We start from the raw sequence: 57671 nt of genomic DNA, 5'->3' as shown, positions 1-57671 counted from the left end.
GGCCAGATTTCCGACAAATAAACGGTAGTGAGTAGTAAGACCCCACCGACGCCCGCTCCCGTCAGAAATCGGCAGAGCAACAGCAGGGGCCAGTTCGGGGCAAAAACCGTGAACAGCATGGCTGCACCGTAAAGAAACGTAACAAGCGCAACTGCCCGAGTCCGCCCTATCCGGTCGCCGACGAATCCGAACAGTAGTCCTCCGGCCATCCAGCCGTACAAAAAAGCCGCGCTGATATACGCCCCAATGTCGCCCAGCTGCGCTTCTGAAACTGACTGACCTAATAATTCGGGTATGGCAATGGGCAGAAAAGTTGCCATCAGCGTAGAGGCTGTTCCGCCCAACAAATACGATAGGGCGCATAAGCCAAAGGCGAGCCAGTTCGCTTGGGTTGTTTCGGGTTTTGTAATGATTGCTTCCATATTTTTTAGCGTAACCCCTGATCAAAAACGAGTGATATGTAATAAAGTCCACCGACTGCTGGAGAGCCATACGCTTGCACCACGTATTGATTTGTCAAGTTGGTAGCGCCGAGCTTCACGACGGTTTTCAGCGTTGGCATTCGGTAATTTACCTGCGCGTCAAGCAAGTGGTAAGCTGGAACGGTGCCGGGAATAAGTGCGTTGAACGAACTCACCCATTCGAAGCTTTCCTGCCAGTGCCATGCGACGTTGAAACCCAGATTCGGCGCAATGTTGCGGTGGCCGAGTGTTACGTTGGTTTTGAAGCGGGGTGTGTTGAAAGCCGCCACGTTGTTGGGGTCTGCATTCCGAATATTAAACGCCGACCATGTACCATTGGCACCGATCTGGTAGCCACCCGGTGTTCGATACGTCAAACCAAGCGTTGCACCCTGGGACGATACTTTGTCTGGCGCATTGGTGTAAAGCTGGAACGCCTGAACGTTGCCGTTCAGAATATTCTGCGCGGCTGCAGCATTGGGCTTGCCATCCTGGCCGAGTACCGGACTATCGGGACGCAGTACGACTGTGTTGAGAATGAAATTGGTGTAAATGCCGTAGTAATAGTTGGCGTCGACCGACAGGTTGTTGCTGAGCAGAGCGCGATACCCAACTTCGAAACTGTTGACACGTTCGGGGGCAATGTACGGTACGTTCGCCTTCTGCAACTTGTCTTTGTTGTTTAGCAACGCCTGTTGCGGTCCTACCCGGCCCACATCGGCTCCGAAGCCCGCCCCAAACTGATTGACGCTGGCCGCTGTATACGAATTTTCGTACACGTTCATACCCGCGCTGTTGCTGGGCGCACCGCCCAAAATCGTGATCGGTCCCACATTGAGTTTGATGAATTGATCGGAAGGGGTGGGGTTGCGGAAGCCCGTCTGGTAACTCGCCCGGAAGTGGTGCCGGTCGGTGGCCGAAAATACCGCCGAAGCACGGGGCGTAAAATAACCAGCGAAGTTCTGATTCTTATCATACCGGCCCGATACCGTCAGTTTTAGTTTGTCGGCCAGGAAGGCTTTACTGACCTGCGCAAACGCGCCGTATTCGTGGTACAGAATCCGCCCGCCTTTATCATCGAAAAGGGTACCGTTGGTGAATAAGCTATACTGCCGAAAATTACCGCCAACCAAAACCTCCGCTGCGTTCTTGAAGGCCGACGTCAGATTGTATTGTCCCTCGGCGTGCCACATGCTGGTCTGACTTAAGATCCCCGCACCAGCTAACCCCTGAATTGCTGTCAGGCGCTCTTTCTGCGCATCAAACTCGGACGTACCCGGCAGTAGTCTACCCTGATCGGCGAAGCTCCGGGCGGCTGTCTGGTCATTTCCACTTACGTTAGGAACGGTGCCACCGTAGGCTGCGGCATACCGGCTGAACCACGTATCATCGGCTTTATCGGGTGTTACAACGTTGCCGTTCAGGTCGCGTACCCACGTCCGGTTAATCTGTTGCCCCAGCGACCGCGTATTGTACGAGTCATGCGAGTCCTCGGCATTGGTGTACCAACGTACGAAAAACTGTTTTCCACGTAGTTCCAGCCGGTGCTGGGTGAGCGAGAAGCCGTTGACCGAGAAGCGGTTAGAGCCCGTATAATTGGCGGTTCCTTTGGCGAAATTGAACGCGTAGATGGCTTCCAGTTTCGGTGTGATTCGGTAATGGAGCGCTCCGTTCAGTTTCAGACTATACACATTATAATCGGTCAGGTCTTTTTCCAGATACCCCGTTCGTGACACTTGCCCCGCGCCCGGCAGCGTCCGAACCACTTCATCGCCGTAAATATTGAGCGCGTTCCGGGCTGGATTTTGAGACCCCCGTAGCTCGGAGGGTGTCGATTGGTTTACATCTGTATAATCGGTAGCAAACCAGTCAAGGCCCCACATGTAGGACGCATTTAGTTTGAAAGCCAGTTTGTTATTGAACGCTTTGGCGTACCGAATGGCGTGGTCGTTGTAAACGGCGGGGAATGTCGGTCCGGCGTTCCGGTTAGGGTCATTTAAATGATTGACACCGACTTTGGCCTGAACACTAAGACCCTGATGAATAAACGGATCTTTGCTCGTCATTAGCAACGCGCCGTTGAACGCTGCGGGACCATAGAGGGCCGAAGCCGCACCGGGGACAAGCTCCACGCTTTCGGCATCTAAGTCGCTCAGCCCAAACATGTTGCCCACCGAAAACCCAAACCCGGCGGGCTGGTTGTCTACGCCATCGATGAGTTGCAGAAAACGACTGTTCCCTGTGCTGGCAAAACCCCTCGTGTTAATTTGTCGATAGGTCAGACCGCTCGTCACCATTTCGACGCCTTTGAGGTTATTGATTCCTTCGTAGAACGTAGCGGATGGTGTTTCGCGAATGCTGCGGGCATCCATTTTCTCAATCGTCACGGGAGCCCTGACTAGGCGTTCTTCCACGCGGGACGCACCGACCACCACTTCGTTTAGTTGACTCGTGGCCGGATTTAGCAGAACCGTCAACGGTTGGGCGTTGTCCGTGATTGAAACCGTTTGGGAGTCATAACCCACCATCGAGACGCGTAGTGTAAGCGGCCCCTTCCGATTTACCGAAATGCTGAATTTACCCTGATTGTCCGTAACCGTCCCGGTTGCTTGCCCTTTGGCGATGATGGTTGCCCCAACCAGTGGTTCGCGTGTCGTAGGATCTATGACCGAGCCTGTTACGTTTACCGATTGAGCGAGTGTTACGGCACTAACGAGCCAGAACCAAGCGAAAAGCAAGGCGTGCTTCTTGTTATTCATGAGTTAAAATACCTTGTAAGATTAACGCAACTCGCTAGCCTCCAGACACGCTGTGTATGCCGGATAGGACAAGTAAGTTGAGCTGTGATGGGTGGATTAGGAGTTGTTATGATTACGTTGAGGAGCTGGATGACCTCCCGGTGGACGGTTGTAGCCCCGATGTACAATGCGGTCGCCTAGCGTGTCATAATAAGCTGGGTCAGTGGGCGCTATGGTTGCCATACCATCGACGTATTTGTTGTAAAGACAAAACAGAGCGGCAATCAGTACCGTATCGTGAATTTCGCGGTCGGTGGCACCCGAAGCGTGGGCACGGGCAATGGCTTCCGGCGTAACGGCCCGGCCAGATTGTTGCGTCAGGGCGGCAATCTGTAACAGTGCTTTCATCTTTTCACTTACAGGCGCAGTTTCGATATCTGCTTTCACCGCAGCCGCAATCGTATTATCACCCAGCAGGATGTCGGCGGCTTTTGTATGAGCTGCGTTGCAAAAGTTTGTACAGTTACGGGCGGATACCACTGTGGCAATCAATTCGCGTTCGCCCTGCGTCAAGGTCGATTCGCCCCGCAAAAGAAGTTGGGTTAGTTCCCGAATCGGCATGGCCGTATCGAGCCGGTATTCGAGCAAGCCCGTAATACCCGGCAAATGTTCCGGTAAAGGAATATGAGGCATACTAAGGAAGTATGGGAATGTCGGTGCAGCCTGCTACGTCTAGTAACGGGTCTGGTCAACGTGTCGTCGTTAGTTAATGGAATTACACACCGCTTCTACACGCTACTTTAGCGCATAGAAACAAGTCAGAACGATCCACGAATCGCTCTGCTCGAACGTACGTTTTAGGGGTTTACAGGAATGTTAGAACCGGTTCAAAGCAACCGTGGGTCACGAGTTGGTTATGCAGGTACGCTCAGAAGCCAGAAAGCAATCGTAGCGCACAAAACGAACCGAACATTCCGCTTAGACTTCTGGAGGGGGGGACGAAACCTGAAGCGCTAGCTGACGCAACAGAACTGGTTTTTCAGGGATCCGGATGTCATTGCGCCAGTTGGGCGGACAAAAGTAAAAAGCAAGCCTGGGGGCCGGGGAGTACTCTTTCAGTAAAAATTTCAGTAGCGTGTTCGCTTTACTGGGCGAGTCGGTTTCCCCCGTTACGTGCTCCTGCATGAACGAAAGCAAATCAATCTGCCAAAACGAATTACTGTCTGTTTGAAGACTGGTAATGTGCAGCGTGTCTCCGTGGATGCTCATGCTGATTACCGAATAATACTGCCCTCGATACGAGAATCCATCCGATGTAGTGCGCGTAATGGCACTAGCGTCGGGTTTGTCTTTCAGCGGAATCTGAAACTCCACTAAGCTATCGACAGAACGGTAAACCGACAGCCGCTGCGAAAGATCATGTTCGGCCTGCCACCATGTGCCTATACACACCAGCACATACGCCAACGTGTGGTATAGTAACAATCCGGACAAACCGATTGATATCGCTTTCTTCACGCGAATGCTGTAGGATAAATTTTTCCAATAATAATACAAGATTATAAATATAACTACTCGCGTGCGATATATAATGGTCTGCTTTGCTCCGGCGAACAACAACTAGAACTTGAGTAAGTGTGGATACAATCGGGTTAATGGTTGACTACCGTTGACCCGATTGGGCATGTAAAGAAAGCTGCCAGGACTGATAACTTTTCATTATCTGATGAATGGAGGTTTCTGTCTCTGGGCGGCCAGTTCGATAAGCTCAACAATACGCTTTTGTCGGGTTTGGGACTGTTTAGCCAAGACAAGCCATTGTAGAATAGCTCGTTTGTCTGACCTGCTTAAACCGAGAAAATAGCTTCCTGCATCGGGGGTCTGTTGAAAAGCCTCTTCCAAGTCCGAGGGAATTGCCAGAGCCTCGACTTCGTCCAGGATTGTCCAGGACCCATTCTGTTTAGCAACGTCAATGGCATTCAAACCCGCCTGGGTCATCCGTCCACTGTCCGTCAGTTGCTGAATCTTTTCTTTGTTAATTTTCGACCACACGCTTTTCGGCTTTCTGCGGCCAAAAAACTGCATGTATGTGTGTTCGTCGATTGGCTTGGCCCGGCTATCGATCCACCCAAAACAAAGAGCTTCATCAACGGCGTCGCTGTAAGAGATACCTGAAATTGCGGATTTCTTTTTGTGATAAATAAGCCAGACGGATTGTTCGGTAGCATGATGTTCCTGCAACCAGTCTCGCCACTGCTGCCGGTTGGTCGGGCAAAACGTGCTAATTTCTTTTGCTTCGATTTTCATTGTCTGGCTCATCTCAAGGTAGGTAAGTTCGTCAACCGATTTCGGGCAATATTCGGTTGCATAGTTTTTAACTAAAACGTCTTCTGGAATACACTTTGGTCAACTGAGCTTGCATCGTGCACTCAGTTGACCGGTAGCGTTTTATTTCATGGCAATTAAGATTACGCTGACAAGCAACGTACCAATGAGGTGATAACTGCCCGTAATAACTCCGTACAGGAACGGTCGGGGTATGTTTGGGTTGATGGCAATGTTGATTGTATTGGCAACCAGGTAGCCGACTCCAACAAGTACGGTAAATGATACCGCGTCATTGTACGTTGTACTATTCAGCGCATAGAGCAGTACAGTGCTGGTAAGGGTAATAGCGAGTGTACATGCCGCTGGGCCCACAATGTAAATAGGATCTTGACTCAGCTGAGCATCAGGCGCTTTACCCAAAGAAATCCGGTATTGTTTCGGGAAAAGAAATAGATACCACAGAGGGCCAAGCAAGAAATAAGCAATGAAGGCTACCAGGACGCTTAGCCAATTGATGTCAGATAATACGTTAAACATCGTTTGAAGTTTGGGATGATAAAAAAGAGTGTCACTCGACATTACAAAGTTCATCACCCGCACTGACAGCCTTATGTCATAGGTCCATCGGGCGCGCAAAAAAAATCGTGTGCGTGCTGGGCCAGGTCACGCAGACGCTCCCGCAAGGCAGGGGGTTGGAGGATCGTAATGGCACCGGCGTAAGGAAGTAGCCAGGTAGCCAAGTAGGTCAGCGAGCCGATAAAAAATGTCACCTCCAGGCTACCGTCGGGTAAAGCTTGCTGGTGTGCCCAGCCGTACTGATGTTTGGTATTCTGAAAATGCTGCGCCATAGCGGGGCGCGTATTAGCGAACTGAAAGCGAATGATAACGTTGTGCTTTGACCGTTCGTCGTCCTGACTGGCCCAATATTGTTGCAATGTTTCCGGACGTGAAGTAAACACTTCCTCGCTAAGGGTCAGGTGCTGGATACGGTCGAGCCGAAAATCGCGAAATGCCTGCCGAAGGCGACAATAAGCAACCACGTGCCACTGCTGGCTTAAGTAAAGCCCGATCGGTTCGATTTGGCGCGTGGTTGGTAACTCGGTGGCAGCGGCACAGTAGCTCAGATGGACTACCCGCTGCAACGCCACAGCCGTCACCAGTTGCTGATAAGCATTAGGCGGGTCGGGTTGACTGGCCGGACCCAAAACCTGAATATGAGGGCCAAGTGTCTCCAGGTGGTCGCGGTCTGCGCGTCGCAGTGCAGCGCGTAACTTGTCCATAGCTGCGCCACTAAGCTGAGCCGTTTGCGCGTCGGTGAGTCGGGCGGCTAGTTTTTCGGCGGTAAGGAGGGCGATAGCTTCCTCGCGCGTGAACATAACGGGTGGCAACCGGTAGCCATCCAGCATGGCGTATCCTTTACCCTCCTGGGTCACCACCGGGATTCCGGCCTGTTCAAGGGTTCGGATGTCTCGATAAATGGTACGGGTACTAACCGAAAATCGATGCGCCAGTTCGGTAGCGGTCAATAGTCGTTTTGTTTGAAGTAACGTTAGCAATGCTACCAGCCGGGAAAGGCGGGTTGTCTCGTGATCAATCATTGATTAGCCCGTTGGGATTGGAAACCTATCAAGCACTTAGTCCGCTTAAAATTAGCTTCATCTGCGCTTATTTAATCAGTCCACCCTGTTCATTCGTCTAGCGTGACAAGTAGAAGAGACTGCGCTGTGCTTTTGCCATTGCAAAACATATGCTTGGAAAATTTCGCATGCCATGAATATCGTCAAATTACTACTAATAGCCGGGCTACTATTCACTGTGAAGGCAAAAGCGCAGGAAAATAGAATTCCTGTTGTTCGAAAAGATGTGCCATTGGACTCGATTCGGTTGAGCGATCCGTTTATTCTGGCCGACCGCAGTACCAACAGCTATTACATGACGGGGACAGGTGGTATGCTTTGGAAAAGTGCTAATCTACGAACGTGGGAGGGCCCCTATTCGGTTACACAGACCGATCCAAGCTCGTGGATGGGACCAAAACCAATGATCTGGGCCGCTGAGATTCACCACGTCAAGAATCGCTACTATTACTTCGCCACGTTTACCAACCGAGCCGTTATGATCGACACGGTTCAAGGCCGACCTATTGAGCGACGGGCAAGTCATGTGCTGGTCAGCGACCGACCCGATGGACCCTATGTACCCATGCACGACGCTACATACCTACCCGCCGACAAGCCCACGCTGGACGGAACATTTTGGGTCGATAAAGATGGTAAGCCTTACATGGTTTATTGCTACGAATGGCTACAGAATCTAAACGGAACGATTGAAAAGATTCAGTTAAAGCCAGATTTAAGCGGAAGCGTCGGCGAGGGGACGTTGCTCTTCCGGGCCAGCGATGCTCCCTGGAGCCGTGAGAAAGATGAGAATGGACACGACCGCCCAAATAAAGTGACGGACGGACCGTTTCTGTTCAAAACAAAAACCGGGCGGTTAGGAATGTTGTGGACAAGCTGGATTTATGACGTGTATACACAGGGCGTTGTCTACTCGAAAAATGGCACGCTCGACGGTCCCTGGATACAGGAAGCTGAACCGATCACCCCGCCAAACTACGGACATGGTATGTTGTTTACCACATTCGATGGCAAATTGTTGATGTCCATGCATAGCCACAAAAGCGTAAACGGTCGCACGGTTCGGGTTCCTCATCTGTACGAAGCCGATCTGTCAGGCGATAAATTACGCATTGGCAAGCCGTATGTACCATGAATGGCTAGTGTTGATTGCATTGTTCAGATAATGAATTTAATAAACGCCCGGAACGTATAGTTGACCGTACGCATCCGGGCGTGGGTCTTAAATCAGCGTTCGAAGTAGTGCCCCATGTTAAGATCTTCGATCAGACCCGGTTGCGTAGGCTGCCAGGCTAGCTGCTCCCTGGTTTTTGCGCTTGAAGCTGGGCTATCGAAGGCAACAAAGCGCGCGAGCCAGGCAAAATGATCGGGTGCTTCTTCGGGCGATTTACTGACGACTGGCAGGTTCAGGTGCCTACCGATTGTTTCGGCAATTTCGCGAAACGGTATACCCTGATCGGCAATCACATTGTAGCGGCTACCCGCCGTTCCTTTCTCCAATGCCAGCCTGTACAGCTTTGCCGCATCGAGCCGGTGTACGGCTGGCCAGCGGTTATTGCCATTACCAACGTAAGCCGATACGCCTTTTTGACGGGCGATATCAATCAGCGCGGGGACGAAACCGTGATCTCCTTTGTCATGTACCGAAGGTGGTAGGCGTATAACTGACGTTCGTACCCCAGAATCCGTAAAAGCCATCGTTGCTGTTTCCGATGCGCGGGGTTCCGGAGTTGCCAGATCGTCCTCGGTGATCAGATCGCCGTGGCTCGATTGTAAGACTAGTATCCCAGCTGTAACGATTAGGGGACGATTGGAGCCCGCGAGTGCCGTACCGAACGTTTCGATAGCCCGCTTATCAGTTTGAGCCGAGGCTGCATAATTGGAAAAATCGTGCACGAAGGCGGTATGAATAACGGCATCGGCGGCTGAAGCGCCCCGCGCAAGACCATCAAGATCGTCGAGACTACCTATAAACGGCTCGCCCCCCGCTTCGGTAAGCGATTTGGCTGACGCATCCGAGCGGACAAGACCGACTACCTGATGACCGGCCTGAATTAATTCCTGTACAATGGCGGAACCGATAAAACCAGAGGCTCCTGTAAGAAAAACGCGCATAATTGGTTGGGTTGATGGTTACTGGCTATTTTTAGCTGTTCAATCTATTCGCTGGCAAAATTGGCAGAAACGAGGTGGCGAAAACGAGGTCATTTGACACAATTTTGTCAGGGATTGACCGCAGCTTAGCGTTTGTGGCCGCTAAAAAGCACCTTACAACGTTGTTATGCGTTAATGGGTAAACGGGTTTTGATGAATGATAAACCAATTTGATCATTATTTACGCTCGAAAGCTCCGTTCACCGACGATGAGCTTCAACAAATACACGCTTGTTCTATACCGTTAAACCTGCGTAGGCGACAACTGCTGCTGCGAGAAGGCGACGTGTGCCGCCACAAAATATTTGTGCTTGGTGGGTTGCTGCGAACCTACCGGGTCAGAGCGGATGGTATCGAATCGACCATGCGGTTTACGATTGAAAACGGATGGTCGATTGACCACGAAAGTTACGTGGATCAGACCCCGTCGAATTACCGTATCGAGGCTATGGAAGAGTCGAGTGTACTGCTATGGACGAGGGAAGCTATGGACGAACTGTTCGATGAGATACCGACGTTCAAATTGTTGTCTGATCGGCTGAGGGAGCAAAGCATGAACGAGAGTCTTCAGCGAATTTTTATCAACATTAGTTACACCGCCGAAGAAAAATACGATGCTTTCGTCAACGCATTCCCCGACGTATTCCGGCGCGTACCCCTGCACATGGTAGCTTCTTACCTGGGGGTGTCGCGGGAAACGTTAAGCCGCGTCCGGCATAAGCATCATCGGGTTGGCTAATGGCTGTGCGCAAACACCCTATCGCCACTGCTTTGTATTCACGTCGATTCGTCGACGCCTTTGGCGGTTAGTGAATTGGTTTTCCGTTACGCTTGTCTGTACGCTTACGCACTTTCGGGTTGTAGATAAGCCTGTAGTTCTTCCTCGTTCGCAAACAATCTAGGTTTGCTGGTCGGATCGGTTGGACATTCCACACTAAAGGCTGAGTGATGATGGTCCAACGGCGGGCAGATAATCGTGTATACTACCCGGTCTACATGCAGAATCTGTTCGTCACCGGGTTGACTAATGGCTAACACATTTGTCGTATTCAGGTCAAAAATGAGTTTTATTTTGATGATGTTTCCTTTCTGGTAGGGTTTCCAGGCGGGGCCGCCATGACAAGGGATATCTTTAGGAGGATGCAGCACAAATACCTGATCGCCAATGCCAAACGGTGTGGTAAAATCGAGTGAAAAATGAATATCCATGAATGAGGAGGAGTATGTTCGGTGAAATCATACCCCGTAACCTTACCCTAAAGTCACTGGCACTTTTGTGGTGTACATTGTGAGGATACGGTCGAACGCTAATCTCGGTTAGTCAAACCGCACTCGGTACTATCTTGGTATACAATTGCCATCGCTACAGCATTCCTCATTGCATCAATCGTTGTCATTCGGTTGTCGCGTGTCCGGGTTTGATAAGCTCGGATACACGACAACCAAATGACAACGTTCTTACTGATTAAGCTAACGTTTTTCGGGCTTCGCGGTCGGGGTCGTTGACCAGTGCAGGCGAATCATCCAAAATCATGGTTTCTCCGCTTTGACGGGTATACGGCTTCCAGGTCGGTAAACCACCTCCGTTTGGGTTACCGGTTTTAACGAAATTGATGAACGAACCGGCCATCTTTTCGGACAACGCTCGGGGACGTTTACCTCCACCCGTATGCGTCAGCATCAAGTCTGTATTGTAAAACCAGAAGCAAATATCATCGCAGTGGAAAGCCCGCATACGCCCGTCGAAGAGTGGAGGCTGCCAGCCAAACCAGGCTACATAAACCGGCGCTTTTTGTTGGGATGCCTTTGCATCGGCGGCTGCAACGGCATTTTTCCGGTTAGAAACAATCAGCGCCCAGATCTCGATTGGACGAGCTTTCGGAAAATTTTTGGCGTAAGCGTCAACAATTTCGCTTGATTTATCGCCAAATCGGGGCCTGATTTTTTCTTTCACCTCCGCCAGTGAAATGCTTTCTAAGGAAGCATCGGTCCGGTCAGGGTTCTGCTCATGAAAGGTGCTACAGATCATTAGTGGAATGGTAGCCGAAAAATGGTTCGGATCGCTGAAAAATGGTTTATCTTCCAGATTAACGCCATCCGCTACCGGCGAATAACCACCTCTCTGAATATTGAGCCGTTTCGCTTCGTCAGCCATTTTTTCTACTGCCCGATTGGCAATGTCAATGTATTCGCGCCAGGGAATCTGTTGCAGTTTACCAATCTCACCGGGCTTCAGACCCGCTTCTTCCATCACCTTGAGTCCCAATTTCTCGGCGTATTCTTTGTTGACACCGGCTAAAGAGCTGCCACTCAGTGCCACCGCTTTGTGAAACAATCCTTTGGCGGACGGCATGTTCATCAGGGTAGTTACTTTCGCTCCTCCTCCTGACTGACCAATGATGGTGACATTATTCGGATCTCCGCCAAAATTAGTAATGTTAGCTTTGACCCATTCGAGCGCAGCGACCATGTCCAGATTACCAACGTTACCGGACTCCGCAGCTCCCCCGGCGGCTTTCAAGTCACTGTAGCCCAGCGCGCCCAGGCGGTGATTCAGGCTACAGAAAACAACATTACCCAGCCGGGACAGATTTTCGCCGTGATACCCATCCTGTTCAATGCCATTTCCGTTGACGAAGCCACCCCCGTGCAGCCAGACGATCACCGGCCGTTTTTGTGAATCGAGGGCCGGTGTCCACACGTTCAGTTTGAGGCAATCCTCCGACACATCATCGTAGTTCCAGTGGTCGACAAAGGATGCGTACGGATTAGCGTACCGCTTTTCCATGATCTGGGGAGCGGAGTTGCCCCACCAAAGGGCCGGGCGAATATCTGTCCACGGCGTAGGTTTTTGAGGAGGCATAAACCGGTTTTTACCCGACGTATCAGCTCCGTAGGGTATTCCCAAAAATTGATGAATGCCCCGGAGTATAAAGCCTCTGACCTTGCCGTACTGCGTATTGGCAATGGCAATGTTATCGCCTACAAATAAAACTTGGTCATCGCCCGCTGGCTTAACCACTTTTGGGGGAGTCAGATCCGACGCTTTAGTTGACTGGGATATACCCACACTGGCTACGCTCACGCCCAGCGATTGTAAGAAATTACGCCTTGATGCTTTCATCGATTGATTTTGTTAATGGTTTAAGAGAAATAGACCCCGTGTTTCACCGAGTAATCAACTTTTGCGGTGCTGGTACTGAAAACACAAGGCTGTTAACCGGTAAAAGCACAGACTGGCTTGAATCTACGGATGTGACAATGCTTCGAGGAGACATCTATAGAAAAATGACGAGCTCTCCAGGCTATTCCTCTTTCCCATCTAAGTCTTATAAGTAGTCTAAGAATCGCTCGGTAGTCTAGGGAAATGAATGAAGCTACTACTATGCCTGTTCTTACTGGTCGATAGTTTGTGCCCCAATCAAACAGTCTTCTTTTTTCAAAAGAAGACTGTTTGATTGGGACTTTTATTAAGCTTTACAATACCTTTTAAGGTCGCACTAGTTTGATGTTCTGACGTTGCGTAGCGGTGCTCACTTCCAGCAGGATCATGCCGTGTGTATTGTCTAAAGGTAGACTAACCCGCTCTATGGTGCCCGCTTCATCAATGCTCTGCCGGCGAAGCGTCTTACCTTGCAAATCCGTTAGCTTCAGTTGGACGGCTTGCCCGCTCACCCCGCTAACTTCCACCTCGACGGCTTGCCCCACTACGGGATTACCCAGCACCTTCACCGATAGTCCGCTGCCCGATTCCTCCCTAAGTACGCGGGCATTACCTGTGCCACTTGGCTCCTGGCCATAGAAGATCACTCCATTCTGGTAAGCCGTAATGCGCGGGTTGAGCGTAAAGCTGCTAGTGTTGCTATACGAATAATCGTCTCCCTGGAAGAAACTGCTGTAGTCCTGTTTGTTCACTTGAATCTCTAGCGGACCTGAATCGCCGTTTGGTGCCAGACTGCCCGCTCCTCCGCTAAAGCTGTACTCGATGTAGCCCGTAGCTCCCTGACGGGTGGGACTAATGGGCACATAGCGCAGGTTGAGATTGTTTTGACCAATTGCTACGTAGTTTTTCTGAAAGACCAGAGGAATAGTATTCTCCGTAGTCAGCCAGTAACGCAGGGTAATCGTGCTATAAGGAATCGGCGTGGTGCCCTCGTTTTGTAGCAGTAAGTACGGCTTAATAGTGTTATTGTTCAACTGACCATTGTCCGGGTCACGGGTAAGCACTTTGAGCGTGGGCGCTACGACGGTGACTGTGGCCGTTGCTACCGGGCTGGTGCAGCCTGTGCTGTTACTGGTACATGTAGCCGTAAAACTCTGCGTTCCCAGGTTAGCCGTTGAGACTGCCAACGTACTGTTGCTGCCCCCGTTCCAGTTGATAGTACCGTCTTGACAACCCAATACCACCAACACTACATCGCCGGTATTCTGGCTGACCGTCAAGCTGCTCACGCCCGCTGGGTAGGGTTGTCCAGACTGAGTTACCAGGCTGGGAACGGGAGGCAAAGGATTGACTGTAATGGGGGCCAGGGTCGTTGTCACGCTGTTGCAGGCACTAATGATGACAAACTGATAGTTGGCGCTTCGAGTTAGCTGCTGAGTATAGCTGACAGTACTACCAGAATAATTTGTTAGTTGATCCAGTAGCTCGTCGTCCCGAAAAAATTGGAGAGTAAGTGGTCCCGTACCCGTAGCCGAGACGCTAAACTGGCCGCTGGTATTGGTGCCGCAGACGGTTGTCAGGGATTGGAATTGGCTGGTGATGGTGACAGGCTGGTTAATTGTTACTCGAGCGCTAGCCGTATCGCTACAGCCGTTACTGGTGGTGCCTGTTACTGAGTAGCTACCGCTGGCCGTAGCAGAGATGGTAGCTGTAGTATCGCCGGTACTCCATTGATAGGTATTGGCACCTTCGGCCGTCAGATTAGCGCTCTGACAAACAGTCTGCGTCGGTGGATTGATACTCACCGAAGGCGCAGTCGTGTTACTCGATACAGTGGTCGTCGCTATCACTGAGCAGCCGTCAGGGGCGGTTACGGTGACGCTGTAGGGACCCGACTGGCTTACCGAAGCGATAGCTGGGTTGTTGGCGTTAGCCGTAGCCTCTGGACTATACAGATACGTAGCACCTGCCGGACCGCCGGTAGTAAGCAGGTTGACGCTATTTTTTACGCAGGTTAGAGGTCCGTCGTTGGTCAGGTTAGCCGTGAAGGGTGAACAAAGTGTATAGGTGATGATAACAAGACCATTACCCGGATTACCATCAATCGCACCAGTGCGTGCAAAAAGACGGGGGCCAGCGGTGAACGAACCGCCCCCACCACCAACACCACCAGATGGCTCACCCCGGAAGTTAGCCCCCCCGCAACCACCGCCGGAGTAGCCGCCCCCACCTCCTCCAGAAACGTTACCTCCCCCGCAGCCTCCACCTCCGAAGCCCCCTGGCGAGGTGTATCCTACTGAACCGTTACCCTGTCCACCGGCTCCACCATCAACAAAGGCTCTACCGTTGCTGATTTCCGGAAAATAACCGCCACTGCCCGCCGTCAACAAGCCACCGCCACTGTATGAAAGATAGCCGTTGGGAGGTGGTGTGATACCGCCATTCCCACTGTTACCCCCGGTTCCTGCAGAGTTCCCACCGCCATTCCCGGCTGATGTACCGGCTTGACCGTGTTTTTGCGTAGCATCGGCATTGCCACTGCCACCCCCGCCACCGGCGATAACCAACGGTGCGTTGTTCAGATCGGTTACAAAAGTACCTCCACCCCCACCATTGCTATTAACATCACTGGGGTTCCGTTGCTGGCCGACCAATATTTTTAATTTCTGGCCCGGTGTAACGCTAATTGTACTAGCTATGACTGCTCCCAGGCCTGCTTGGAAGCGGGACTGACTTGCATTGCTTCCCTGGGCTCCTCGTGCTTCAATGGTGAGTGATGTCACGCCAGTAGGTACCGTCCATGTCTCGATCTGGCCGGTGTAGGAAAAGCTTTGAGTGGTTGTCACTGAACCAGAATTCTGGGCCTGAACGTCCGTGGCTATACTGCCGCCTAGCAGTAGCGCCAGCCCCAATCGCCAGTGGGCCACCAGTCGCTGGGGTTTGATCGTAAATCTTGTTTTCATACGTGTTGACGCAGGGGGTTAGTGATCCTGCTGAAGAAGGTAGTTGGTAAAATTTGACTGTATGCAATCGCCTGATGTGGGTAAGCGACTCACTAGAGATGGTGGACAAAAGTAGGCCGGTACTAAGCCCGTGGACGATAACAAATCGTACAAAAACCATAACATTTTTCCCAAATGAGGGCAAAATGGCCTGTTTTCTTGGATCAAGTCGAGATCAGGAGATGGGTAGTGACTCTGTCAGGCCGTATTTTGGGTATAGACAAGCCAGTGTCAGAGCATGGACAATAGATAGCTGAACAGTCTTCTCGATATATATTTGACGAATCCAATGCTCTAGGCAGTCGAATGTTAGCTTGGTACCAATCACCCATTGGCAGTTCGATGAATGGAACAACGGTACACTATTTTCAAAAGCTAACTGTGGAATTATCAGTCCTGATTATGTACTATTGTTAAGCGTTAGGAACAGGAGCGCTACTGTCATGATATTCAGTTTTTCCGCTACACCCGATTTTGATTTTATGACATACTTCGCCCGTTACATACAGGCGACAGTACAGAATGATCTGCTGGTGATACCGGATCATTTGGGACAGGGATACATACGCAAGCTCGCATTCGGACCAGACTTCAAGATCACTATACACCGTTATCTGCTTAAGGAAGACCTGATTATCAATCGCAACACATCCGGCCAGGGAAACGACCTGGTTACCGTCTTTTTTTATAGCAACGAGCAAGCCCTAGAGATTGCTTACAACGATGCTCCCCAAGTTCTGTTCTCGCAGCGCGATGAGTCAGCTATCCAGGTTACGTCCAACGATCTCAACTCAACCATCCGTTTTCCCGCTCATCAAACGATTCACTACGTAGTTGTTGCCATAAAGCCGCCCCGTTTGACGGAATTGTTAGCCGTCAGCGAGCCTAATTCGGTGCTTCAGACTATTACTGAGAGTGGTAACTCTTTTTTGTTCTTCGAACGCATGGAAGCGGAGATCAAACAGCTACTTAAAAATGTGGCTGCTGTGGACATGAATGATCGCTTGAGCCACTTTTACATGCGGATCAAAGTGCAGGAACTGCTTTATCTGGTCTTCCATAAACTGTCTTTACGGGAAAATGCGGCCCATCAACCGATCAACAGCGCCGACGCGGAAAGACTCCTGTTGGTCCGTAACGAAATCATCGGCGACCTAAGCGTGCCGCCGGTAATCCGTGAACTGGCGCAACGTGCTGCGATGAGTGAAACCAAACTAAAACAGCTGTTCAAACAAACGTTTGGTACCACGATCTACAACCATTACCAGCAGGCCCGCATGGAAGAAGCTGCCTTCCTGTTGAAGCAAGGCAAGCATTCCGTTGGCGAAGTGGGCTATGAACTGGGCTTTTCCAATCTTAGCCACTTCAGCCGGATATTTGAAAAACATTATGGCCTAAACCCCAAACGCTACTCGTATTCATAAGGCGTTATTTACCCTAGGTAATTGGGTGGAAATAGTTGCTGACCGTGCTTTTCGGCAATGGCTTGTAGTTTCTTCATAGTGGCTTCATCCAGCCGCGCCGGAGGAAGGAACTGACCGACGGCAACAGGTTGACCGATTTCCTCGAACAACGATTCCAACCCGGCAGGTACCACGGTGCAAAGCAAATGAGCCGTCTGCTCGCTCTTGTTCTTGAAAGCGTGCACCACGCCCCCTTTGGGTATGGTAATGTACGATCCTTTAGCCGCTACATAAGTCCCAAACTCGGATCTTACTTCGACTTCACCTTCGATCACATAAAACGTTTCGTCAAAATCCGCGTGGGCGTGTGGTCCGGGTCCACCGCCGGGAGGGATCAGCATATCGATTGTAGCGAAAGCTCCTTCGGTGTCTTTCCCGCTGGCCAGAATACGATAGTTGCTACCGCCGACAGAAACGTTTTTTCCCGTTTTGGGACCCACCGTGATGGGTTGTTTTTTGTGATTTTCCATGATGGTTGGTTTAAATACGCCACAAAGCTCGGTAGTCTTCGATTTGGAAAATACGCCGATCCGACCATAAATCAGTCCGGTCCGACAAACAAGATTATCCTGACCGAACGGCTGAACAGTACCGATAAAAGCGTATCTGTTAAGTAATTGACCTGTTTACTCCGCTCCGCCGTATTCGACTGTTTTTTCGACCTTTTGCGCTATTTACAGCTCGTCAGATGATTCAATTTTGCAGTGAGCAAGACGCACTGACTAGCCAGCACTGGATGAATGGATTTGATTCATCTGGCTCACCGCTAGGCAAGAGCTTTTCGGTTAATCGCGCTTCATGTAAACCTCAACTAATAAAACAGCATGAAAAAAGTAATTTATAAACAGTTCGGCGACGAAAGCGTGCTAGAGCTGGTTGACCAGGCGATACCTAGTATTCAGAAAGATCAATTATTGATCCGGGTAAAAGCGGTTTCGATTAACCCGCTGGATTGGAAAGTATATGGTGGAGAAATGAAACTGATGTCGGGATCTGGCTTTCCAAAATCGGTAGGCATCGATTTCTCAGGTATTGTCGAACAAACGGGTAGTGCCACCACTCGCTTTACCCCAGGTAACGCGGTCATTGGCTTACTGGACGCGTTCAAAGGTGGAGCCCTGGCCGATTACGTGGTTGTCAAAGAATCCGATGTTGCCCTAAAACCAGCCAATATTTCCTTTGAGCAAGCAGCCGCCTTACCCGTAACCGGGCTGTCAGCCCTCCAGATCATCGATCAGCTGGCAGCAGTCGGTCCTAACCAGGACGTATTAATTAACGGGGCTACCGGTGGTATTGGCGTTTTCGCCGTGCAGATTGCCAAAAAACGCGGTGCCAGCGTAACAGCAGTTGTTAGTACGAAAGGGGTGGACGAGGCCGCAAAATGGGGGGCTGACACGGTAATTGACTATACGAAGCAATCGATCAACGTACTCAGTCAACGCTTCGACGCGGTTATTGACTTATCTACCAAGCTTTCCTTTACCGAGGCAAAAAGCCTGATGAAACCAAGCGCCGTCTATGTCAGCACACTTCCGTCACCTTTGACACTTGCTTATTCATTTATTAACAATCTTTTCTCCAGGCGGAAAAGTAAGGTTCTAATCTTAAAATCGACTGTTGAGGGGCTCAACGCATTAACCTATTTAGCCGAAGATGGCTTGCAAATCGTGCTGGACAAGTCGTACTCCATAAACAACGTCCGGGAAGCCTACCAAGAAGCCCGTCGGGGTAAAGGCATCGGAAAATCGGTAATCGTTCTTGATTAGTGGTAGATTACCTGACCAAACATGGTTCTTCAACGGGTAAGAACCTGTTTGCAAATCAGCTTTTTTCATTTCAGTCAAGCCTTAACCCGATGAATAAGGTATCATGCGAAACGCGAAAACACTGTCCCACGACAGTGTTTTCGCGTTTCGCTCAAAGGCAAATAGGAATCTGTCAGCGCTAGAATTGGTATAGCGAAGCTGCCTTTTCAAGGTACAACTCGGCCTTGCACTTGTATCGCCATTATTCATTATAAAGACAGTGAATCTATCAACCATTATCCCTGCTTTAATAAATGAGTATATATACTTAAAAATATAGAGTGCTTACCTTTGATAGCTAACGCTTTGTAGAGACTATTTTGGAACCATTGATTTCTGTTCGGGCGAAGACAAACGCTGTATTTGTATAACCTAAACTGTTTATGTACAAGTGTATATATTTATATTGCCTGAGTAGGGACGCCTAGACTGACCTTACCAAAGGAAAAAAAATGTCTTGTAAGACTTAAGAGTTGACCTTATGGAAGTAAGTAATAATAGCAAATATGAACAGCTTTTACAGGGTAAATTTACTTAAATTATGAGTAAATTATGCAACATAATTGAGTATTATACTCTACTAGTAAAGTAATTAGAAAAAATTCTTTACGTCCTGAAACCCATTTATAGTCAGTAAGATAGCTATTTGGTGATCATCTGGTATAATTTTTACCTCATATGAATCATTGGTCTTTATTGCCCACATAAACAAGCTAATCATATGCTTTTCGAACAAAGAAAGGATGTTCAGGACTACGTTACCGATACCACTTTTCTGACTGGATTATTAACAGGAGTAGTCTCTGGCTTGGCCATCGGTCTCTTGCTGGCCCCCCGCTCAGGTAAGAAATTGCGTAAGCAAATTGCGAAGAAGGTACACGACGAGACAAAAGAAGCAAAACACCAGTGGCACAAAGCCAAAGAGCGGGCGGAGGATAAGTTTGATGCCTTTGAAAACGGTGTAGCGTCAGTTGCTGGCAAAGCAGAAGATGAATTCAGCAATTACGCTCACAAGGCGCAGCACGGAGCGAACCATCTGGCAGACAAGGCTAAAGCTGGTATCGACTCTATAAAAGATACCGTTAAGTTCAGCTAACAGTTTGCTTGTTAGCAACGGGTCTTCTGATTTACTCAACAAAAGAATCCCCGGACCGCACCGATCCGGGGATTCGCTTTCAAGCCCTAAGTTGTTGAACGAGTGTTGCCTAAGAGAATAGAAAATAGTGCAGCAGGGATTCTGGGCAGCCACACAACGCTTTATCATAATTAACTATTAAACACAATGGAACGAGAACTTACTTCTTTTAACAGCACGGCTTATGGCCGCAGCTCTTTTGTAAAACGAATTTCTTGGAGTGCCGTCTTCGCCGGTGTACTGGTAGCAATTGTAAGCCAGTTATTGCTGTCGCTATTAGGGCTCGGCATCGGATTGAGCACCATCGACCCGGAGACGGAACAAAACCCAACGGCAGGACTAGGTACGGGGGGAGCTATATGGTATGTTATCAGCAGCTTACTCTCTCTGTTTGTCGGTGGATGGATTGCAGGCCGACTAGCTAGCGCGCCCCGTCTTTTTGACGGTATCATCCACGGGGTGCTGACCTGGAGTCTGGCGACGCTATTAACGATTTACTTTTTAACGACAACTATTGGCAGTCTCATTGGTGGAGCGAGCCGGTTGTTGGGCGGGATCGTCCGGACGGCAGGGTCTGCGGCAGGTTCAGTTGCTTCAGCAGCGGGGCCTCAGTTGGGTCAGGCTGTTAAAGGAGAACTTGCTAAGAACGGTGTCAACGTTGATAACATTGACCTGACGAACCTACGCAACGAAGTTAACACGATTCTGCGCCAGACGGGTAATCCCGCACTCAACCCTCGCACGCTGGAGCAGAAGGCCGAACAGGTTGGCGATCAGGCTCAAGCTACTGCAGGCCGGGCCGCGGAGAATCCACAGGCTGCTGGCGCATTGGCCGACGGTTTGTTTGATCGACTCTTCAAACAAGGACAAGCAACCGTCAGTCAGGTTGACCGGGACGACGCGGTAAACGTAGTGATGAAACGTACCGGTAAAAGCCGAGCTGAGTCGGAGCAAATTGTTGACAACTGGATCAATACGTACAAACAGGCAGCTGCTAAGTTTGAACAAACGAAAGCAGAGGCTGCGGCAAAGGCCCGGCAGGTTGCCGATGCTACGGCTTCGGCAGCATCAAAAGCGGCTATATTCGGCTTCTTCGGACTACTGATCGGCGTTGCTGCGGCAGGATTCGGGGCGAAAATGGGTACCGAGTCAAAAGAAGCGACGAGTTCGCTAGACCGTAAGCTACAGTCTGTAGCCTAACTTCGCTGCCCTCGCTGCTGGACTGTACATCATTTCGTCCGGCAGCGAGGTCTTTATTAATACAAATGGCCTCCTGGACATCAATCGGTAGCTGCCAGTAGACGCTACTTTGAACAGAATATATGAAATTAATTCAACTAGCTATATAGTCTTGTTGTGTCTGCGCTTCTGTTTCTTATGGAGTTTGTCTATCGCTCATGAAAAAAAGTTGTCAGCTACGGATTCTAGTAGTGTGTTTAGTATCACTGGCTGCAAGTCCTTCTTTGAGTTGGGGGCAGGATTCATTAGCCAGAAAGCAACCTTTTAGGACTGGTCATACAATTTCGGCGGGATTACAAGTTCCACTAAACTATACTCTTGGTTATGAATACCGGTTTAGCCGCCGATTGTCTGTACAGGCACAGGCTGGACTAATCGCTGCTCCTTTTGATCGATACACGCTGAAACTGCTCGAAGGATTCGGACTAGATCCCACGCTAAGCGGAGTCATCGACCGCTCATTTCGACAGGGTAGCCTTATCCGCTTAGGTATGGGTATTCACGCCAATTCGGCTTGGCACGGCACCATCTTCGGTCAATATATCCATTTTTCGGCAGGACCCATTACCCCCGCCGATGGGTTAGAGGTTTATTTTAACCGGGATCTTTCGGGGTTCAGTCTACTCAATTCCCCTGCTTTTGTTTTTAATCTGCAATCAAATCTTTTGATTGGTGGGGTTCGTGTAGGTCGTTCTTTTGCGTTTAGCAATTCGCGATTTGGCCTGAATACAGAACTAAGTTTAGGCAAGATCTTCAAGACTCAAAATACGTTTTCCTCTAACCGTTCCGTCATTGATGGGCTAGGAGTTACCCAGCGCTTACACGCTGATCTCGATGGTGAAATAGATACAAAACTCCGTCAGCACGGTTTTCTGCCTACGCTCAACGTTCTCCTTACTTATCGTCTGCGCTAGCCGGCACACATTCTGATCAACTATGCGACTATTTATCAAGCTGGCTCTGCTGGCGGTCCCTCTCTTGTATACCCAGTGCGGTATCAATCGGCAGGTTCAGCAAGCCAAAGGGCTGGGCAAAAGCCGGTATGCTGTTCATTCGGCAGACAACGTTACGCTTGCCGGTTATGAGGTTAGCGAGTTTAAAGAAATTAACCGGTTGGAGGACCTCAACCCGGTTAATTATCCTCGGCTTGCAGCCGGGTTGTTAAGTAAGGATATCCCCTTTAAGGCGGACATCAATCTGGAAATTGTCAATCCAACTCGTGATACGGCGGCTATCAATCAATTCGAATACCGTTTGCTATTATCGGGTAATGAGCTGGCTACGGGCACCGTCGATCAGCGAGTAGTTGTACCGCCAGGAGGAGGGAAGACCCTTGTACCCATCCCGGTAAATACCAACGTGTATGGTCTGATGGCGAGTCGGTCAAGTCGCAAATCATTTGTTGATCTGATTCGTAACCTGGCTGGTAGCCAGCGGTCCTCGCCTTCTCGGATAACGCTCAAGATCAAACCGACCTTCTTGGTGGGTAATAAGCAGATCAAGTACCCTGGTTATATCGATATTGACAAAGACATCAGCAAAGACATGCTCTTAAAAAAGTAAGAGCCGCTATTTCGCGAACGGCCACAGCAGTAGGTAGATAGAAACCATTCTATCTACCTACTGCTGTGGCCGTTGTTTTCTCACTTGTAAAGCTTCTGCAAGGATTTTAGAGTTCTGTCAATCTTTCTTCTTCACAATAAGTGGGCTTTTTACGCTTCAAAGCAATAGGTTGAATGTGAGCGTTTAGCTAGCTGAAATTCTTACAGCCAGGTTCGCATACCCACCAGTCCCCAAACACCCATGTAGCTTACAACCAGTAAAGCGAAAATAACGGCTATAGGCATGAAAATTCGTTCGGTGCGGCTCGAAAGCTGGCGATAGTTGCGGGTTAGGTTAAAGAAAGCCACCAAAGCAGCCAGTGGTCCCAGAAGTGAAGCGGTAAAAACGGTGATCGACAGGGGCGAAACGACGCCTAGTTCGTCTCCACCCTCGTTTAGAATGATGACCATAACCAGGTATGACAGTGCATACAGAAAGAGCCCGATTCGTACGGGCAGGACGCTCAGTCGACGGCCTTTTTTCTGCAACCAAACCCCGCGAATGAGCCAGACAAAGCCCATAATGAGGCAGAGGGCTAGTATCAGTATCGACAAGTGCCCTAGCAACACGGGAAGCCAGGCGCCCAAAAATGACGTTTTAGTAGCCGTATTCGCCATTAGCCCAGCACCGAAAGAGCGAACCAGCACCGGCTCGTTTGAATCGTTGTGCACCAGCGTTAGCTCGGGAGTGTAGCCTCGGCTGTCCAGCCGCAGTACCTGGTTCGGGCCAATCGGTTGAAGGGGTTGGGGTTGGCTGCCTAATCCGTCATACAGCACTAAGTTGTTTCCTTCTTCTTCAACGTGCACAAGTTGCGTTAAGCCCATAAACCAGCCTGTGGCTGCCTGTCTGTAATTACTCGGTCTGTAGTAGCCAATCCAATTTTCTTTTTCTGCCTTCGATAAGCGATAAACGGGCGGACGTTGTGGAGGAACATTTTGCATCACCAGTTTAAGAACAGCATCTTTTAGCTTACTGAAGCCAGGACCATCGGTGTTGACAAGTACAATAATGCCCCGGTTCAGCGCCGATTGGTATAGGTAATGCGCTCGCAGACCGATTGACGCTCCGTCATGGCCATGCAGCAGGTGACCCTGATAGGAAGTGGTGAAGTTATTAAGACCGTAGCCCTGTTTAGAACCCGCGCGGGCGGCCAACGTGGTGGATGGCGTTTCCATACGGTCAACTAAAGCGGGGGAAAGAAGTGGCTGCCCACGGAAAGATCCCCGGCCCATCAGCATTTGCACAAAGGGCATCAGTTCCAGGGCTGATACGTTAAGCCCACCCGTAGGTCGTGCCAGCAGATACCAGTAAGGAGCTTCCTTTTGGCCGTTATCTGTATAACCGCTGGCCAGATCTGTTAAGGCTGCTCCGTCGCGGTGAAAGGTGGCTCGGTTCATGCCCAGCGGAGTAAAGATGCGTTGCCGTACGAACGACTCGAATTCCTGTCCCGTTTTCTTTTCAATGATGCGGGCTACCACAGGCGGGTCAGCATTGCTATAGGCCATAAACGTACCGGGTCGCCAGCGCGACTGACGGGACTGGGGCGCAATGGTGAGTCCTTCCTGTAGCGAAATCGTGGGGCTATTGTAGGCATAAGCTTTCATGGACCAGTCGTCGAAACCCGCCGTATGTTCCAGCAGATGGGCTACTCGGACTGGATCAGTGGCTTCCCAGGGGTTATGAAATTCAATTTCAGGGGCTAGTTTTTTTACTTCGTCAGTGAGCGATAATTTCCCCTGTTGAACCAGCATCAGAGCGGCAACGGCAACCATACTCTTGGTTACGGAGGCTACCGGAAATAGGGTCTGGGCGGTTACTGGCGCCTTTGTACTAAGGTTTCGTAGCCCGGCGTTTCGTTGGTAAAGCAGCGAATCTTTCGTAAACACCAGTACTTGCAAACCCGGAATTTTTTCAGCTTTCTGAATGCTATCAATTTGGTAGGTTAGCTTGTCAAAGGGAATCGCTGGGCCCGATGGCTGGGCGATAGCGGCTACAAAAGAAATCAACAGGAGCAAACCGGTCAGGAGTAGCGTGAGTCGTTGAAGCATGGGTTAGCGTATCGCCTATTTTGTCTGGATGAATGATGCGGAAAAGACTAGACTAGCAGAAAGAAAGAGTGAATCTATTATTCGCGAATTGGTGTAGCAATTGCTTCAATTGAGTCTATCAGTCTATAAAGATTGTCAGTTTGAACAAGTGGAGCAAACTTATAACCTACACTGATTCAAAGACATCGGATAACTATATGATACGTGCCAAATGATGACTATTAAGGACAATCGATCGCATAGCATATCGGTTAGTCAAGGTGCTGCTCTGCCTAATTATTCGATGATTCATTCCAGAATAGTATTGAGCTGGAATAGCTTCCTCACGTCATTCTCCTGATTAAAAAATAACAGATTTATGACTACGTATAAATAATAAGTATTGGACTCAGTTTTATGGCTTATAAACCGACTCCGGCCAATGTGCGGTAAGCCGACAAATTTAAAAAAAATACCTAAATTGCTGATAGCTAACTATTTGATAAACTCGCTCAAGTGAGAATATAGATGGTTGATTTGACTCACAAAAAAGGGTTTGTTAGGGTTGTTGTAAACTCCACATTGTTGTTTTTGATGCAGTGAAGCTTGCCGGAAGGGGTATAGAAAAGAGTGTACTGTCAAACAAAGGATTCCGTAGCCAGTAGCGTCAATCCTGATAAGAGTAGCAATCCATCTAAATAAACGTAATACCAGTAGTCGGAGGACCAGTGTGGTATGTAAGGAACGGAACCAGCCAGGAAACACATAGGTAAACTCAGCGCTATCACCTTAGGGAATGACATGCCGTGCTGTAATAACAGAATCAACGTCAAAGCGAAACAGCTGGCAATGCCATAAAACACAGTCGCGGCCCGCTTTGGGTTCATCATGGAGACGATGGTAAGCCATCTTGACCGACGATCCGCGACTCGATCCCGGTAGTCAAACCAGAAACAAATGCTGTAAAGAAACAAAAACCGATTTATCGCCCAGACCGTTAAAGCCGTATTCCAGCCAGGGCCTGTGAGCATGATCGGTAAAACCCCCGTTACAAGTGTCCAGACCAGAGCCAGGTAAGCCGTTTTTAGAATGGCAACTCGGCGTAAATACCGAAACGGAACACGGTCAATTTTGGGGGCTGTGTATAGGAGGGTAGCTACGACAATCGGAATAAAGTAACGGTAATAGCTCACCAATTGAGTGAAAAGGACTAGCGCTACCAAGGCAGACCCAATTCCAATACCGATCAGCAGCGACTTATGACGCCTGTTCCATTGGTTACGTTCCGTCAAATCGAGCGTAGTGGGCGTCAGATACCAGTGTAAGCTGTAGCTGCTTACGGTTGCGACGAAAATAAAAGGCAGGAAAAAAGCAGGTAATTCCCGTTGAAACAGGATGGCCGTTGCCTGACACATGACCACGGCACACAAGGCAATGTAGCCATTGCTAAACAAAATGAATTCCAGCAGGGATTTTCCCAGCCTACGAGCTTGCTCAACCATTGTTATTTTGTGATGGTACAGGCTTCAGCTACCCGTTTGCCTGCACCCGAAGCCCGACCGGAGAACCTCACGTGTTTTAACCGGGACAAATCGTTTTCGTTCTACTCAAGAGGATGGATACATAAACCATCGGTAGACGCAACAACCAATAAGTCAACCTGTCCTCGCCAAACACGCACTATACTGAAACAGAAAACCGGGCTACGGGTGCAAAAATGCAATTTTTTTGCAGGAAATTTGACAGGCGCTGCTGTGGTTGAGCCTTATAGACGTTTTCCTGATACATGAAATTTTCGACTCTTTTCCTTGTATTTGCCTATAGTGTCTTCTGTTTAAACTGCGTCTCCTCGAAAAGGCAGACAACAAGCGTTGACGCTTTACCGGCATCAGCCTTGACACCCTACGGAAGGTTTGTTTTAAGGCAGGATCAGGGGCTGGAAATGATTAGCTCGGCTATGCACGTTGGCTTTAGTTTCGAGGGTAAGAGCTGCCAGATAGTTGCCTCTATTCCATCGGCAAACGGCCATAATTACTTACAATACGAGCTGGACGGCGTGTATCAAAAGCGTATAAAAGTAGTTGGCAATTCAACAATACCGATTAGCCTGACAGCGCCCACGGCAGGAAAACATACTGTGTGGCTCTATAAAGCTACCGAAGCCCATACGGGGCCAATATTTATTCAGAAGATTGTGGGGAACCAGCTCGTTGCGTTGCAGCAGCGCAACGGACCCCTTATCGAATTTATTGGCAATAGCATCACCTGTGGGGCAGCTGCTGACCCTTCGGAAGTAGCCTGTGGAAGTGGACAATACCATGATCAGCACAACGCTTACCTGGCTTATGGCCCCCGTGTGGCCCGTGCGTTAGGTGCTAATTTTGTCCTGAGCAGCGTCAGCGGTATTGGTGTTTACCGAAATTGGAACAGTGACGGCCCGACTATGCCGGATGTGTACGAGAAAGTCGATTTTCAGGCGGCAAATCCACAACGTTGGAACTTTGCTGCCTTTACGCCCCAGGTTGTGAGTATTGCCTTGGGGACCAACGATTTTAGCAAAGGAGATGGCAAGAAGGAAAGACTACCCTTTGATAGCGCTCGCTATGTAAACAGTTACGTTAAATTTGTTCAGCTGGTCAAAGCTAAGTATCCCAAGGCTCAAATTGCGTTGCTGAGTAGTCCGATGATTAACGGGAAAAATAGAGAGACATTGCAAAACTGCCTGCTGGCCGTAAAGAATAGCATTGACGCTATGACGCCCGCTGACAAACCCTTAGCGCTTCATTTCTTCCAACCCATGCAGGCCCGTGGTTGTGCCGGACACCCTAATGTAGACGATCACGCCATTCTAGCCCAGGAGTTGGAGCCCTTTTTCAAAAAACTTATTCGTTAACAGACGTTCTTGCGTGAGGTCTGATGCTGATTCAGGAACCTGTGGATACACACCGGCTTCCCCAATATGCTAAAATCGAACTATCCGGCGCATGGCTTTGCTGAAACCGCTTCGACTGGTATCGGTTTTCATCACCAATGCTGTTTGCCAAATGGTTTCGAATCTTGACTGTTAAAAGTAGAAGTGTAGTAAATCTAATAGGCAAAAAAGATGCCCTACCAAACAGCGTTCGGCAGGGCATCTTCTTGTGGAACGAATTGGATTACCAACCCTGGTTCTGGGTTAGTGAACCTTTGCTGTTTTGAATTTCTGTTGGCGGAATCGGCCAGACGTTCATTACCTGGGGGTTAAACGTGCGGGCGGGGTAGATCACCCGGCCATCGGCATGGTGCAGCGGTTGGGCGTACACGGTCTGCGCATCCCCCCAGCGAACCAGATCGAAATGGCGGTCGGTCCACTCGCCACCGAACTCACAACGACGCTCCCGTTTCAGGTCCGTTATCGTCGCTCCGCTGATGGCGGCTAGACCAGCACGCGTGCGAATCTGGTTGATCTCGGTATCCGCGTTTTTGCCCTGCATCAGTTTGGCTTCGGCTTTCATCAGCAGAACGTCTGCGTAGCGCAGCAGTGGTACGTTCAGCGAGGTCGATGGTTTGTCGCCGTTCGGGTTGATAGTCGAACCGATGGGGTTCGCGTAGCTGTACGGCTCCATGTATTTGCGGAACTGATAGCCGGTCCGATTGCTGGAGCTGACCGTGAAAGCACCAACGTTGAACGTACGCTCCTGCCCAAAGAACATAAACTTATCACCCGTTTTGAGGATCGTTACTTCTCGGCGCTTGTCGCCGGTCTGGAACGCATCGTACAGCTCTTTCGTCGGATAGAAATTGCCCCATCCATTGTAGAGGCCCCAGCCTTTATCTTCCAGACAAACGCCTGGAAAGATACAGCCAACCCGCGTATCTTTTGCGCTCGACGTAACCGACCAGATGTACTCCGACGACCAGTTGTTGGCCGTTTTGAAAACGTCTTCGTAGTTAGTCAGCAGGCTATGCTTGCCGCTGCTGATCACCATATCGGCGTATTTTTCAGCGTTGGCCCAGTCTTTTGCGTACAGATACGTACGGACCAGATACGCCAAGGCCGCCGTTTTGTGCGCCCGACCGTAGTTTTCTGCCGAATAGCTAGAGAAGTAAGGCAACAGATCAGCCGCTTTCTTAAGGTCTTCGGCGATATACGCGTAGTTCTCGGCTACGTTCTTGGCCCGAGATACGTAAATGTTTTCGGGGTTTGAGCGGTCCTGAATCGGAATACCGGCCCGGTCGTCGCCGTAGCGATAGGCCAGTTCCAGGTGCATCACGGCATGGTTGAAATAAGCCTCACCCAGAATGCGGTTTTTGATCGACTCGGTCATCGAAATGGCCGGAACGTTACGGATCACGTCGTTGGCTCGTTTCATCACCTGGTAGTGTTTTCCCCAGATCGACCGCGTATCGGACTCGTTGCCATCGACCTGAAAGTTTTTGATCCGTTCGGCGTTGGCGCGGGGTTTGGTACCGATGTCATCGCTGGCATTATTGAGCCAGAAGAAACCCCGGCCATACATGTCGTCGTCGCTGTAGAGTTCGTAAATGCTGTTGACGCCAGCGACGGCATCGCTTTCCGTTTTCCAGAAATTGCCTGTGGTCGGGGCTCCCTGTGGTTCAAGATCCAGTTGGTTATTACAGCCAAACGTCAGACCGCAAAGGGCGAGCAGAAAGAGTCTGTTTATTTTTTTCATGATAGCTCGTCGTTAGAAAGAAATGTTTGCACCAATCATGTACACGCGGGCCAGCGGATACTTCGCTACATCGAGGCCAAAGCTGCTGATACCCACTTCGGGGTCCATACCCGAGTACTTGGTGACTGTGAATAGATTCTGACCGGTCAGGTAAATCCGGGCGCCAACCACTTTGGTGAACGTACGCGGAAGGGTGTAACCGATGGTCAGGCTTTTAAGGCGCAGGTAGCTGCCGTCCTCCAAGTAGAAATCTGAAATTCGACCAAAGTTGTTGTTCGGGTCAGAACCCGCCCGTAGCCGTGGAATCGTGCCGCCGGTATTGGTCGGACTCCAGGCGTTGGTTATCTCGGCAAGCATGTTGTACCCTGGATAAGCCCCCGGATTCAGCGCCAGATTTTTCACGGAATTGAAAACTTTGTTACCCGCCGATCCCTGGAAGAACACGTTCAGATCAAAGCCTTTGTAACCCACATTGCTGTTCAGACTAAACGTTTTGGTGGGAAGAATGCTGCCCAGTACCACCCGGTCGTTGTCATCAATTTTGCCATCGCCGTTGGTATCAACAAACCGGAAATCACCGGCTTTCGCATTCGTCTGGTAACGGGTGCCGCTGGCATTGACGTACGCGCTGGCTTCTTCGTCGCTCTGGAACAGGCCGTTGGTCTGGTAGCCATAAAAAGCGCCAAACGGTTGGCCAACCATGTGGAAGTTGGAGTTCGGCAGGCTGCGTACGGTCGAGCCAGTCGGTTGAAGCGTCTGACCAGCCGGCAGAGCCGTTACTTCGTTTTTAAGGAACGATACGTTAGCCGTTACGTCGAACTTCACCCCGCCAAAATTCCGCTGGTAGGTCAGGCCCAGTTCGATACCCCGGTTTTCGGTTGAGCCCGCGTTGATGGTCCGGCCACTAGGGGCACCCGCTACGCCCGGCAACTGTTCCTGGAACAGCATGTTGTTGTTTTTCTTCGAGAAGACATCGATGGTACCGACGAACTGATTCCGCAGCAAGCCAAAATCAAGACCGATGTTGGTTTGAGTAGACGTTTCCCAGCGCAGGTTCGAGTTCGACAGCGCCCGTTCGGCAAACCCAAAATTGATGGTCGGGTCGGAACCTAGCAGAGCCATTGTCTGGCTAAGCGGAACCGAATACGCGTAATCGCCCAGCCCGGCCAGGTTACCGATGCGTCCCCAGCTAGCCCGCAGTTTCAGGTTGGTCAGCCAGCTCACATTTTTCAGGAAAGCTTCGTCGCCAATTTGCCAGCCTGCCGATAAAGACGGATACCACTCCCAGCGGTTGGCACTCAAAAGCTTCGATGTACCATCGCGCCGAACAATCGCCGACAGCAGGTATTTGTCGTTATAGCTGTAGTTAAGCCGGCCAACGTACGATTCCAGACCGCGCTCCACGACGTAGGTATTATTGGCATCGTAGAAAACCTGCTTGGCGTTGGTCAGGTAGCGCTGCGAAGGATCTTCGTTATCGAAACCCGTGCCCCGTACGCCAAACGATTCAATCTTGGTTTTCTGGAATGTATAACCGAGCAGGGCGTCGAAATTGTGCTTGCCAAACGCGCGCTTGTACATCAGCGTCTGTTCATTGAGCAGGTCATTCGAGGCATAGTCACTTTGATACAGTTCGTTGAAATCAAAGATTTTGCCGGGCTCGGTAATGCGGACGTTGAACTGCTTTTTGCTATTCTTGATCTGCGTGATGCCCCAGTTGCTGCGGAAGGTCAGCCCGTCGATGATTTGCCATTCCAGATAGGGATTGACAAACAGGTTGCTGACCGGATTGCGGTTGTCGAGTCGTTTCAGATACGCAACGGGGTTGATCAGGTCGCCGTACGAACCGGCAAAATCAGACGGTACACCGCCAAATTTACCCGAACCGTCTTCCCGGTAGATCGTTGCGTTAGGCGGATAGAAAATCGAAGTCAGAATCGCCCCCGTATACGCGCTGTTCGTATTACCCGATTGTCCATTATTGACGTTGTACGCCAGATTTTCGCCGATTTTGACCCGCTTGGAAAGCTGGTGCGACGAGTTTAGCCGGATGGTGTAGCGATCCGAATACGTATTCAGCAGAATCCCTTCGTTTTTGCGATACCCGCCCGATAGGAAAAACGTCGATTTCTCGGTGCCACCACTGACCGACGCATCAACGTTATAGATCTTTCCCGTCTGGAAAATCTCGTTCATCCAGTCCGTTTTTGTGGTGCGGGCGGTGGGGTTTTTAGCCGGATCAAAAGCCGCGATCCGGGGTAGACCGGCGTTGTCAGTCGCCGTGTTCATGGCGTCGGCAAAGCCAGCCGCGTCGAGTGGTTTCAGGGTTTTAGCCACCTGCTGAATCCCCTGCTGATAGTTGACATTGACGCGCATTTGCCCGCTCGAACCCTTTTTTGTGGTGACCAGGATTACCCCCGCCGATGCTCTGGCCCCGTAAATGGCCGCCGACGCATCTTTCAGTACGCTGATCGACTGAATGTCGTTCGGGTTGATGGAACTCAACGTACCCGGATAAATGACGCCATCGACAACGAGCAACGGGCTTTCGTCGTTGAGCGAGCCTATACCGCGAATTTTGATGGTTGGGTTGGCAGTAGGATCACCGCCTTCATTGACGACCGTAACGCCGGGTAGCGTTCCCTGCAATACTTCGGCGGCTGTGTTGTAGTTACGGCTACCGATTTCTTTGGTTGGTACGGTAGCTATCGCACCCAATACGTCGCGTTTTTGCTGGGAGCCGTAGCCAACCACCACCATCTCGTTAAGTTGTTTGGCTGATTGGGTCAGCGTGATCGATACTTGCGAACGACCCCCTACTTTTACCTCAAGGGATTCGTAGCCGATGTACGAGACAATCAGGATCGCATTTTCGTCGGGTACGCTGATCGAAAACTTGCCTTCGGCGTTCGTTACGCTGCCTACGTTCTGACCTTTTACGACGATACTCGCACCGGGCAACACCTCGCCCGACTGTTGATCGGCAACGGTTCCTGTAATGGTGATCTGACTTTTCGCTGATGAAGGGGTTGACGATACGGGTGCTTTACGCAGCACGATGTGGTCGTTCACCAGTTCATAGCTGATGCCGTAGGGACGTAGCAGATCCGTCAAGACATCACCTAATTTCTGTTTGCCTGCCCGAACCGTAACGAGCTGATTTAGTGGGAGCGACGGGCCGTAGACAAACGTTTTACCCGTTTGGACTTCAAGCTGCTGGATGGCCTGCCGAAGGGTTACGTTGGTGAGTTGTACCGTAACGACCTGATCGGGTTTAGTAGGGCCAGCCTGCGACGCGCAGGGCCACTGGGCCGCCAGAAAGCCAGCCAACAGCAGATGCTGCCCAACCTGGCGGGGGGATAGATACAGTTTTTTCATAAAGAGAAACAAATGGGTGAGTGATTGTAAAGAACTAGCAACCTTTTCCGGTAATGGTAATGCGGAACCCTCGCTGCTGATACGTAGCGTTGAGGTAGGAACAGAGTACGGTTAGTACGTCTGGCAGTGACGGCTTTTCAAAACGGGTAGTAATCTGGCAGTGTCTTAGTTTTTCCTGAGGAACCTGAATCTGAACGGCAAACCGGCGATTCAGTAGGCGGACGGCTTCGGCAATCGTTACATTGTCGAGAATGAGTCGGTCGTTTGTCCAGGCCCGGTAATCGGTTGCATCGGTAATCGTTTGTTGGTCAAGTGTATGGGTATGACGGTCGTAATGGCTTTTTTGGTTGGGCAGCAGATTGACCGAATCGCGCTGGTCGTCCATCACCCGAACGTTTCCGCTCACCACGGCGACCTCTACATCGGGATCATCGGCATAGGCCCGCACGTTGAACTGGGTACCCAGCACACGAGTGGCCAGGGTACCGCTACGGACAATAAACGGGTGCTGTTTGTCGTGGGCTACGTCGAAAAAAGCCTCGCCTTCCAGCTCGACCACACGCTGAGCGGTATGACCAAACGTACTGGCGTAGCGCAAACGACTCTGCGCGTTGAGCCAGACTTCCGTGCCGTCGGGTAGCTCGACCCGCGCTTTCTGCCCGGCGGGCGTAACGACCTGACGAAAAGCGACCGGCTCTGTCGGAGTGCGGGTGGCTGGCCAGAACCAGAACAAACCAAGCCCTGCTAAGGCAGCCGCAACGGCGTAAGACCAGTACCGGCGGAACGGGATGATTCGAGCCGATTGACGCTGTTCAGCATCGATAGCGTCCTGCAAGCGGCCCCAAACCCGGCTTTGTAACGCTCGTTCCGATGTTGTTTCCGCTGGTAGATCGGTAGGGGCAGGGAGTGACTCTTCGTCGATCAGTTCCTGCATCAGCGCCAACCCATCGGGCGTGGTTAGCCAAGCTTCGAGCTGTTCCCGTTCGGAAGCGGAGCACTGATCGGCCAGGTATCGCCGGAGTAATTCTTTATCGTTTGAATCGGCCAATGGTAGGGCTATTTGCCTACAATACAGCTGCCGAACGGATTAGGGTAGTTCGGTTAGAAAAAATTTTAGCAGCGCTGCGCCGACGGGTAATCCCAGCAGCGTTAAATCAGCGTACCGACGGAGAAAATGATTCAGAAACCGGCGTGCGTGAACCATATGGTCTTTCACTGCATCGCGGGAAATACCAAGCTGCCGACCCACCTCATCGTAGCTTTTACCTTCCACTGTACACAGCTGAAAAACTTCCTGCCGACGGGGTGGGAGCTGGGCAATGACATTGTGCGCCATCTGTTCGTATTCGACGGTGATGTACTGATCTTCGACCGTGTGGCTGTGCGCATCCGTACGCCGACCCCATTCCTGGTTCAGCTTTTGAGCAGTAGCCCGTTGCTTGATCTGATTAAGGACCTGATTGCGGGCCAGCGTATGCAGATAACCACCAATACCAATAGACGGGTCGAGTTGTTGCCGCTGTTGCCAGACCGTTAAAAATACGTCGTGCAGGATCTCCTCGGCCTCTGCGTCGGACTTAAGAAACTTCTGGATAAAGAAAAAAACAGGGCGTTTGTAGCCATTGAACAATTGCTCAAAAGCCTCCGTGCTGCCTCGCTGAAGACATTGTACGAAGTCCGCTTCCTGCTCTTTGCTAAATGGTCCTGTATACACGTGTCAACACAAATGATTGAATAGTACGCAAAGGTAGTACGACGCTATGGGGCGAGGTAGACAAAAGCACATTCTTAATAGATTCATAATGTAGCGCTTTCTGATCGTATAAAAAACATTGCACTATTTATAGATTGTATTTTTACTTAAGCGAAATACTTTTTTTTAGCGATTATACGGCTACAAAAGATCACTGGAAAGGAAATCGGAAGGAGGTAATCGAAGCCTTGAAAAGACAGGGTATGGATGAGAAAACCATCAAAAGTATGCTAGGTGCCAATCCGGCCTATCTGCAAAATACCGTTGAAACCATTGACAAGCCGTATGGTTCGATGGACAAGTTTCTCACGCAGGAGATGGAGTTGACACCGCAGAAAATAATGACGCTACGGTCTACATTTCTTCAATAATCGTGCTTAGTGTCTTGTTGCAGGATTAGCTTGAACCAATAAAAATACGGAGCCGAGTTAAGAGTCATTCCGACTAGTTCAGTTAGATAAAAAAAACTCCCTAAACCTATACCCACCAGCCGCTTCTGCCCGTTTATCCATACCTAGAGTCGGAGAGAGCTTACGATAATACGGCTTTCCCCGATCCAAAGTATGACCTGGTTATAGAAATTGCCTCAGTTGAATACGTCAACGTAAACGAGCCATACACGTTAAACTTGGTGAATGGAAAACACGTAACACCTAGTACTCACTAAAATGGTTAGTCCCATTGTGAATAGGGATGCTTGATCAAGTTAGCGTTGTAATATTTTTCTTCGGCTGTTACTTCTTTCCCAACCCAGTCTGGCAGGGCTATTGTCTGATGTTCGTCCGTTAGTTCGACCTCGGCAACCACCAGACCCTGATTTTCTCCTTGAAACTCATCGACTTCCCAAACGAGTCCTTCATAAGTGATCCGGTAGCGGACCTTCTGAATAAGAGGACGTTGACACAGTTGATCAAGCATCGATTGGGCGTCGGCATAAGGAATACCGTATTCGTATTCTGACCGACTCGCACCCGCTGTTATCCCTTTAATCGTCAGATAGCCTTCATTCCCTACTGTACGAACGCGCACAGTCCGATCTGGATGCGTACTCAGATAACCTTGTTGATACAGCTGACCCGTTCCCTGCTTTTTCCAGTCGTCTCCTTTGACCAGATACTTTCGTTCGATTTCAACACCCATGATTTGTGGTTGACTACGTTAAAAAACTACTTACCAATTTTCTGACTGGCTTCCTTATGCCATAGCTTCCAGTGCAACTTGAACCTTCGCACAAACGCACTCGGCTTTTCGGTCAGGAGTCGGTTGGCCAAGGAGTAGATCTGCTCCTGCAACTGATACCGTTGCTCCTGAATCCCTTTTAGTACGGCTTCCTTCTTCGGTTTACCGGGTAACAAAAGCGGGTCTGATTCTATCAACTGCGCTAATACTCCAAAGTCATGGTCATCGCCTAGCAATTCTCCCAGACGATCAAACTCGTGCTCATACGCCTTGAAAAGACTTGGCCAGATCGGCTGGAGCAGCCGGGTGTGATACCAGAGCGTTTTTACTTCTTTTCGTAATTCATGCAAATGGTCAATACTCGGCTGGCGAACAGCTAGTTGCAACGCTTTACGGGCTTTGCGGTAAATTTCTTCAAGGTTAGGGGCTATTATCCGAAAACCGTTACGGTGTTTAGGAAAGCCCTCCACCCGCTGAGAAGCCTGCCGAAAGGCGTTGGTCACTTGTGTAATCTGAATCGAATCTTCAAAAAAATCGCCGGTTGTCCGGTCCTGTTGCTTGACCAAAGTGCTACGAAAGCCATTAAATACCCGAGTTGACATAATCGCTGGCTGAGCCTGGCGGAGTTTTTCTAAGGTTTTAATCATAACCGTGGCATCCCTTAACGGAGATAACTGATGACCGATCGATCGGTAGAAGCTGTTCTGCCGCTTAAAGTCTTTTTCTTTCAATTCACGCCGAACTAACCGAAGAAGCGCTCTGATCTTTTTTATTCGTTTTCGAATCGTATGAATCGTCTCCGGAGTGACTTGGTCTGGCTTTTCCAAGAGGTCCAGCGCTTTCGTTATTTCTTCCTCAAGAACGCGATTGACGTTCTGAACGATCGATTGCTCTTGTTCAAAGGCGTAGGCCATGTTGTAATCGTTTAAATCCACTTTTGGATGATAACGCTGGAAACGCCCGCATGGATTTTAAAACGAATACGTGAGTAAGCCCGCGTTTTGAATCAGCTGGGTGTGCATTTGCAATTGTCTGTAATGACTAGTGCGTAACACGCTCACTACAAATAAGAAATGGCAGCTAGCTTGACCAGACGCAGATTTTAAGGCTGGCAACCATGCGTTTTCTTGCAATAGATTATTAGTTAATTATGCAGGATTGGCCGTCAACTTATAGTTCACGACCAACTCTGCTTGGGCTTCTGCGAATCGATCTTGCAGGGCGCTGGGCGGCCTCCTTATTTCTCGGTCGTAAGAATGGTTTGACCGGCTGGATACAGGATCTCCGCGTTGTCTTCGGCGGTAATAAAAACGGCCTCGGGTTTTACTACTGCCGTCGCGTTTAAGGTTGCCGAGAGGTCTTTGCCGGACGGACTCAGCTGACCTAGTTTTTTTACTGAGTTGTCATTCTGTTTCATCCAGACCAAGTATGTTCCTTTCGATGGCGTCAGATTTTTAGGTTCGGCCAGATTGCGTACGTCTACCGCGAGGGTATAATTGCTGTTTTTATCTTTCTTTACCTTTATGGCCCCGTTGGCTGCTGGAACGACAGTCGACGTTACAAAACTCATTTTGGGGGTACAGGCGTTAAGCATGAAGGCAATGCATAGTCCTGCTGCGATTCGATTAATTGTTTTCATCTCGTTGAGGTGTTTGTGATACATTTATTTAATAAGTTTTTGGCCGAGTTGAGCACGTATTACTTACCTTGAACCGACACTCGAATTTGATTACCAACGTTGAAGGGGCGACGCCACAAGATCATGAGACTGGCGAAAAATTCTCTAAAATACTCTCGAAGGCAAATCCGATAGCCAGGGATGTAATTTTTAGACCAGCTTCCAGTTTGCTGATAATCTTGTCCGTTCATCAGCAGCAAAACAGCAGAAACACTAACACACCCATATGGATCTAAGGTAAGCCGGAGGTTATGTCCTTCATAAAATTGCGAACGGTACTTCAGAAAGTTAGTGTTTCGATGATGGTGTAGGGTGGCTTATTGACCCGTGGCGGTTGGAGAATAGTCCAACCAATAAGCATATCGTTACGCTCAAGCGGTTAGCTTATTAGTTAGATGGGGAGTTCGGCAGTAGAGTAGCGGGTTTGTAAAACATGACCAGTGTTCCCAGGCGTTTGTCAGGACTGGTCACTGGCGCCGACAGTTCATACGGCTTTTTGTTGTTGAAATACACGTCCTGCTGCTGTAGCAGATAGCCTGGGAAGCGGCTGGTGAATGCAATTCCCTGATTTTTCTTGTTCGTCGAGATTGTTACTTTTCCCGCCGGATCAACCAGCAGCACCTCCTGAACACCCCGGTCTTTAACCAGCGTATTGAAATACTCATTGATCTCGCCCGGTTTGTTTTGCAGCATCGCGTTCCGTACAGCCCAAACAAACGTTTTCATGCCGAACAGAAGCTGCTGGCGGTCTGTTGTCACCTGATTGTTTTGAACAGCAGACCGAAAGTCGTCACGCTCGCGTGCAAACTGGCGGGTCATTTGTACATTTTTGTAAAGCAAATACCCTCCACCGAGTACTAACAGGGCTATTACACCGTAAAGAATAAGCAGCTGTCTAGACCTGCTTCCGGTTGTTCTTGTTTCATGTTTTGTCTGTTGCTCCGTATTCATAAACGTCATAGTTGTGGCTGTGATTTTACCAGCTATCGATCGACCGGCATCGAATCACTCACCTGTCACAAGTATTTAGTCAAGCCATAGTCGCTATTAGTCGAACGGCTTATGGATTATTAAACACCGACCAACTTAGATAAGGCTTAACGAAACCTTAGAATTTGGTTAGAGTGATTAAGTGGCTAAACATTCGTTAGGGTAGCACATAACTACGTCGACACCATCCAGCCCATGAGGTCGAGAATTACCGGAAATTGAGTATTTCAGTAAAAACGGAAAGGGTATGACAGCGCTTTAGAAAAACAAGTTCTGCGCGTGTCAATTCAGGAAGGCTCTTTTTAACGATAAACTATACAACGTGCGACTCTTGAAAAAGAGTCTAAATCTAGTTCAATCGAGAAATAGGCTAAGGTTGATGTGGTTACCCGATTTAGGACCAGGTTTTCATCAAATCGTTGTACAACTCTTGTACCTGACGTTTTTCGTAATCAGTCTTTAGCATCTGGTCAGCGTACTTGACCAACCGGTCAGCCAGCTCACGCAGAACGGGTTTACGGTCAGCCGAGCATACGGCTTCATTGACCGTCGCCAGCGCTACCAGCAATCGTCTCAATACGGCATGGTCATCCTTCGCATTTATAAGAGGTAAATCGAAAGCCAGTCGAATGTAATCGGCAAAGTCGGCCCTCCGCACCAGCACCCGTAAATGCTTTCCATCGGAACGCAGTCGGGCGGGAAACTCACGACGGGCCAGTTGCTCGCAGACAGCCCCCAGGTAATCAACCGCCATAATGGCCGTGGTCGTGTCATTGATACCGGGGGAGAGTGCTTTTAACGAAATGTCCAATAACTGCTGAATACCAAACGCTACATCCTGTTCGATGTTACGATGCCGCCCAATGCTAACGTAGTCCAACAAATCATCTGGCCAGTCCGCTTTTTCGGCTTTAGGTCGCTCCATATCACTACGCACTAAAAAAAGTACAGTGCCTTCGCTCATAAAAGCGCCCATTTCTTTTTCGATACGGAGCACCACCCGATGCCGAGTGGCCCATTTTAGTAGTCCGTCGGTATTGATCAACTGCAAATAACCCACCTGCCCAGCCTTAACCGGATACCAGCCCGTCTGCTCTTCGACGTAACGCAGAGCCGCTTCGGACTGCTGAGGATCATCAATGGGTTCGCCAAACTGATCTGGAAAAAAATGGGCAATAGCTTTTTGGGTCTCGTGAAATGTATGCTGCACAATTGTACCTGTCTGGATCGACTCGGCAATGTGGTGAATAAAAAAGATTAGGGCCGCTACGCCACCTAGTGCCAGGAACAAGCCTACTAACACGGCCGTAGCGGGTACAAATTTGATTTCGTCAGTGCCGCGAATGGTTCCTAACACGATCAGACAGTAGGCGAACACACCCACAAAATAGCCCATCACCACCTGATTGACCTTATCGCTCATGAAGTTCCGCAACACGCGCGGAGAATACTGGTTACTGACCTGCGAAATGGTCGATAAGGTTAGGGAAAAGGATAGTGTAGCCACCGTCAGCATAGAACCCGCAATGGCACCCAGCATTGCCCTGGCTCCTTCAGCCCCCGAACCAAACAGCAGTGGAAATTGCTTCTCGCCGTGCCAGCTCGTATGCGCATCAAACTCTACTAAACCATAGGCCATTCCAAAGGAAGCTAGTACCAGTAAGCCGGGTACAAACCAAAGGGATTCACGCAGTTGCTGCCAATACTGGCGAAGGTGGGTAGTCATTGATAGAAGAATAAAGCTCAGGAGTCAAACCGGCCAGTGGTCAAATCGTTGTTGGGCCTAGTTACCGACCCAAAAAGGGATGTACTGTTTGAATGAATAGCTTTCGATCTAAAAGCAAGACTAGGTTATCAAGTAGCTAACGAACAATGGGTCCTTTGTTGACAACTCGCTGCAACACCCGATTGATCGAGTATACCACGCCGTTGGTAGCCCGAATATCGCCCTGAATGACCTCCGCCACCGTACCCCGGCCATCTTTGATAGTTATGTCATTGCCCTGTTTATGCACCACTAGGATTTGTCCGCTTAGATTCGTTAAGCTTTGGCCGTCTCTCAATTGATCCGATGTCAGTCGGCCTTTTACGACATGATAGGCCAGAAACTGAATAAGTCTGGTTTTGCTCGACGGTAACAGCAGTTCGTTTAGGTCGCCATCCGGAAGTTCAGAAAATGCCGCGTTCGTAGGTGCAAACACCGTGAAGGGTCCTTTTCCATGAGCCTGCTTTAGTAAACCGGAGGCTTTCAGCAACTTAAGCAGGGTCGTATGTTCGGTCGATTTAGCCGCGCTGAGTCCCAGATCAGTACCGGTCTGTATACCAGTGGCCTTTAGGGTGGGATTGTTCTGAGCAATGGCGGGTTCAGCTATAGCCAGGCAAATGATGCTGGAAAGTCTCAAGATGAATTGATGACTTAAGTTCATAAGGATCTGTTGAAAAATTAAAAGGAAAATTGGCCTACCGGTTACGTTTTTAACGCTGGATACACCTGAAAGGTTATCCCCAATCTATCGAAGCCTTTCTTGAAGCCAGCTGATCCAGAGCCCGGACTCGACTGGATCGCCAGTGCGACAGCAATGCGAGTTAGCAGAACCCTTGTGAAGCGACCTGTGGCCTTTTGAATAGTAATGTGAGTGTTGACCCTCCCACGTAGGAAGTTCTATGATACACATTGACTATGCAAGTGGCATTGATTCTGCCAAGCTGGCCATCAACTGGGTGGTCTGCACGTTCCCCAAACTACTTACTGCCCTCCATTCACCTACAAGTCTCTAAACCACCCTGCGCTCGGTGAAAACGCTGCCGGGCTGCAAACCAGCCAAATCAGTCTCTAGTCGCCTATAAACTCGATAAAGATTTGTTAAAAGATCAAGAAAATAGTCAGTTGGATGGATTTTCTATTAGTTTATAAAAAACAATTCAACTACTTGATTTAGAGCCTTTATCTATGATTCGTATAGGTTGAACCTAATTCCTTTTTGAAAAAATACAACTAATAGTTGCTAGTATAAAAATATCAATTAATCTTTGCAGTATAGTATGTATAGACATTTAGACAAGCCAATGCATTTGTTTACTATTGATCACAGCAGCTCTGTTCCGCTTCATCTTCAAGTGGAAACTATTATGCGAGATTTGATTGATAGTGAAGAATACCAGCAAGGTAAACTTTTTCCGAATGAAGTTGACTTAGCGAAGCGACTCGGCATTGCCCGAAATACAGTCAGACAGGCGATTAACAAGCTTGTGCACGAGCAATTGTTAATACGCAAAAAGGGCGTAGGTACCAAGGTCGCCAAGAACCGGATCACTACCAAGCTGAACAGCTGGTCGAGTTTTACGCTCGAGATGCACGATAAGGGTGTTGACTTCCAGAACTACGAAATCAAGACGAGCTGGACCCTGGCCGACCAGGACATTGCGGAGGTGTTTGGGATCAATACCGACACGAGAGTACTAAAGCTTGAGCGCCTGAGAGGGCTGGATGCCGGCCCCATTGTTTCTTTTATCTCGTATTTCCACCCGCGAGTGGGGTTGACGGGAAACGAGGACTTTTCCAAACCGCTTTACGAAATGCTGGAGCGTGATTATCACACCGTAGTCGTGCTGTCGAAAGAAGAAATCAGCGCTACGCTGGCCGATGAACAACTGGCTGCCGTATTGCACACGCTACCAGGTGATCCTATTCTATTGCGGAAACGGATTGTCTGCGACCCAGGTGACCGACCTGTTGAATACAATATTGGCTATTATCGGGCTGATCGCTTTACGTATGCCATCGATATAGCCCGCAAGTAATTTGTACAAACCAGCTTATTGCCTAATTGTCTTGTGCTAGTCGTTTGATTAGTATCAGTTTATAGTTGTCGATATTGATATGTCTATACATATGGACATTCGAAAACTTTGTCCACTTTGAAAGTCCTTAATTCAAGTGAATAAGAGGAATCATCCTAAACCCTTTATCACCCTTAATCATGATTGCCTTAACGAATCAACCGACAAACAAGGTTAATAAATCGTACCTGTACCTGGTTTGTCTGGTGGCTGCGCTGGGTGGTTTCCTGTTCGGTTTCGACACTGCCGTCATTTCAGGGACCGTCAGTCTAGTTAAAAACGATTTTGCGCTTGATGCAGTGCAGGAAGGCTGGTTTGTGAGTTGTGCCCTGCTGGGTTGCATCGTCGGCGTCAGCGTTTCAGGAAAACTTAGCGACACCTACGGACGCAAACTGGTCCAGATTATCTCGGCGGTTTTGTTTCTGGCGTCTGCTATTGGGTGTATGTTCTCAACCACGTTTACCACGCTGATCGCTTTTCGGCTGGTAGGGGGCTTAGGCATTGGCGTGGCCTCGATGGTTTCTCCGCTGTATATCTCGGAGTTTGCGCCCCCCCGCTACCGGGGAACAATGGTGTCGCTCTACCAACTGGCTCTGACCGTGGGTATCGTACTGGCTTATTTCTCGAATGCTTACCTGGCTGATCACACCACCGATACGTTCGAAAACGAAACACTCCAGCCTATTTTCTCGACGCAGGTCTGGCGGGGTATGCTGGGTTTAGGTGCCTTACCAGCGGGTGTTTTCTTACTAGCCTTATTGGTAGTCCCCGAATCACCCCGTTGGTTGTTACTGCGCGGGCAGGAGCAAAAAGCGCGGGAAATCCTGACTCGTATAGACGGTCCCGTTTCTGCCCAAAATGAGATTGAAGCGTTCAACGCAACGGGTGACGAAGGAGAAAGCAATCTGAGCGAAGTCTTTACACCTACTTACCGCCGGGCTTTGTGGATCGGCTTGCTGCTGCCGTTTCTATCGCAGGTGTGCGGCATCAACGCCGTGATTTACTACGGTCCGCGCATTCTGGAACAGGCCGGTTTTACGCTCAATAACGCATTGGGTGGACAGGTTACCATCGGGCTGGTCAATGTGGCTTTCACGTTCGTCGCGATTTTCACCATCGACAAATGGGGTCGCAAACCCTTGCTGTATGTGGGCGTCGGTGGGGCGGTACTGTCACTACTAATTATCGGCTTGCTCTTTCAGATGGGCGTTACCTCTGGGCCGTGGATATTGCTTTTCATTCTAGCCTTCATTGCCTGCTTTGCGTTTTCGTTCGGGCCTGTGTGCTGGGTCGTTGTCAGCGAAATATTTCCCAATGCCATCCGAGGCAAAGCAATGGCGCTGGCTACGCTGTCGCTCTGGATCGGTAATTTCCTGGTCGGTCAGCTAACGCCCTTTTTGCTTGAGGAGGTCGGTTCTGCCGGGACCTTCTGGCTGTTTGCACTGTGCTGCTCCCCCGCCTTGTGGATTACCTGGAAACTGATTCCCGAAACCAAAGGCTACTCCCTAGAAGCAATCGAAGCGTACTGGAAAGATACGTATCGCTCCAACCGAACTACCCATTTATAATTCCTAAACCTTACTCTTTTCGTGTGTATCCTAAGATTCACTGAGTTTTCCTAAACCAACAAACCCCGTATGAACATTCCAATACATCATCGAATGCCCTTAATAACCTGGTCAGGTAAGCAGCGGCAGCTTCTCGGGTTACTACTTTTTCTGCTGAATTACGGCCTTTTAGCCAGCTCATCGGCCTTTGCCGCGCTCAACATCGAACTAACGGGCCAGGTACTGGACGAGCAGCAGAAGCCTTTACCGGGCGCAACAGTAAGTGTAGTGGGCACTACGATTGGGACCACTACCGACGAAAATGGCAAATACCGGTTATCGCTGCCGGACAATTACGTGGGACGCAGCCTCGCCTTCTCCTACATCGGCTACACCAAGAAGACCCTCGTTATTGGGCAGGATCGAACCATTAACGTAACGCTAACGGCGGATAGTGGCCAGTCGCTCGATGAGGTGGTGGTGGTTGGCTACGGTCGGCAGGATAAACTGTCGGTGACCGGCGCGGTGGACCAGATCAAATCCCAGAGTATTGAAGGCAAGCCGGTGACAAACGTACTCCAGGCGTTGCAGGGCGAGTCGCCAAACCTGATTATCCAGCAGACAAATTTCAGTCCGGGTAGTGGGGTCAATATCAACATTCGGGGGCTGGGTACGCTGGGCGACAACACACCCCTGATTGTCATCGACGGCATCATTGGCGGAGACATCAATCTGCTCAATCCCAACGACATCGCGAGCGTATCTGTCCTGAAAGATGCTGGTTCAGCCGCAATTTATGGTTCCCGCTCGGCCAACGGCGTCCTTCTTATCACGACGAAAGGCGGAAAATTAAACCAGAAAGCCACGATTACATACAACGGAAGTTATGGCCTGCAAACACCTTATGTCGGATTACACAAAGTAAGCGCCTGGGATAATGCGTACTACAAAAATTTGTCCTTGATTAACTCGGGGTTGCCACCCATCTATACGCCGGACGATATTCAGGCGCTGAAAGCTCAGGGTAATGGCGACTGGGAGCGACAGTCGATTCTACAAAGTGCGCCACAACAATTACACAATATTTCGATTACCGGTGGAGGAGCAAACAGCAGTTACCTGATCTCAGCCGGACTCCAGGATCAGCGCAGCAATTTCGTCGGGCCATCGTACGGTTACAAAAAATACAACCTGCGGTTGAATCAGCTTTCGGTTATCGGCAAACTACGCGTGAATACGATTCTGAACTACGTCAAATCGAGCAATAAGTCGCACAGCAATACCGACTGGGTCATTTTTGCTGATGCGGATCGGGTACCGCTGAACTACAGCTTTCAGGATGCCGCTGGCAATTACCTGACCAATCCGGTTGCTTCGCAGTACAATGTGAAAAGTGTACTAGAGCAAGGTGGCTCCTATCTATCCGACAACGACCAGTTCTTCGGTAATCTGAACGCCGAATTAAGCATCACCAAAGACCTGAAACTAACGGGTATTTTCGGGGGCACGCAGAATGCTAATAACGCCTTTTTCCGTCGGTTACAGGTTAACAACTACCCATCGGGGGTGTACGGAAATGACCGGACCGTGTATGACAACAGTTTCAAAAATTCGCTGCTGAACACGCAATTATTCGCGGATTACACTAAGCGCTTCGGTGCCCACAGCATCAAAGTCTTGCTGGGTGCTTCCGATGAACACTACCGCTCCAACGGCTTCCAGTTGCAGAAAACGCTGACTGATCCGGCCCTGGGTACGCCAACGACCGGAACCATTCTGGACCCGGTCAACTCCTACAACAGCAACGCCAGCACAAACGAAACGCGCATTAGTTCCGTGTTTGGCCGGGTCAATTACTCGTTCAAAGATCGCTATTATCTGGAAGGAAACTTCCGTCAGGATGGGTCGTCCAAGTTTGCTTCGGGCCGACGGTGGGGCTTCTTCCCATCGCTGTCTGGGTCCTGGATTCTTTCCGAAGAATCATTCATGGAACCAACCCGGAATGCGCTGACCAGTCTGAAGCTGCGTGCTTCGTATGGTCTAGTTGGTAATCAAAACGTAAATGCTTATCAGTACCAAACCAACTTCTTTAATTATGCCAACGCCTACGGCTTCAACAACGCGGTTGTTGGGGGAGCGGGATTTAACCTGGGCAATCCGGATCTGACTTGGGAAAAATCGGCCATTCTGAACGTCGGTACCGATGCGAGCTTTTTTCAAAACAAGCTGTCGCTTTCCCTCGATTACTTCAACAAGGTAACCAGCGATATTTTGTACAGCCGTCAGGACATTCCGCTCTTGTTTGGCGCAGGCTTTCCCGATTACAACGTAGCGAAAGTTAAAAACACCGGTTGGGAAGTTAGTGCGACGTATAACCTGAATACGAAAGCCGTTAAGCAAAGTTTCAGCGTCAATTTAGCCGACAACAAGAATACCCTGCTGGCCCTTACCTATGGCTCCGAGCAGCAAATTTCAAACGTCGATGCGTTCGGGTTTATCCGGAAAGTGGGCCAGCCCATCACGCAGTATTGGGGCTACCAGACGAACGGTTTTTTTCAAAATCAGGCGGATGTTGATAACTCACCGAAACCGGACGGCGTTACGGTCGGGCCGGGTGATCTGAAATTTACGGACTTCAATGGGGACGGCAAGATTGACGACAGCGACAAAATTGTGCTGGGTAACCCATTCCCGCGCTACACGTTCGGCTTCACCTACCGACTCGCGGTAAAAGGCTTCGATCTGAATCTGTTCATCCAGGGCGTAGGCAAGCGCGATGTGATGCTGCGGGGCGAAACCGTCGAGCCATTCCACTACAATTACGGGGCAACCCTATATGAACACCAGACGGATTTCTGGACGCCCACAAATCAGAATGCGCGCTACCCCCGGCTGGCGGCTATCGGCTCACCTTCCAACACCAACAACTGGCGATTTGGATCAGACGTGTATCGGTACAGTGGCGCATACGCCCGGTTGCGGAACGTGCAGGTGGGTTACACCATCCCGGCTGCCGTAACCCAGAAATTTGGGGTTCAGCGCCTGCGGGTATCCCTGATTGGCCAAAACTTGCTGACGCTTACGCAGCTAAAGTTTATCGATCCCGAAACGTCTGAGTTCAACAACAACCTCAACTTAAATGCGTCGTCAAACAGCGGTCGCAATTATCCTTTGCCCATTTTTTACGGGTTCGGTCTCGATCTCAGCCTATAACCCTTACCTAACAACTAGATATGAATCTTCTCAAAAAGATAAGTAGCCTGTGCCTGGTGTTGCTTACCGTCGTCGGGTGCGGACCTTTAGACATAGCCCCGGTCGACCGGTTTACGGAACTTAACTTCTGGACATCAGGCGAGAACGTAAATAATGCTCTGAATAACATTTACAGTGGCATGTATAACAGCACGTTATACTTCTACAACGAGGCTTTGTCGGATAATGCCTACACCGCGCAAGGGTCGGCAGCGGGCAATCCAGAAGCCATCGCGAGTGGTAGTTTTACCTCGACGTTACCGAAGTTCCAGAACGACTGGTCGTTTTATTATAGCGGTATCAAATCCTGCAACATCTTCCTGACCAACGTGGATCAGAACACGACGCTTCCGGCGGAGACGCTGGCGCGGATGAAAGGTGAGGTGCGTTTCGTGCGGGCCTGGCACCATTTTAACCTGATGAAATGGTATGGCGACGTTCCCCTGCTGGACCGCAATATTTCGCCGGACGAAGCCAAAACGATTGCCCGTTCACCAAGAGCCACCGTTCTGAAATTTGTCACGGATGAGCTGACAGCGGCTGCGGCTGTGCTGCCCTCCCGGGACGCCTACGCCCCCGCCGATAACGGTCGGATTACCAAAGGGGCTGCTATTGCCTTACAAGCCAGAGCCTTGCTCTACGAAGGAAATCGGATGGCCGAGGTTGTTACCCTTTGCGAACAGTTGATGAACGATCAAACGACCAACGGACAGTACGGACTGGCGGCCAATTACGGCGATCTGTTCAGCAGCCCAACGGTTAACAAAACCAGCAACGAGTCTATGCTGGCCCTGCAATACGTACCCGGTCTGCGTACTTGGTCGGAGTTTTTCGACTTCGCTCCCCGCTCGGTTGGAGCCCGAACCAATAGCTTGGCCCCCACGCAGGAACTGGTCAACGACTACATCATGCTTAACGGCAAAGCGATCAGCGAGACGGGCTCAGGGTACGTCGAAAGCAATCCCTACGTCAATCGCGACCCTCGGCTGACGGCCACAGTTGTCTATGACCAGTACCTTTGGCGGAACGCGGACGGCACGACGCAAACGATCTACATCCGACCCGGCTCGGACCCGGTCCGCCCCGCTCTGAACGAATACGCGCTCAACGGGCAGGGCTCACCCACGGGTTACTACTGGCGCAAATACTACGACCCGAATAGTCTGGCCAACTTTGCGTCGGGGCTGAATCTTCACCTGATCCGATATGCCGAAGTCCTGCTGATGTACGCGGAAGCGAAGCAAAGCCTGGGACAGATGACCGCCGATGTGTGGGACAAAACGATTCGGCCCCTGCGGCAGCGGGCGGGCTTCACGGACGCGGCAGCGTTGAACTTCCCAACAGGTGGCGATCTGACGCAGATTATTCGGCGGGAACGCCGGACCGAGTTCGCCATGGAAGGACTACGGATTGACGACATTCGCCGGTGGCGGATCGCCGAGACGGTTCTCAACGGCTACGCCCACGGTGCCAAATTTGGCGACCCGGCGGTAGACAACGGCTACATCCGGGCGCAACGTCGACAGTTCGACCCGGCCAAAAATTACCTGTGGCCGCTCCCCGCTTCCGAGCTGAATCTAAACACATCATTGACCCAAAATCCTGGTTACTAACCGTCTAATCAACCCGCTCCATGAAACAAGCGTTGACGTATGGTAGTATGGCTTTATTCGCCGTGCTGTCGATTGCCTCCTGTACCCAGACGGTCCGGGAACTGAATCCGGCGGTCACCCCGGTCAGTTCGCTGATGACCCCCGACAATAATACCAGTGTGAAGCTGGAGCCGAGTACCCCGGCCAGTGTGCAGTTTAAATGGGAGCCCACCCAGGCCGCTGAAGGTGTCTTGTACGAAGTAGCGTTTGATAAGGTCGATGGCGACTTCAGCAAGCCGTTTTACAAAACAGTATCCGACGGATTGGGCGTACAGCCTCAGCTCACCCTGAGCCACAACGACCTGAAAAAAATCGCGGCCCTGGGGGGTATCGCGGCTTCTTCGACGGGTAGCGTCAAATGGACGGTATTGGCGTCAATCGCGCTGAACCGCCAGATGAGTACGATCACCCGCATTCTGACCATGACTCGCCCCGCCGGGTTTGCCGAACTGCCGGACAGCTTGTATCTGACGGGAAGCGCCACCGAAGGCGGTGAGGATGTAACGAAGAGCATTGCGCTTAAGAAAACCGAGGACGGCGTCTTCGAAGCGTTTACCTCGCTAAAGGCCGGTACCTATTACCTGACGGACAGACGGGCGGGCAGCGGCAAAAACTATTACGTTGCCAAAGATACCCTTCGGGAAGGTAACACGCCCGTAACCCTGACCGGCGCGACGAAAACCTACCGCTTGCGGTACGATTTCAACATTGCCACGGCGCAGGCTACCGAAATTCAGTCAGTTGGCTTATTCATGTCGGCGTACAACAAGGAAATTGGTACGCTTACCTACGCGGGCAATGGGACGTGGACAGCCGCCAGCATTCCGGTTGAGTTTTACCCCTTTTCCTGGGGTCGTGACGAGCGGTATAAGTTCGTTATGCATACCGCGAATGGTCTTGAGTACTTGGGCAGTGCGAATGTGAATAACAACAGTCCCGCCGGAGCCCCCGCATCGTATTTTCAGGTTCAGCCGGTTTCCGATGCACAGTGGGATAATACGTATAAGTTCGATCCAACTGCCGATGGCAAGAAGGTGAAAGTGGACCTGCTTCTCCGGGCGAACGCGCCGTATACGCATCAGGTAACTGTGCTGAAGTAAGCGCCGTCGCTGCTGATTACTCTTGTCGAATAGCCTGTGTTATAGGCATAACCGCCTGTGGCACAGGGTTACGCTCCCGATTATGAAGAACTTTCTTTTTTATGGACTTTGGCTGATTGTAGCCGCTACGCTCGTTACGGCTTGTGGCGATAAGCAGTCACCGTCGCCCGTTGCGGAACCTGACACGACCACGCCGACCGTACCTACGCCAACCGTATCGCGGTATCGGACAGCAGCCCAGAAAAGCCATGCCTACGTACTGGCTAATCTGCTGACCCCGTACAAGAGCTACCGGGTCAACGCGACCACCGATCCGACGTCGGCGTTCGAATGGTACAATACCAGCCAGATTTACGCGGATGCCGCCATGGTCAGCATTGGGGAGACGAACCACGCGACCTACATGAACGATAGCTTCAACTGGATGAGCCATTTCTGGGATGATACCAGCCCCATCGGTGGTTATTTTGGTTTCGTGCGCGTTGACGGTAGTGAAAAAGGCTCCGACTCGCTGAAATACATCGACGACAACGCCTTATCGGGAGTCGTTTATCTGGATACCTACGAAGTCAGTACCGGGGCGATGAAAGCGGCCTATCTGGACAAAGCAAAAGCGTGCGCCAACTGGCTCATCAAAAGCGGTGCCTGGGACACGACCTTCGACGGCGGCTTCTGGTGGAACACGGCCAAAACGGTGAAGCCAACCCAGTCGAACGGCTTAGCCATGCAGTTGTTTGCGCGGTTGTACGCCCTCACCGGTGAAGCTGTTTATCGCGAGTGGGCAACCGCCGTGGATAAGTGGCTGTCTACCAAGCTATACGAAAGCAGCACCGGACTTTTTGTCTGGCAGATTGACCGGGCGGGCAAACGGTTTACCGAAAAATTCACCTACGACAATGCCATTATGGTGGAGGCTTTTCTGGTGTACGGACAAGCCCTGAAAGACCCGTCGTACCTGGTTAAAGCGCAGGCGCTGGGCAATGCCATGAACCGGACGCTCTGGGATAAGACGCACAACGTGTATATCTTCAACACTAGTGATCTCCGAGTTACCCCGGCCTGGTGCGGGTGGGGCTCTCAGGCGATGATTAAGCTGTACGAAGCTGACCAGAATACCGCGTGGTTAGGTTACGCGCAGGGAAATATCGACGCCATCAACACCGTCCTGCGAGACCCAGCTTCGCACGGGTATTACCAGTTTGCCAGCCTGAACGGGGCCGGTCGATACGCGAACATCGAAGGAGTTGACGTAGCCTGGATGCAACGGATACAGGCGCTCCTTTCAAAATACAGATAAGTCATGAAACGAATCCATTTTTCCACCCTCTTCGGTGGTCTTGCCCTCGCTGCGCTGCTCACGTCCTGCGCCGTGAAACGCCCTAATGTGCTCCACTACGTCGATCCCAACATCGGAACGGCCCATAGCCGGTGGTTCTTTTACACGCCAGCGGCTGTCCCCCACGGCATGGCCAAGCTGGCTCCTTCCACCAACGGGCACTACGGTAACAATCAAGGCTGGGAAGCGGTTGGGTACGATACGCGGCACAACTCCATCGAAGGCTTTGTCCACTTCCACGAATGGCAGGTGGGTGGGGTCAGTTTTATGCCCGCTACCGGTGAGCTGAAAGTAAAACCCGGTGATCTAGACAAGCCGGGCAGTGGTTACCGGTCTAAATTTGATCGAAAAAATCAGGTAGCCGAACCCGGTTACTACAAGGTTTTGCTAGATGATTACGGAATCACCGCCGAACTAACTGCTACTAAACACGTTGGTTTTCATCGGTATACCTTTCCCAAAAATGACCAGTCGCGCATTATTTTGGACCTGGGTAATGTGCAGGGCGAAAGCGGGGAGGTACGGAAGTCGGAGGTTCGCATGATTGACGACACGCACTTTGAAGGATTTGTAACGACCTATCCTAAGTACGTAAAAACCTACGATCCGAACGGGCAGGTTTCCATGTACATCTGGGGCGAAGTGAGCAAAAGCCCACGGTCGGTAGGGGCGTTCACGGACGCTGGCGTTCAGGCACAAAGCAAGTCGGCCAGCGGAAAAGGCGCGGGGCTTTTTCTGGAATACGCTACCAACGCCAACGAAGCCATCGAACTGAAAGTAGGCTTGTCCTACACCTCCATTGCCAACGCGAAAACTAATCTGGAAGCCGAAGCTGCCAAGCTGTCGTTCGAAAAAGCCAGAAAGCAGGCCCAGGATACGTGGCAAACCGAACTCGGCAAGCTGGCCGTTGAAGGGGCTGAGACCAACAAAGTAAAGTTCTACACGGGCTTGTTCCACGCCTTGCTGGGCCGGGGGATCGCCAACGACGTGAACGGTTCCTATCCCCGACACGACGGAACAATCGGTCAGTTGCCGCGTGATAAAAAAGGAAATTTCAGCTACAACTTTTACAACACCGATGCGATTTGGGGCGGCTACTGGAACCTGACGCAGCTCTGGGCGCTTTCGTACCCCGAGCGCTACAACGATTTTGTGCAAACCCAGTTGGCGATTTACAAGGAACGGGGCTGGTTTGGGGATGGCATTGCCAACAGCAATTTTGTATCGGGCGTAGGAACGAACTTTGTCGGTCTGGCCATAGCTGGGGCGTATCAGGCGGGTATTCGGGATTACGACACGAATCTGGCTTATGAGGCTATTCGGGCCAACGAACTGAGCGGGCGAAACCGGCCCGTTGGTTCCGGCAAACTGGATGTCGAAGCGTTCGTCAAGCGTGGCTACGTGCCTTACCTAGACGCAGACAAAACCGATTCGACCGGCTCCCACTTTTCGGCTTCGCACACGCTGGAATATAGCTTTAGTGCTTTCGCAGCCGCCCAACTGGCAAAATCAATGGGTAAGCAAACGGATTATGGGCAATTTGCCAAACTCTCCAACGGCTGGCAACTTCTGTACGAACCGAAGGACAAACTGGTTCGCCCGAAAAAAGCAGACGGCAGCTTCATCGACAAATTCGACCCTTACGAACCCTGGCGGGGATTTCAGGAGGGTAATGCTGTGCAGTACACCTTTTTCGTACCGCAGAATCCACGGGCACTGATAGATAAATTGGGCAACGACGAATTCAACAACAGGCTCGACGGCATCTTCACAACAGCTCAGAAAAACGGGTTTGGCGGTGGCAAGGAAATCGACGCCTTTGCCGGTATCAAGTCGATTTATAACCATGGCAATCAGCCGAACCTGCACATTAGCTGGCTGTTCAACTTCTCCGGCAAACCCTGGCTCACTCAGAAATGGACCCGCGCCATCTGCGATGAATTCTACGGTGTCGAACCCATTCACGGTTACGGTTACGGGCAGGACGAAGACCAGGGCCAGTTGGGATCGTGGTACGTTATAGCCTCGCTTGGTTTATTTGATGTCAAAGGCTTTACCGATCTCCGACCAATTATTCAGCTGGGAAGCCCCGCCTTCGATCAGGCGACGATTCGGCTGGGCGATGGTAAGACACTACAGATCGAAGCTAAAAATAACTCTACCACAAATGTGTACGTGCAGTCGGCCACCTTCAACGGAAAGCCCTTGTCAAACTGCTGGATGTACCGGGACGAATTGATGCAGGGCGGAAAATTAAGCTTTGTCATGGGCAGTCAGCCCAACACAAACTGGGGCATTCAAACCCCTCCGCCTTCGGCCCAGTAGCGGGACCGATTCGGCGATCTGATTTACTCAACATAAGCATAAACGAATGAAAAAGTTGACCCACCTAAGCAAAAAACAGCCCGCCCGAATAGTAGCGGTTGGATTGCTTCTGGCCGTCCAGACCGCAGTTGGGCAGGCCCCCAAAGCGTCGGCGGAGTACCTGAACCGGGCGCGGGAAACCTACACCAACGTCTGGCGTCGGTACCGGGTGCCGACCTATAATCTGTTTTCGGAAAATTACCCCTCAAACCGCAACGATACGCTGACATACATGCAGGGAGGCAACGTCAAGGAAAAGGCGGTTAGCTTTCTCTGGCCGTTTTCCGGAATGTTCTCGGCGACCAACGTACTGCTTAAAGTTCCTTCCGAGCGGAAAACTCAACTGTCGTATCTGGACAGTCTGGTTACGGGAATCGAAGCCTACCGCGATTCAAGTCGTTCACCGGTGGGTTATCAGGCGTATCCGGTTCAGTTCGAGAAGTCGGACCGGTATTATGATGATAACGGATTAGTGGGAATCGACTACATGGAAGCCTATCTCAACACCCAAAATCCGCTTTACCTGAAACGGGCGAAGGACGTATTTACCTTTATTCTGAGCGGATGGGACGACGAGTTGGGGGGCGGTGTGACGTGGCTGGAAGGGCATCGCGATCAGAAACCGGCCTGCTCCAACGGCATGGCTACGCTCACAGCGCTCAAGCTCTATCAGGGCACAAAAGACCCGCAGTACCTGCAATGGGGCAAAAAGTTTTACAACTGGATGCACACCAGCCTACTCGATTCGACTGGCGTGTATGCCAATGATCGCAAAGCAACTGGGGCCGTGAACCGGGTCTTTTACACCTATAATTCCGGATCCATGCTTGAAGCTGCGGTGCTGTTGTACCAGTTTACCGGCGATAAGCAGTACTTGAAACAGGCCGAACAACTAGCCAAGGATACGTACGTTCATTTCAGCAAGCAGAAGCATCCCGCTTCGTCCGCCATTCAGATCGATTTACCCTGGTTTGTGACGGTGCTTTTCCGGGGTTACGAAGCGCTTTACCGGGTTAACGGGGACTACCAGTATATTACCAAAATCAAGCAAAGTCTCGATTACGCCTGGCAAAACTCCCGCGATCAATACGGTCTGGTTACCCACAGCTGGACGCCCCAACCGGCAGAATTAGCCAAACCAAAATGGCTGCTGGACGAAGCCTGTATTGCTGAATTGTACGCCCGGTTGAGTCTACTGGAAAAGGAACGGGAAACGAAAAAATAAACGGGTATGGAGCAAAAAGCAATCATCGCTATCGACCTGGGGGGTACGCGTATCAAGCTGGGGCTTGTCAGGGCGGGGACCGTTTTGCTGACCAGCCAGCTGGATTCGCAGTCGGGTCAGGGACTACAAAGCCGATTACCCCAGATTCAGGCCACCGTCAACGACATGCTGGCAAAAGCGGGTCTGTCGGCGGCTGATCTGGCGGGTCTGGGTGTTGCGGTACCGGGCATCGTTGATCCCGTTCAACAGCGCGTTCTGTCCATCAATGCCAAATATAGCGATGCCCCCAACTTGGACTTACCCGGCTGGGCCAGAGAAACCTGGGGCGTTCCCTTTTACCTTGAAAATGACACCCGAGCGGCTCTGCTGGGAGAATGGCAGCACGGCAGCGGACGCGGTTATGACAACGTCGTGCTGATGACGCTCGGTACCGGAATCGGTACATCGGCGGTCATCGAAGGTCAGCTATTGCGCGGCAAGCACTTCCAGGCGGGCGTTCTGGGGGGGCATTTTATCCAGAACACCCACGGTAATCGGTGCAACTGCGGGGCCGTGGGCTGTGCAGAGGCCGAGGCCTCAACCTGGAGTTTAGCCGAGCGGGCAACGACGCACACAACGTACGCCCAAAGTATGCTTTGCCGGTATGACACGGTCGATTACGAGGCCGTTTTCCGCTGTGCCGAGCAGGGCGATGCGCTTGCCATTACCCTACGGGATCAAAGCATCGCGATCTGGGCGGCCTGTGCTTATAACTTAGTGCAGGCGTACGATCCGGAAGTGCTCATTCTGGGGGGCGGGGTGATGGCTAGCCGCAATGTCATTATACCTCCAATCCAACACCGCCTGAACCAAAATGCCTGGGCCACGTGGGGAAACGTGGCCGTTGTGCCCAGTCTTTTAACGGATTCGGCGGCTCTGTTAGGAACTGCTCATCTAGTATACAACGCTGAATTATGACCGTTCAAACACAATCAACTTTTGACAAATATCCGGCTGTCTCCGTAGAAGGCGAAACATGCCTAACGGGCTGGGAAGCCATTGCGGGTACCTTACGCCAGCACATTCAGGCAACCGGGAAACCGAAAACCATCGTGGTAGTGGACGCGTATCTGGGCGTCTATACCGACGAAGTTATTGCGGGTTTAAGCACCCTGTCGGACCAGCTAACGGTCATTGAAACGGGCCACGCCCTCCGCAGCCCGGGCGAAATCGATGAGTTGGTTAACGACTTCGTGACGGATGACCCGGTTTTTGGCTACGTATGCCCGTTTGAGTTGTCCCGTTTTTATGACGAAGCCGAACTAGCGACCTGCCAGCAAACTATTCAGGCCATTGCCGAAGGCGTGGTGCTGGTGGTTGGAATCGGGGCCGCGCTGTTCGTAGATCAGCCCAACGTGCTGGTCTATGCCGACATGCCTCGGTGGGAGATCCAGCTTCGATTCCGGCAAAATCGGGTAAATAATCTGGGCACTCAGAATGCGGATGCGGTCTTTGCGTACCAGTATAAACGGGCTTTCTACGTGGACTGGAAAGTGTTGGATCGGCATAAGAAAAGCTTCATGGAGCGCTGGGATTACGTGATTGACACCACGCGGGAAGACACGCCCAAGCTCATCAGCGGAACGACTCTGCAAAAAGCGATGGCTCTGGCCGTTCGGCGGCCCTTCCGGGTGGTTCCGTTCTTCGATCCGGGGCCGTGGGGTGGACAATGGCTGAAAGAGATCTGTGATCTGGACAGATCGGCGGTCAATTACGCCTGGGGGTTCGATTGCGTTCCCGAAGAAAACAGTCTACTTTTTAACTTCGATGGCGAAACCTTCGAAATTCCGTCAATCGACGTGGTTTTCAGTCATCCAGTAGAGTTGCTGGGCGAGCAAGTGTATGCTGCATTCGGCGCTGAGTTTCCGATCCGGTTCGATTTTCTGGATACCATCGAGGGCGGCAATCTGAGCTTACAGGTGCATCCCCTGCACGAGTACATGCGAAAGCAATTCGGGATGCCTTACACCCAGAACGAAAGTTATTATTTTCTGGAAGCGAAAGAAGACGCCTGTGTGTATCTGGGGCTGAAAGAAGATATTCACCCGGCCGAGATGATTGCCGATTTGGAGAAAGCGCAGGAAGGTGAGGCCCATTTTGATGCTGATAAATACGTCGAAAAGTGGCCAATCAAAAAACACGACCATGCTCTGATTCCTGCCGGGACGGTACACTGTTCGGGGGCCAACAGCGTCGTGCTGGAAATTAGCGCGACCCCTTTCAACTTTACATTCAAACTCTGGGACTGGGGCCGCACGGGATTAGACGGAAAGCCCCGGCCTATTTCTCTGGAACACGGCAAAAAAAATATTCAATGGGACCGCACAACGCCCTGGACCGAAGCGAATCTGCTGAATCAAATTCAGGAGATTGGGCGTGGTGACGGTTGGCGGGAGGAGCGCACCGGTCTTGATGAAGATTCGTTCATCGAAACCCGTCGGCACTGGTTTTCGAAGACGGTGGCTCACGATACGCAGGGTGTCGTCAACGTCATCAATCTGATTGAAGGCGATGAAGCCACGGTGGAAAGTCCATCGGGTGCGTTCGAACCGTTCGTTGTGCATTACGCCGAGACGTTCATTGTACCTGCCGCCGTTGGGACTTACACGATCAAGCCTTCCGGGGTCAGCGAAGGGCGAGAAATTGGGACGTTGAAGGCATATATCCGAACCGAAAAATTAACCGATAATCCCTTGAAATAAGTGTTTATGTAGCCTTGGCAGCAGCTTATTAAGTTTACACTTCTATTATTAGCTGCCTGATTTATAAACAGACCGGTCGTTGGGAAAGTAGCCTGGCGATCGGTCTGTCCGGTTTTTGGACGTTCTATTAAGGCTTCTGGGCAATTGCTTTTGAATGGGTGTCCATCACATTGATTCAGGGATCGGAGGTTCTATTACTTCGTGATAAT

General features: G+C 50.6%; 44 protein-coding genes (1 of these 44 only partly in view). 20 read left to right on the top strand and 24 right to left on the bottom strand.

The window, feature by feature from the left end; translation table 11 throughout:
• From LQ777_RS25255 to LQ777_RS25225, 7 genes are all read right to left on the bottom strand, one after another.
• A protein-coding gene (locus LQ777_RS25255; protein ID WP_232563002.1) for an MFS transporter crosses the window boundary here: on the bottom strand, window positions 1-422 show its 5' portion. 850 nt of this gene lie to the left of the window's left edge; the window shows 422 of its 1272 coding nt (coding positions 1-422); the start codon lies at window positions 420-422; the stop codon falls past the left edge of the window.
• Window positions 423-427: 5 nt separating this feature from the next.
• Complete coding sequence (locus LQ777_RS25250; RefSeq protein ID WP_232563001.1) at window positions 428-3220, bottom strand: TonB-dependent receptor; 2793 nt, start codon at window positions 3218-3220, stop codon at window positions 428-430.
• Window positions 3221-3316: 96 nt separating this feature from the next.
• Complete coding sequence (locus tag LQ777_RS25245; protein ID WP_232563000.1) at window positions 3317-3892, bottom strand: carboxymuconolactone decarboxylase family protein; 576 nt, start codon at window positions 3890-3892, stop codon at window positions 3317-3319.
• A 285-nt stretch (window positions 3893-4177) separates the two neighbouring features.
• Window positions 4178-4717 carry a hypothetical protein gene (locus LQ777_RS25240; protein WP_232562999.1) on the bottom strand — a complete coding sequence of 180 codons (540 nt, stop codon included), beginning with the start codon at window positions 4715-4717 and terminating at the stop codon, window positions 4178-4180.
• Between the two features lie 201 nt (window positions 4718-4918).
• Window positions 4919-5518: a YdeI/OmpD-associated family protein gene (locus LQ777_RS25235; RefSeq protein WP_232562998.1), complete on the bottom strand. Its 600-nt coding sequence runs from the start codon at window positions 5516-5518 to the stop codon at window positions 4919-4921.
• 129 nt (window positions 5519-5647) lie between these two features.
• Complete coding sequence (locus LQ777_RS25230; protein ID WP_232562997.1) at window positions 5648-6064, bottom strand: DUF1761 domain-containing protein; 417 nt, start codon at window positions 6062-6064, stop codon at window positions 5648-5650.
• Between the two features lie 71 nt (window positions 6065-6135).
• Complete coding sequence (locus tag LQ777_RS25225) at window positions 6136-7125, bottom strand: helix-turn-helix transcriptional regulator (protein WP_232562996.1); 990 nt, start codon at window positions 7123-7125, stop codon at window positions 6136-6138.
• Between the two features lie 172 nt (window positions 7126-7297).
• Here LQ777_RS25225 and LQ777_RS25220 point away from each other — a divergent pair, with 172 nt between their 5' ends.
• The gene (locus LQ777_RS25220; protein ID WP_232562995.1) at window positions 7298-8299 is read left to right on the top strand and encodes a glycoside hydrolase family 43 protein; all 1002 of its coding nucleotides are present in this window, start codon (window positions 7298-7300) and stop codon (window positions 8297-8299) included.
• Window positions 8300-8391: 92 nt separating this feature from the next.
• Here the strand turns inward: LQ777_RS25220 and LQ777_RS25215 are convergent, their stop codons facing one another.
• Window positions 8392-9279 carry an SDR family oxidoreductase gene (locus tag LQ777_RS25215; RefSeq protein ID WP_232562994.1) on the bottom strand — a complete coding sequence of 296 codons (888 nt, stop codon included), beginning with the start codon at window positions 9277-9279 and terminating at the stop codon, window positions 8392-8394.
• A gap of 196 nt (window positions 9280-9475) precedes the next feature.
• On the opposite strand from LQ777_RS25215, the gene LQ777_RS25210 reads away from it, so the two are divergent.
• On the top strand, window positions 9476-10057 hold the full coding sequence (locus LQ777_RS25210) for a Crp/Fnr family transcriptional regulator (RefSeq protein WP_232562993.1): 582 nt from the start codon (window positions 9476-9478) through the stop codon (window positions 10055-10057).
• Between the two features lie 104 nt (window positions 10058-10161).
• On the opposite strand, the gene LQ777_RS25205 is transcribed toward LQ777_RS25210, so the two are convergent.
• The 3 genes from LQ777_RS25205 to LQ777_RS30600 all read right to left on the bottom strand — a co-directional run bounded on the left by LQ777_RS25205 (window position 10162) and on the right by LQ777_RS30600 (window position 15444).
• Window positions 10162-10527: a hypothetical protein gene (locus LQ777_RS25205; RefSeq protein ID WP_232562992.1), complete on the bottom strand. Its 366-nt coding sequence runs from the start codon at window positions 10525-10527 to the stop codon at window positions 10162-10164.
• Window positions 10528-10783: 256 nt separating this feature from the next.
• Entirely contained in the window at window positions 10784-12442 is a 1659-nt protein-coding gene (locus LQ777_RS25200; RefSeq protein WP_232562991.1) for a carboxylesterase/lipase family protein, read from the bottom strand.
• A 365-nt stretch (window positions 12443-12807) separates the two neighbouring features.
• Window positions 12808-15444, bottom strand: coding sequence for a cellulose binding domain-containing protein (locus tag LQ777_RS30600; RefSeq protein ID WP_280059688.1), 2637 nt, complete (start codon window positions 15442-15444; stop codon window positions 12808-12810).
• A 521-nt stretch (window positions 15445-15965) separates the two neighbouring features.
• Between LQ777_RS30600 and LQ777_RS25190 the strand changes: the two genes are divergently transcribed.
• Window positions 15966-16907, top strand: a complete 942-nt coding sequence (locus LQ777_RS25190) for a helix-turn-helix transcriptional regulator (protein ID WP_232562990.1) — start codon at window positions 15966-15968, stop codon at window positions 16905-16907.
• A gap of 8 nt (window positions 16908-16915) precedes the next feature.
• Here LQ777_RS25190 and LQ777_RS25185 read toward each other — a convergent pair whose 3' ends face one another.
• Entirely contained in the window at window positions 16916-17416 is a 501-nt protein-coding gene (locus tag LQ777_RS25185) for a cupin domain-containing protein (protein ID WP_232562989.1), read from the bottom strand.
• A gap of 354 nt (window positions 17417-17770) precedes the next feature.
• On the opposite strand from LQ777_RS25185, the gene LQ777_RS25180 reads away from it, so the two are divergent.
• The 5 genes from LQ777_RS25180 to LQ777_RS25160 all read left to right on the top strand — a co-directional run bounded on the left by LQ777_RS25180 (window position 17771) and on the right by LQ777_RS25160 (window position 22688).
• Window positions 17771-18712, top strand: coding sequence for an NAD(P)-dependent alcohol dehydrogenase (locus LQ777_RS25180; protein ID WP_232562988.1), 942 nt, complete (start codon window positions 17771-17773; stop codon window positions 18710-18712).
• A gap of 760 nt (window positions 18713-19472) precedes the next feature.
• Complete coding sequence (locus tag LQ777_RS25175; protein ID WP_232562987.1) at window positions 19473-19847, top strand: YtxH domain-containing protein; 375 nt, start codon at window positions 19473-19475, stop codon at window positions 19845-19847.
• A gap of 186 nt (window positions 19848-20033) precedes the next feature.
• A complete protein-coding gene (locus LQ777_RS25170; RefSeq protein WP_232562986.1) occupies window positions 20034-21086 on the top strand; it encodes a hypothetical protein in 1053 nt (350 codons plus the stop codon).
• 386 nt (window positions 21087-21472) lie between these two features.
• On the top strand, window positions 21473-22039 hold the full coding sequence (locus LQ777_RS25165; protein WP_232562985.1) for a hypothetical protein: 567 nt from the start codon (window positions 21473-21475) through the stop codon (window positions 22037-22039).
• Window positions 22040-22061: 22 nt separating this feature from the next.
• Entirely contained in the window at window positions 22062-22688 is a 627-nt protein-coding gene (locus tag LQ777_RS25160; protein WP_232562984.1) for an LEA/WHy family protein, read from the top strand.
• A gap of 200 nt (window positions 22689-22888) precedes the next feature.
• Here LQ777_RS25160 and LQ777_RS25155 read toward each other — a convergent pair whose 3' ends face one another.
• Both LQ777_RS25155 and LQ777_RS25150 read right to left on the bottom strand, forming a co-directional pair.
• Window positions 22889-24775, bottom strand: a complete 1887-nt coding sequence (locus tag LQ777_RS25155) for a serine hydrolase domain-containing protein (protein WP_232562983.1) — start codon at window positions 24773-24775, stop codon at window positions 22889-22891.
• 617 nt (window positions 24776-25392) lie between these two features.
• Window positions 25393-26256 carry a UbiA prenyltransferase family protein gene (locus LQ777_RS25150; RefSeq protein WP_232562982.1) on the bottom strand — a complete coding sequence of 288 codons (864 nt, stop codon included), beginning with the start codon at window positions 26254-26256 and terminating at the stop codon, window positions 25393-25395.
• Window positions 26257-26648: 392 nt separating this feature from the next.
• Between LQ777_RS25150 and LQ777_RS25145 the strand changes: the two genes are divergently transcribed.
• On the top strand, window positions 26649-27647 hold the full coding sequence (locus LQ777_RS25145) for an SGNH/GDSL hydrolase family protein (RefSeq protein ID WP_232562981.1): 999 nt from the start codon (window positions 26649-26651) through the stop codon (window positions 27645-27647).
• A gap of 262 nt (window positions 27648-27909) precedes the next feature.
• On the opposite strand, the gene LQ777_RS25140 is transcribed toward LQ777_RS25145, so the two are convergent.
• The 4 genes from LQ777_RS25140 to LQ777_RS25125 are packed head-to-tail and all read right to left on the bottom strand — an operon-like array spanning window position 27910 to window position 34519.
• Window positions 27910-29427, bottom strand: a complete 1518-nt coding sequence (locus LQ777_RS25140) for a RagB/SusD family nutrient uptake outer membrane protein (protein WP_232562980.1) — start codon at window positions 29425-29427, stop codon at window positions 27910-27912.
• Between the two features lie 12 nt (window positions 29428-29439).
• A complete protein-coding gene (locus LQ777_RS25135) occupies window positions 29440-32805 on the bottom strand; it encodes a TonB-dependent receptor (RefSeq protein ID WP_232562979.1) in 3366 nt (1121 codons plus the stop codon).
• Between the two features lie 34 nt (window positions 32806-32839).
• Window positions 32840-33853, bottom strand: a complete 1014-nt coding sequence (locus tag LQ777_RS25130) for a FecR family protein (RefSeq protein ID WP_232562978.1) — start codon at window positions 33851-33853, stop codon at window positions 32840-32842.
• Window positions 33854-33892: 39 nt separating this feature from the next.
• Complete coding sequence (locus LQ777_RS25125; protein ID WP_232562977.1) at window positions 33893-34519, bottom strand: RNA polymerase sigma factor; 627 nt, start codon at window positions 34517-34519, stop codon at window positions 33893-33895.
• 134 nt (window positions 34520-34653) lie between these two features.
• On the opposite strand from LQ777_RS25125, the gene LQ777_RS25120 reads away from it, so the two are divergent.
• Window positions 34654-34929 (top strand): tyrosine-protein phosphatase, encoded by a 276-nt coding sequence (locus LQ777_RS25120; RefSeq protein WP_232562976.1) that lies wholly within the window; start codon window positions 34654-34656, stop codon window positions 34927-34929.
• 301 nt (window positions 34930-35230) lie between these two features.
• Here the strand turns inward: LQ777_RS25120 and LQ777_RS25115 are convergent, their stop codons facing one another.
• The 6 genes from LQ777_RS25115 to LQ777_RS25090 all read right to left on the bottom strand — a co-directional run bounded on the left by LQ777_RS25115 (window position 35231) and on the right by LQ777_RS25090 (window position 40831).
• Window positions 35231-35698 (bottom strand): CYTH domain-containing protein, encoded by a 468-nt coding sequence (locus LQ777_RS25115; RefSeq protein ID WP_232562975.1) that lies wholly within the window; start codon window positions 35696-35698, stop codon window positions 35231-35233.
• A gap of 26 nt (window positions 35699-35724) precedes the next feature.
• Window positions 35725-36651, bottom strand: a complete 927-nt coding sequence (locus LQ777_RS25110; RefSeq protein WP_232562974.1) for a CHAD domain-containing protein — start codon at window positions 36649-36651, stop codon at window positions 35725-35727.
• A 323-nt stretch (window positions 36652-36974) separates the two neighbouring features.
• Window positions 36975-37376: a hypothetical protein gene (locus LQ777_RS25105; RefSeq protein ID WP_232562973.1), complete on the bottom strand. Its 402-nt coding sequence runs from the start codon at window positions 37374-37376 to the stop codon at window positions 36975-36977.
• A 426-nt stretch (window positions 37377-37802) separates the two neighbouring features.
• The gene (locus tag LQ777_RS25100) at window positions 37803-38234 is read right to left on the bottom strand and encodes a hypothetical protein (protein WP_232562972.1); all 432 of its coding nucleotides are present in this window, start codon (window positions 38232-38234) and stop codon (window positions 37803-37805) included.
• Window positions 38235-38799: 565 nt separating this feature from the next.
• A complete protein-coding gene (locus tag LQ777_RS25095) occupies window positions 38800-40131 on the bottom strand; it encodes a DUF2254 domain-containing protein (RefSeq protein ID WP_232562971.1) in 1332 nt (443 codons plus the stop codon).
• Between the two features lie 136 nt (window positions 40132-40267).
• Window positions 40268-40831: a fasciclin domain-containing protein gene (locus LQ777_RS25090; protein ID WP_232562970.1), complete on the bottom strand. Its 564-nt coding sequence runs from the start codon at window positions 40829-40831 to the stop codon at window positions 40268-40270.
• Between the two features lie 703 nt (window positions 40832-41534).
• On the opposite strand from LQ777_RS25090, the gene LQ777_RS25085 reads away from it, so the two are divergent.
• From LQ777_RS25085 to LQ777_RS25040, 10 genes are all read left to right on the top strand, one after another.
• Entirely contained in the window at window positions 41535-42206 is a 672-nt protein-coding gene (locus LQ777_RS25085) for a GntR family transcriptional regulator (protein WP_232562969.1), read from the top strand.
• A 179-nt stretch (window positions 42207-42385) separates the two neighbouring features.
• On the top strand, window positions 42386-43813 hold the full coding sequence (locus LQ777_RS25080; protein ID WP_232562968.1) for a sugar porter family MFS transporter: 1428 nt from the start codon (window positions 42386-42388) through the stop codon (window positions 43811-43813).
• Between the two features lie 69 nt (window positions 43814-43882).
• The gene (locus tag LQ777_RS25075; RefSeq protein WP_232562967.1) at window positions 43883-47005 is read left to right on the top strand and encodes a SusC/RagA family TonB-linked outer membrane protein; all 3123 of its coding nucleotides are present in this window, start codon (window positions 43883-43885) and stop codon (window positions 47003-47005) included.
• 20 nt (window positions 47006-47025) lie between these two features.
• Complete coding sequence (locus tag LQ777_RS25070; RefSeq protein ID WP_232562966.1) at window positions 47026-48657, top strand: RagB/SusD family nutrient uptake outer membrane protein; 1632 nt, start codon at window positions 47026-47028, stop codon at window positions 48655-48657.
• A 20-nt stretch (window positions 48658-48677) separates the two neighbouring features.
• A complete protein-coding gene (locus LQ777_RS25065; protein WP_232562965.1) occupies window positions 48678-49796 on the top strand; it encodes a SusE domain-containing protein in 1119 nt (372 codons plus the stop codon).
• A gap of 82 nt (window positions 49797-49878) precedes the next feature.
• Entirely contained in the window at window positions 49879-51093 is a 1215-nt protein-coding gene (locus LQ777_RS25060) for a glycoside hydrolase family 76 protein (protein WP_232562964.1), read from the top strand.
• A gap of 3 nt (window positions 51094-51096) precedes the next feature.
• A complete protein-coding gene (locus LQ777_RS25055; RefSeq protein ID WP_232562963.1) occupies window positions 51097-53457 on the top strand; it encodes a GH92 family glycosyl hydrolase in 2361 nt (786 codons plus the stop codon).
• Between the two features lie 46 nt (window positions 53458-53503).
• Window positions 53504-54721 carry a glycoside hydrolase family 76 protein gene (locus tag LQ777_RS25050; protein WP_232562962.1) on the top strand — a complete coding sequence of 406 codons (1218 nt, stop codon included), beginning with the start codon at window positions 53504-53506 and terminating at the stop codon, window positions 54719-54721.
• A gap of 6 nt (window positions 54722-54727) precedes the next feature.
• Complete coding sequence (locus tag LQ777_RS25045; RefSeq protein WP_232562961.1) at window positions 54728-55678, top strand: ROK family protein; 951 nt, start codon at window positions 54728-54730, stop codon at window positions 55676-55678.
• Window positions 55675-57462 (top strand): class I mannose-6-phosphate isomerase, encoded by a 1788-nt coding sequence (locus tag LQ777_RS25040; RefSeq protein ID WP_232562960.1) that lies wholly within the window; start codon window positions 55675-55677, stop codon window positions 57460-57462. The genes LQ777_RS25045 and LQ777_RS25040 overlap by 4 nt, the downstream gene beginning before the upstream one ends.
• The last annotated feature ends 209 nt before the right edge of the window (window positions 57463-57671 follow it).

It is taken from the genome of Spirosoma oryzicola (genome assembly GCF_021233055.1).
Classification (GTDB): Bacteria; Bacteroidota; Bacteroidia; order Cytophagales; family Spirosomataceae; genus Spirosoma; species Spirosoma oryzicola.
This window is presented reverse-complemented; position numbering and strand designations above follow the sequence as displayed.

What these genes read in the sequence shown, in the direction of transcription:
- LQ777_RS25160 (WP_232562984.1), top strand. Translation starts at nt 22,062, where the DNA reads ATGCGACTATTTATCAAGCTGGCTCTGCTGGCGGTCCCTCTCTTGTAT.
- LQ777_RS25225 (WP_232562996.1), bottom strand. Translation starts at nt 7,125, where the DNA reads ATGATTGATCACGAGACAACCCGCCTTTCCCGGCTGGTAGCATTGCTA.
- LQ777_RS25245 (WP_232563000.1), bottom strand. Translation starts at nt 3,892, where the DNA reads ATGCCTCATATTCCTTTACCGGAACATTTGCCGGGTATTACGGGCTTG.
- LQ777_RS25100 (WP_232562972.1), bottom strand. Translation starts at nt 38,234, where the DNA reads ATGACCCGCCAGTTTGCACGCGAGCGTGACGACTTTCGGTCTGCTGTT.
- LQ777_RS25090 (WP_232562970.1), bottom strand. Translation starts at nt 40,831, where the DNA reads ATGAACTTAAGTCATCAATTCATCTTGAGACTTTCCAGCATCATTTGC.
- LQ777_RS25110 (WP_232562974.1), bottom strand. Translation starts at nt 36,651, where the DNA reads ATGGCCTACGCCTTTGAACAAGAGCAATCGATCGTTCAGAACGTCAAT.
- LQ777_RS25190 (WP_232562990.1), top strand. Translation starts at nt 15,966, where the DNA reads ATGACATACTTCGCCCGTTACATACAGGCGACAGTACAGAATGATCTG.
- LQ777_RS25185 (WP_232562989.1), bottom strand. Translation starts at nt 17,416, where the DNA reads ATGGAAAATCACAAAAAACAACCCATCACGGTGGGTCCCAAAACGGGA.
- LQ777_RS25200 (WP_232562991.1), bottom strand. Translation starts at nt 12,442, where the DNA reads ATGAAAGCATCAAGGCGTAATTTCTTACAATCGCTGGGCGTGAGCGTA.
- LQ777_RS25075 (WP_232562967.1), top strand. Translation starts at nt 43,883, where the DNA reads ATGAACATTCCAATACATCATCGAATGCCCTTAATAACCTGGTCAGGT.
- LQ777_RS25205 (WP_232562992.1), bottom strand. Translation starts at nt 10,527, where the DNA reads ATGGATATTCATTTTTCACTCGATTTTACCACACCGTTTGGCATTGGC.
- LQ777_RS25095 (WP_232562971.1), bottom strand. Translation starts at nt 40,131, where the DNA reads ATGACTACCCACCTTCGCCAGTATTGGCAGCAACTGCGTGAATCCCTT.
- LQ777_RS25060 (WP_232562964.1), top strand. Translation starts at nt 49,879, where the DNA reads ATGAAGAACTTTCTTTTTTATGGACTTTGGCTGATTGTAGCCGCTACG.
- LQ777_RS25105 (WP_232562973.1), bottom strand. Translation starts at nt 37,376, where the DNA reads ATGAAAACAATTAATCGAATCGCAGCAGGACTATGCATTGCCTTCATG.
- LQ777_RS25180 (WP_232562988.1), top strand. Translation starts at nt 17,771, where the DNA reads ATGAAAAAAGTAATTTATAAACAGTTCGGCGACGAAAGCGTGCTAGAG.
- LQ777_RS25040 (WP_232562960.1), top strand. Translation starts at nt 55,675, where the DNA reads ATGACCGTTCAAACACAATCAACTTTTGACAAATATCCGGCTGTCTCC.
- LQ777_RS25065 (WP_232562965.1), top strand. Translation starts at nt 48,678, where the DNA reads ATGAAACAAGCGTTGACGTATGGTAGTATGGCTTTATTCGCCGTGCTG.
- LQ777_RS25085 (WP_232562969.1), top strand. Translation starts at nt 41,535, where the DNA reads ATGCGAGATTTGATTGATAGTGAAGAATACCAGCAAGGTAAACTTTTT.
- LQ777_RS25175 (WP_232562987.1), top strand. Translation starts at nt 19,473, where the DNA reads ATGCTTTTCGAACAAAGAAAGGATGTTCAGGACTACGTTACCGATACC.
- LQ777_RS25215 (WP_232562994.1), bottom strand. Translation starts at nt 9,279, where the DNA reads ATGCGCGTTTTTCTTACAGGAGCCTCTGGTTTTATCGGTTCCGCCATT.
- LQ777_RS30600 (WP_280059688.1), bottom strand. Translation starts at nt 15,444, where the DNA reads ATGAAAACAAGATTTACGATCAAACCCCAGCGACTGGTGGCCCACTGG.
- LQ777_RS25220 (WP_232562995.1), top strand. Translation starts at nt 7,298, where the DNA reads ATGAATATCGTCAAATTACTACTAATAGCCGGGCTACTATTCACTGTG.
- LQ777_RS25140 (WP_232562980.1), bottom strand. Translation starts at nt 29,427, where the DNA reads ATGAAAAAAATAAACAGACTCTTTCTGCTCGCCCTTTGCGGTCTGACG.
- LQ777_RS25070 (WP_232562966.1), top strand. Translation starts at nt 47,026, where the DNA reads ATGAATCTTCTCAAAAAGATAAGTAGCCTGTGCCTGGTGTTGCTTACC.
- LQ777_RS25080 (WP_232562968.1), top strand. Translation starts at nt 42,386, where the DNA reads ATGATTGCCTTAACGAATCAACCGACAAACAAGGTTAATAAATCGTAC.
- LQ777_RS25155 (WP_232562983.1), bottom strand. Translation starts at nt 24,775, where the DNA reads ATGCTTCAACGACTCACGCTACTCCTGACCGGTTTGCTCCTGTTGATT.
- LQ777_RS25150 (WP_232562982.1), bottom strand. Translation starts at nt 26,256, where the DNA reads ATGGTTGAGCAAGCTCGTAGGCTGGGAAAATCCCTGCTGGAATTCATT.
- LQ777_RS25135 (WP_232562979.1), bottom strand. Translation starts at nt 32,805, where the DNA reads ATGAAAAAACTGTATCTATCCCCCCGCCAGGTTGGGCAGCATCTGCTG.
- LQ777_RS25210 (WP_232562993.1), top strand. Translation starts at nt 9,476, where the DNA reads ATGATAAACCAATTTGATCATTATTTACGCTCGAAAGCTCCGTTCACC.
- LQ777_RS25170 (WP_232562986.1), top strand. Translation starts at nt 20,034, where the DNA reads ATGGAACGAGAACTTACTTCTTTTAACAGCACGGCTTATGGCCGCAGC.
- LQ777_RS25050 (WP_232562962.1), top strand. Translation starts at nt 53,504, where the DNA reads ATGAAAAAGTTGACCCACCTAAGCAAAAAACAGCCCGCCCGAATAGTA.
- LQ777_RS25045 (WP_232562961.1), top strand. Translation starts at nt 54,728, where the DNA reads ATGGAGCAAAAAGCAATCATCGCTATCGACCTGGGGGGTACGCGTATC.
- LQ777_RS25115 (WP_232562975.1), bottom strand. Translation starts at nt 35,698, where the DNA reads ATGGGTGTTGAAATCGAACGAAAGTATCTGGTCAAAGGAGACGACTGG.
- LQ777_RS25250 (WP_232563001.1), bottom strand. Translation starts at nt 3,220, where the DNA reads ATGAATAACAAGAAGCACGCCTTGCTTTTCGCTTGGTTCTGGCTCGTT.
- LQ777_RS25230 (WP_232562997.1), bottom strand. Translation starts at nt 6,064, where the DNA reads ATGTTTAACGTATTATCTGACATCAATTGGCTAAGCGTCCTGGTAGCC.
- LQ777_RS25055 (WP_232562963.1), top strand. Translation starts at nt 51,097, where the DNA reads ATGAAACGAATCCATTTTTCCACCCTCTTCGGTGGTCTTGCCCTCGCT.
- LQ777_RS25235 (WP_232562998.1), bottom strand. Translation starts at nt 5,518, where the DNA reads ATGAGCCAGACAATGAAAATCGAAGCAAAAGAAATTAGCACGTTTTGC.